The following is a 55,328-nucleotide window of genomic DNA, read 5'->3' as shown; positions in this document are numbered from 1 at the left end:
GCTATCGTAGCAGGCCCGCTCGAACACCGCCGGCCGGCTCGGGCGCTGACCGCCTTCACCGGCATCCAGGAGGACGAAGGCGGAGAGCTGCCGCGCCACCGCCTCGGCGAGGGAGGCGCGGTCGAACGGCTTGGCGAGGTGGTCGTTGATTCCCGCCTCCGTGAAGGCGCGCACCCGCTGGGGCATCACGTCGGCGGTCAGGGCGAGGATCGGCACGCGGCGCGAGGGATGCTGCAGGGCGCGGATGCGGCGGGCGGCGGTCAAGCCGTCCATCACCGGCATCACCATGTCCATCAGCACGAGATCGTAGGTCCGGGCCTGGACCGCCTCCACGGCGGCCAGGCCATCGCCGACGACGTCGACGACGCAGCCGGACCGTTCGAGCATCGCCCGCACCACCTCCTGGTCGATGGCGCCGTCCTCGGCCAGGAGCACGCGGGTGGGGCGCGTCAAGGCCACGTCCATCGCCGCCGGGGCGGGCTCGGCTTCGAGGGATGCCGGCAGCACCACGGAGAACCGGTAGGCGGCCGCCTCGCCGGGCCGGGTCGTCCGGTCGAGGCGCCCTCCCATCAGCCCGATCAAGCGCTGGGCCATGGCGAGGCCGAGGCCGCCGCCGTCGATGAGGGCCGCCCGTGGCAGCACCGTGACGTTGGTCTGGTCGGGGACCGTCGCGACGATGGCGATGCGCAGCACGTCCGCCCCCTGCCCGAGGCGGGGGCCGAGGACCGAGAGGCGGATCGTTCCGGCCTGGGCCACGCCGACCGCGTCGTTGAGGAGGTTCAGGAGGATCTGGCGCAGGCGGCGCTCGTCGCCCGTCACCTGCGCGGGCAGGTCGTGGCCGAAGCTGGAGTCGAGGATCAGGCCCTTGCCCTCGGCGGCCGGGCGGACGAGGTCGACGACGCCGGCGATCACGGCCACCGGGGCGAAGCTGCGCCGTTCGATCCGCAGGTCACCCGTCTCGGATTTCGCGTAGTCGAGGATGTCGTCCACCGCCACGAGCAGGGTCTCGGTGGCGGCCTCGACGAGGGCGAGGTGGCGGCGCTGCTGCGGTTCGAGCGGGCCGCCGTCGGTGAGGAGGTCGATGAAGCCGCGGATGGCGGTGAGCGGCGTGCGGATCTCGTGGCTCATCAGGCCGATGAACTCGGATTTCGCGCGGGTGGTGTTCTCGGCCCTGGCCCGGCCGAGCTCGGCCGCATCGCGGGCCATGCGCCACTCGTCGGACTGGTTGCGCCGCTCGGTGACGTCGCGCAGGCACGACAGGATGGTGGGGCCGCCCTCGGCCACGCCATCGGCCACGGGGTCGTTGACGGCCTCGACCCAGATCCAGTGGCCGTCGGCATGGCGCATGCGCACCGCGAGGACCACGCTGCAGCCGGTCGCCTCGACGGCCGCGTCCGCCGCGTCGAAGGCCGCGAGGTCGTCCGGGTGGACGCGCGCGCGCAGGACGGTGGCGTCGCTGCCGGTACCGAACAGGCGCGCGAACGAGGGGGTCGCGTAGGTGGCGGGCTCGCCGGCACGGCGCAGCAGGACGACGTCGGTCATGCCCTGGGCGACGACCCGCTCCGGCGCCACCTGCCGCCGGGGGCCGTCCCCGTCCGGGGCCGACCGGCCTCGTTCGGCGGCGGCGATGGCGACAATGGTCGAGAGGCGCAGGCGCGCTTCCTCGGCCGAGCTCGGGTCGGCGGCGCTCCCCGGCAGGATCCGGGCGACCGCCCAGCTCCAGGCTCGGGCGAACCCGATCCTGACGGACCGCAGGAGGGTTCCGGGCGAACCGCCTTCACGCAACCGACTCATGACACTCCGCACGCATGGAACCGACCGCGGGCGATCGGGCCCGCGGCCCGATCCTAGCGGCTCAGTCGTTTCGAATGCGTAGCGGCGCCGGCCGCTGGTCGTGCTGTCAGGCGGCCGGCCCGCCGCCCCCGGCGCGGGCGGAGGCGGCCATCTCCACCAGGACCTTGCGCAGGCTGCCCATATCCCGCACCGGGCTCGGATAGGGGATGCGGGCGGTGCGGTCGCCGGCCAGCAGGTCCATTCCCTCCGGGTCGATCCCTGTCAGCCGCCAGTTCGCCGTGGCGTCGCCCGCATAGGCCGCCAGGGCATCGGCGTGGTCGGCGTTCATATGGGAGACGGCGCCCGCCTCGCCGGCGACGATCGCCTCGCACCCCGAGAGGTCGAGGAGGAGTTCGGACTTGGTCAGGGTCGCGGCCTTGGCGAATCCCCCGTTGAGGTGGCCGGCGGTGGGCTCCAGGGCGAAGAACGCGAAGTCGGGAAAATCGGCGTAGAGCTTGGCCTTGGGGTGGCGCATCAGGAAGCGCTCCCGCGCCCGCGCCTCCTCCGTCCGGCGCACGAGGCCGGTCACCGTCAGGCGCGGATGGGCCAGGGGGTCGCCCTTGCCGCCGGCGCTGAACAGGAGCGAGGCGCGCGGGTCTTTGAGCAGGTTGCGGGTGTGGCCGGACAGGCGCGAGAGCAGCATCAGCGGCGTCCCGTCGACGTCGGTGGCCATCGTCACCAGCGAGGCGAAGGGGGTGCCGTCATCCGGATCGAGGGTGGCGAGCGCCCCCGAGCGGACGGTCCGCAGGAGGTGCCGGGCGAGCCCGATGGCGTCGAACGGCGCCTCCGAGGCCGGAAGCGGTTGCGCGGGGCCGCGACGCGGCTCGGAGAGGGGCGGTGGGGTCTCGTCGCTGGCCATGGCGGATCGAATTCCTCGAGTGCGGCGGGTGGGGTGAGCATAGCCCGGGCGGCCCGCACGTCACGGGGTCACGCCCCGCGACCTCTTCGCCGGAGGGCTCGCGGCACGGGGTGGCCGCCTGCGGAATATCCCGCCCCTTACGGTCAAGCTACCACGACCGCTCGCTTTTTTAGATCGCACCGGCTACAGGGGATGACTCTCCGCGCGAATGCGGCCCGTCTCGGACACGGCCGCGACCGCGTTTTGCCGGACCCTTTCGCCAGGGCCGGATGCGGAGGCGCTGGCTCGTGACGGGCCCGTGGGCCGCATCCGAGCAATAGGGAACGCCATGCCGACCATTGCCCTCGTCGACGACGACCGCAACATCCTCACCTCCGTCTCGATCGCGCTGGAGACGGAAGGCTACCGCATCCAGACCTATACGGACGGCGCCTCGGCCCTCGACGGGCTCAAGCACTCGCCCCCGGACCTCGCGATCTTCGACATCAAGATGCCGCGCATGGACGGCATGGAGCTGCTGCGCCGCCTGCGGCAGAAATCCGACCTGCCGGTCATCTTCCTCACCTCGAAGGACGAGGAGATCGACGAGTTGTTCGGCCTCAAGATGGGTGCGGACGACTTCATCCATAAGCCGTTCTCGCAGCGCCTGCTTGTGGAGCGCGTCAAGGCGGTCCTGCGCCGGTTCGCGCCCAAGGACGGCCCGGGTGCGGCCGCCCGCGAGGCCGATGCTGCCGCCCGGTCCCTGGAGCGCGGCCTCCTGATGATGGACCCCGAGCGCCACACCTGCACCTGGAAGGGCGAGCCCGTGACCCTCACGGTCACCGAGTTCCTGATCCTGCAGGCCCTGGCGCATCGCCCCGGCGTCGTGAAGAGCCGCAACGCCCTGATGGACGCCGCCTACGACGACCAGGTCTACGTCGACGACCGCACCATCGACAGCCACATCAAGCGGCTGCGCAAGAAGTTCAAGGTGGTGGACACCAACTTCGACATGATCGAAACCCTCTACGGCGTTGGCTACCGCTTCAAGGAAAGCTGAGGCGCGCCGCCCCTTCGATTCGTGCCGACCCGGACCACCGTGGCTCCCTCCGACGAGAACATTCCCCCGCGCGGCCTGCTGGCGTGGCCGCGCCTGCTGTGGCGCGGGATCGGGCAGAGGGCCTCCTCGAGCCTGACGCGGCGCATCGTCGTCCTCAATCTCGTGGGGCTCTTCGCCCTCCTGTTCGGCTTCCTCTATCTCAACCAGTTCCGACAGGGCCTGATCCAGGCCAGGGTCCAGAGCCTGCTGATCCAGGGCGAGATCATCGCCGGCGCGATCGCCTCCTCGGCCTCCGTGGAGACGGACGCCATCCGGATCGATCCCGACAAGCTCCTGCAGCTCCAGGCGGGCGAGCCCGGATCCTTGCGCGAGGAGAACCCCTCGCCGCTGACCTTCTCCCTCAACCCGGAACGGGTGGCGCCGCTGCTGCGCCGCCTGGTGACGCCCACCGGAAATCGTGCCCGCGTCTACGACCAGGACGGCGGCCTCCTGTTCGACACCCGCACGCTGTCGGCCCGCGGCGAGATCGGGCGCGCCGACGGCCTGCCGCGGCATCGCCGCAACGTGCTCGAACAGGCTTACGACTTCGTCCAGGCGAAGATCTTCGGCGCGGTCCTGGGAGACCCCCCGGCGCAGCCCGACGAGGCCGGGCCGACCAACGGCCAATCCCTCAAGGAGGTCCAGGTCGCCCTTGCAGGGTCGCGCGGCACCGTGGTCCGCCGCAACCGGGCGACGGAGACCATCGTTTCGGTGGCGGTGCCGATCCAGCGCGGCGGCGTCGTGCGCGGCGCCCTGATGCTCTCGACGCAAGGGGGCGACATCGACCGGGTGATCGCCTCCGAGCGGTTCGGCCTGCTGCAGGTCTTCCTCATCGCCGCCCTGGTGATGCTGGTGCTCTCGATCCTGCTCGCCGGTGCCATCGCCGGCCCGGTCCGGCGCCTGGCCGACGCGGCCGAGAAGGTGCGCCTGGGGATCAAGTCGCGCGAGGAGATCCCGGACTTCACCGGCCGCACCGACGAGATCGGCCACCTCTCGGGCGCCCTGCGCGACATGACCCAGGCCCTCTACCGCCGTATCGACGCCATCGAGAGTTTCGCCGCCGACGTCAGCCACGAGCTCAAGAACCCGCTCACCTCCCTGCGCAGCGCCGTCGAGACCCTGCCGCTGGCACGCAGCGACGAGTCGCGCGGGCGGCTCCTGGCGATCATCCAGCACGACGTGAAGCGCCTCGACCGCCTGATCAGCGACATCTCCGACGCCTCACGCCTCGATGCCGAACTGGCGCGGGCCGAGGCGCGACGGGTCGACCTGCGCAAGCTCCTCACCACCGTCGTCTCGGTGGCCAACGAGCGCAAGCGCGCCAAGGACGCCTTCATCCAGTTCGACGTCGACGCGCCGCCCGGCGACGTCGAGGCGCCGTTCATGATCTTCGGCCACGACAGCCGGCTCGGGCAGGTGATCAACAACCTCCTCGACAACGCCCGCTCGTTCTCCCCCCCCGACGCCAAGGTCCGGGTCGCCCTGCGCCGCGTGAAGGGCGAGGTCGAGATGATCGTCGAGGACGAGGGCCCGGGTATTCCCCAGGACGCGCTGGAGCGGATCTTCGAGCGGTTCTACACCGACCGCCCCGAGCAGGGATTCGGCCAGAACTCCGGCCTCGGGCTGTCGATCTCCCGCCAGATCGTCCAGGCCCATCGCGGCACCATCCGCGCCGAGAACCGGCCCGGCCCCGCCGACGAGGACGGCGAGCCCACGATCCGCGGCGCCCGCTTCATCGTGCGCCTGCCGTCGCTGCGCTGATCGCGGCCGATGCCGGTCGCCTCGCCCCTTCGTGAGACCGTGCATGCGACGGCCGTGGCGATCCGCGAGGCCGGCGTTCTGATCAGGGGCCAATCGGGGACGGGCAAGACCGCCCTCGCCCTGGCGCTCCTCGATCGGGCGGCGATGGGCGGCATCCATGCCGGTCTCGTGGGCGACGACCGCATCCGGCTCGAACGACACCATGGGCGCCTCGTCGCCGGTCCGCATCCGGATCTGGCGGGGCTCGCCGAGGTTCGCGGCCACGGCATCCGGCGCCTCGCTGCGACGCACGACGCGGCGGTTGTGCGCCTCGTGGTCGATCTGGGACGCGATGACGAACGCCTGCCCGAGCACGGCGCGGATCGCGTCACCCTCCTCGACGTCGCCCTGCCCCGTCTCACCCTCGGACCAGGGCTCCTGCGGAGCGGTCTCGGGGTCCGGCTGGTCTTCGACGCCCTCGACACGCAGGCCGTGTGCGTTGCGGCGCAGACGCACCTGCCGATTCTCGCAGCGTGGCATGACGGCGACCCGTAGCCTCGGCACATCCACCATGGCATGATCGTGACGTTGTGCCGTACAAAACGTCGCGACCGTCTTGCGCACGACATTGCGCTGCACAAAATGGCAGCGGCTTCTCGAGAGCGCTGGAACATGCGTCGATGATTGGAATGGTGCTCGTCACCCACGGGCTGCTCGCGACGGAGTTCAAAGCCGCGCTCGAGCACGTCGTGGGTCCTCAGAAGCAGATCGAGACGATCACGATCGGCCCCGAGGACGACATGGAAACCCGCCGCCTCGACATCATGTCGGCGGTGGGCCGGGTCAACACTGGCAACGGCGTCGTCGTGCTCACCGACATGTTCGGCGGCACGCCGTCGAACCTCGCCCTGTCCTGTATGAGCGGCGGCTGCGTCGAGGTGGTCGCCGGCATCAACCTTCCCATGCTGATCAAGCTCGCCAGCGTCCGCGACGAGGAGACCCTCGGGGACGCGGTGCTCCACGCCCAGGAGGCGGGGCGCAAGTACATTAACGTCGCCTCGCGGGTCCTTGCGGGAAAATGAGCTTTCGCCGGACGCGGGAAGGGCTTAACCACGGTTCCATCATGAGAGCGTGGCCGAAGCGACCGCGCCGAACCGAGGAAGCGGCCCGCACCCGATGAGCGAGACCTTCGAGGCCGAGGACGACGATCTCCCACCGGTGCCCGAGGGCGGACTGCTGGAGGTCGTTCCTGTCATCAACCGACGTGGGCTGCACGCGCGCGCCTCCGCCAAGTTCGTCCAGACCGTCGAGCGCTACGACGCCCAGGTCACGGTCACGCGGTCCGGCGAGACCGTGGGCGGTCGCTCGATCATGGGCCTTCTCACCCTCGGCGCGGCCCAGGGGACGACCATCGCGGTGACCTCGGTGGGGCCGGACGCCCGCGCCTGCATGGACGCGATCGTCGCCCTCCTCGCCAACCGGTTCGGCGAGGACGAGTAGTCCCGCCCCGCGGCTTAGCCGCGGATACGGTCGTCCTTCGGCACCGCGGCGACGACGCTGCGCCGATCCTCCGCCTGTTTCCACAGCACTGCGCCGGCGCCGGTTCCCAAGTGGATGCGGCCCGCGACGAGGCGTCCCGACCGTCTCACAAGGTCGACGCAGGCCTCGCCGCGCCGACCGAAGCGGCGGGTCACCACACGCACCATGATCGCCTGCGAGGGATCGTCGAGGATCGGTCGCGCCGACACGCGGGCGTCGAGGCCGAGGAAGTCCTCGACGGCATCGCGGATGCGGCCGGGGTCGACCACACATTCGATCTCCGACCGGTCGCGGGCGATGGCATTCGGGGGGCGGATACCGAGGACGTTCCCCGCGGGGATATCGCGGCGGGCGCTCACGGCCGAGCGCAACGGTGCCATCGTTCGTTCGAGCAGCGACGCGGCCGGCTCGATCTCGGCACCGGAGCGGTCGAGGCGCATTCCGAGGGCGACGAGGCCCTCGTCGAGGGCCTGCGCGACGGCGCCGGCATGGGCAGGATGGACGGTCGGGGCCAGGGTCAGGCCCGGCGGCTGCCAGGGCCGGACACGGCCACGCCCCCATACGGCCGACGGCATGACGAGGCCGACGACGCCCTCGATGCGGGTCCGTCCCGCCGACCCGGCGAGAGCGAAGGCGAACGCCGGCTCGACGCCGCGCTCCTGATGCTGCGCCGCCGCCAGCAGGTAGTCGGGATCGGCGAAGACCGGCGTGGGCACGCCCATGCGCGCGAGCAGGTCGCGCCAGGCCACCACCCGCTCGTCGGTGACCGCCGACGCCTTCTTGATCTCGACCGACCAGGTGTCCGGCCCGGGCCTGACGGGCTCCGCCTCCGGCCGCGGCCATCCGATGCCGCCTTGCCCGATGCCGCCTTGCCCGAGGCCACCTTGGATCACCCTGAACCTGTGTCGCATGCAATCGTCCTGATCCCGGGTGGGGATGTCTCGATCCGGGACGCCGCCGCCGTCACGGCGCGTCCCTCACCACCCGGGTACCAAGATCGATGCCGGCTTGCCGCCGACCGGGACCGGGACCGCCGAAGGCCGTTTCAGCCGCCGGGGATCGCCAGGGGGTTGGCGGTGAGCGCCGCCGCGTCCGGCGCGTCGAGGCGCGGACGGCCGAGGAAGGCGTCCCACAGACCCTGGACGAAGGCGGTGTCGAGGTCGCGCACGATCAGGACGAGACGGGAGCGGCGATCGGAATCCGGCCAGGCCTCGAGGACCACGGGGGTATGGATGATGTGCTGGACGCCGTGGACGACGACGGGGCGATCGGGCGAATCGGCGAGTCCGACCAGTCCCTTCAGGCGCAGCAGCTTGGGGCCGTGGGCCGAGCGCAGCAGATCGAGGAACATCTCGAACGCCGGGCGCGGCACCGGTGTCTCGCTCGTCAGCGTGAAGGCACGGATCGCCGCGTCGTGGCGGTTCACGTCGTGGTGGTGATGCCCATGATGGTGGTGGTGGTGGTCCACCGCCTCCGCACCGAGCCAGGCGCGCACGTCCGCGCTCTTGCCCTCGACGCCGAACAGCCCTCCGAGAAGATCGGCCGCGGCGACGTCGCCCTCGTGGATGCCGGCGCCGGGGTTGAGGGCGGCGAGCCGCCCGCGCAGGGCCGCCCCGCCATCGGGGGCGAGATCGGCCTTGGCCACGACGATCCGGTCGGCCACCGCCGCCTGGCGCAGGGCCTCGGGATGGGCGTCGAGGGTGGCCTCGCCGTTGACGGCATCGACCACGGTGACGACGCCCTGCAGCCGGTACCGCATCACCAGATAGGGGTGGTAGATCAGTGCGTGCAGGATCGGCGCGGGGTCGGCCAGCCCCGTCGTCTCGATGACGACCCGGCGGAACGGCGTGACGCGGCCGTTGTCGCGCTTGCGCAGAAGGTCCTCGAGGGTGGCGATGAGGTCGCCGCGCACGGTGCAGCACAGGCAGCCGGCGCCGAGCAGGATCATGTCCTGGTCGACCGATTCGATCAGGAGGTGGTCGAGCCCGATCTCGCCGAACTCGTTGACGATGACCACCGTGTCGGCCAGCGCCGGGTCGCGCAGCAGGCGGTTCAAGAGGGTCGTCTTGCCGGCTCCGAGGAAGCCGGTGAGGACGGTGAGCGGGATCGGGTCCGGGCGGCGCGCGTCTGTCATGCGGATCGCCTTACGCTGGTTTTCCCGCCCCCGTCACCCGCGCCCGGGCGCTCAGTCGCGCGCGCCGCGCCCGGCGGCGGCCTTGGTCGTCCCCGGTTTCTCGGGCTTCTTGTCGCCGGCCTTGGCCGCCGGTTTGGCCGGGGTCGCCTTGGCCGCATTCGGTTTGGCCGGCTTGACGGCCTCTGCCTTCACCTTCGCGCCGCCCGCCAGGACGGGCGTGGTCTCCACCGCGGTGTAGGCGCTGGCGGACGCGGGCGTTCCGGGCCGTGTCTTGACGGTCGCCTTCGCCGTGCTCGAAGCGGGCTTGTCCTGGGTCGTCCGGGTCTTCGCCTGCTTGGCCTCGCGGGCCGCCTCGCGCTTGGCCTTGGCCTCCTCCAGCTTGGCGGTGCGGGCGGCGGCCTTCTCCGCCTTGTCCGCGTCCTCCTGCTGGCTAAGGGCGATGGCGCCCTCGGCGGGATCGCGGCCGATCCAGACCAGGATCGGCTGCAGGGGCGCGCGCGGGGGCAGCGCGCGGTTGCGCAGGGCGGCACTGTTCATGGTGGCGAAGGCGAGGGCGGCGGGGAGGGGCGAGACCGAGGCCATCAACTGGGTGTTGGCCTGGTCGGCGGCGCCGCCGGCGACCACGGCGGCCTGGCCGGAGTCCACCGGCATCGGCTTGCGGCGGTCGCAGATGTAGGGGCGCATGTCCGGCGGCTCGGCGATCGCGGAGGTCGGCAGCGTCTCGAGGGTCGCGGCCCCCCAGCCGGGCGATTGGGTGAAGCCGTAGTCGAACAGGTCCGCCGCCTTGATGTCGCGCTCGCGCGCGCTCGGCTGGCCCATCACCACGGTGATGATGCGCCGGCCGTTGCGGGTGGCGCTCGCCACCACGTTGAAGCCGCCCGAGCAGATGAAGCCGGTCTTCATGCCGTCGGTACCGGCGTAGCGCCCGAGCAGGCCGTTATGGTTGGCCATGACGGAGCGGCCGAACTGGATGGCGCTGATGGAGAAGAGCGGGCGGGAATCGGGGAAGTCCCGGATCAGGGCGCGCCCGAGCACGGCCATGTCCCGCGCCGTCGTCCACTGGCGTGGGTCGGGCAGTCCGTGCGGGTTGGTCCAGCGGCTCTCGCGCATCCCGATCCGCTGGGCCGTCTCGTTCATGGCGGCGGCGAAGCCCTCGACCGAGCCGCCGAGGTTCTCGCCGATCGCGTAGGCCACGTCGTTGGCCGACTTGACCATGATGATCTTGAGGGCGTTGTCGAGGGTGAGTTGGGTGCCCGGCTTGAAGCCCATCTTCGAGGGCGGCTCGGCCGCCGCCTGGGGCGAGATGGTGATCAGCGAATCGAGGCTGACCTTGCCCTGGCGGACCATGTCGAGGGCGACATAGGCGGTCATCAGCTTGGTGACGGAAGCCGGGAACCACGGGTCGGTGGCGCCCTGGGCATGGATCACCTTGCCCGAATCGACGTCCACCACCAGCATCGGTGCGGTGACCGCCTGCGCCGCACACGGCGCGAACAGGCCCGCCGCAGCGGTGAGCCCAAGGACGAAGCGCCTCAAGAATCGGTTCGACATCAGGCCTGTCTCGACGGGGACGATCGCGACGGGGCGGTCCCGTCGCGGCGTGCGGTCTTCGGATGGGGCGGCGTGCCCGCCCGGTCGTCCGGACGTGACCGCAGGGGCGATGACGGGTCCGCCGCACCCGCCACGAGGCCACTCCAACCCGTGTTCCGTGGCGAGAGCATGGCGAAGATGGCCGCCCCGCGCGGCCATGCACAGCGCGGGTGTGGTGGCGTCGACCCCGCGCGGGGTCTATGGGCTCGCACTCGACCGGCCACGTCGGCCGGCCCTATCGACCGTTCTACGGGAACGCGATGTCCTACGCCGTCAAGGAACTCTTCCACACGCTCCAGGGCGAGGGCGCACAGGCCGGGCGCGCCGCCGTGTTCTGCCGGTTCTCGGGCTGCAACCTGTGGTCCGGCCGGGAGGAGGATCGCGCGGATGCCGCCTGCCGCTTCTGCGACACCGACTTCATCGGCATGGACGGCGACGGCGGCGGGCGTTTCGCCGACGCCGACACGCTGGCCCGGGCCATCGCCGCGACCTGGGGCGGCGGCGACCACCACCGCTACGTGGTCTTCACCGGCGGCGAGCCGCTGCTGCAACTCGATGCCGCCCTGATCGACGCGGTCCATGCCGCCGGCTTCGAGATCGCCGTGGAGACCAACGGCACCCTGGCGGCGCCGGCGGGGATCGACTGGATCTGCGTCAGCCCCAAGGCCGGTAACCCGCTGGTACAGGCAAGCGGGCACGAACTGAAGCTGGTCTATCCGCAGGCCGGGTTCGATCTGGCGGCGCTCGCCGCCCTCCCCTTCCGCCATCACTGGCTCCAGCCGATGGACGGGCCCGACCGCATCGCCCATACGCGGGCGGCGGTGGAGGCCTGCCGCAGCGACGCCCGCTGGCGGCTGTCGCTGCAGACGCACAAGATCATCGGCATTCCGTAGCGGGCCGGCGGGTCGGAAACAGGTCGTCCGAATCAGGTAGAGTGCGTGTCATGAAGATCACCCAAGCCTTCACCTTCGAGGCGGCCCACCGCCTGCCGAACGTGCCCGAGAGCCACCGCTGCCACCGCATGCACGGCCACTCCTACCGGGTCGAACTGACCCTGACCGCGCCGGTCGATCCCCATACCGGCTGGGTCGTCGACTTCTTCGACGTCGAGACCGCCTTCGCGCCGATCCTGGCCCGGCTCGACCACTACTGCCTCAACGAGGTCGAGGGGCTGGAGAACCCCACCGCCGAGCACATCGCGGCCTGGATCTGGCATCGCACCAAGCCGTCCCTGCCGGTGCTGTCGTCGGTGCGGGTTTTCGAGACGCCGATGTCCTGGGCCGAGTACGAGGGCGACTAGCGCCATGACCGACGAGGGCGCCCTGGTCCTGTTCTCGGGGGGACAGGATTCCACCACCTGCCTCGCCTGGGCGCTGGCGCGCTACCCACGCGTCGAGACCCTGGGCTTCGAGTACGGCCAGCGCCACCGCATCGAGATGGACTGCCGCGCCCGCCTGCGGACCGGCATCGCCGCCCTCGATCCGGCCTGGGCGGCGCGGCTCGGCGACGACCACGTGGTCGCCCTCGATGCGCTGGGCGCCATCTCGGAGACGGCGCTCACCCGCGACACCGCCATCGCCATGGCGGCGGACGGGTTGCCCAACACCTTCGTGCCGGGCCGCAATATCGTCTTCCTGACCTTCGCCGCGGCCCTGGCCTATCGCCGCGACCTGCGCCGCATCGTCGGCGGCATGTGCGAGACCGATTTCTCCGGCTATCCCGATTGCCGCGACGACGCGATTAAGGCGCTGCAGGTGGCGCTCAACCTCGGCATGGACCGCCGCTTCGTCCTCGAGACCCCGTTGATGTGGATCGACAAGGCCGCGACCTGGACGCTGGCGAAGGCCACCGGCGGCCAGGGCCTGGTGGAGCTGATCGTCGCGGACACCCACACCTGCTACCTCGGGCAGCGCGGCGAGCGCCACGACTGGGGCTACGGCTGCGGCACGTGCCCGGCCTGCGAACTGCGGGCGAAGGGGTATGCGACGTTCGTGGCGGACGGGGGCTGAGGCCGGGGCATCATTGACCCGCCACGTGCAACAGAACCTCACGCCGATGCGGTCGATCCCGGTGCTCGATCAGGTAGATCCCCTGCCACGTCCCGAGACCGATCCGGCCGCCGACGACCGGCACGGCGAGGCCCGCGTCGGTCACCATGGTGCGGATGTGGGCCGGCATGTCGTCCGGCCCCTCGCTCCCGTGGACATAGGCTCCGTGGCGCGGCGCCAGCCCGTCCAGCGCCGTCATCAGGTCGGTGCGCACGTCGGGATCGGCGTTCTCCTGGATGGTGAGGGAGGCGGAGGTGTGCCGGCAGAACACCGTCAGCAGACCCTGCGTGATGCCGCTGCGGGCCAGGAAGGCCGCGACCACCTCGGTGATCTCCGTGAACCCCGGACCGGGCGTCGCGACGGCGATGCGGGCGCTCGCCTGCCGCGAGACCGCTCCGTCCGAAAAGTCGGTGATGTCTCCGATCCTGCCCTCGCGCGTCATGGCGTCTCCTCGCTCACGGCGACACCCGGCGCGATCTCACGCTCGCCCCGCGCCAGGATGCGCTCCAGCACGTCGATCCGGTCGGCCTCCGCCGAGGGCTTGTCCCAGCGGATGCGGCTGACGCGGGGAAAGCGCATGGCCACCCCCGACTTGTGCCGGGTGGAGCGCTGCACGCCCTCGAAGGCGATCTCCAGCACCAGCCCGGTCTCCGGCCCGTAGGCGACCTCGCGCACCGGGCCGAACCGCTTCGTGGTGTTGTTGCGGACGTAGCGGTCGAGCTTGGCCAGTTCGGTGTCGGTGAAGCCGTGGTAGGCCTTGCCCACCGGCACCAGTTCCTCGCCGCCGCCCTCCACCGTGCGCCAGCAGCCGAAGGTGTAGTCCGAGTAGAACGACGAGCGTTTCCCGTGCCCGCGCTGGGCGTACATCATCACCGCATCGACCACGTGCGGTTCGCGCTTCCACTTCCACCAGGGCCCCTTGGGCCGGCCGGGCAGGTAGGGGCTGGTGCGCCGCTTCAGCATCACGCCCTCGATGGCGTCGGCATCCGCCCCGGCCCCGGCCGACGCCGGATCGGCGCGCGCCGCGGCCAGGTCCTCCCAGGTCGCGAAGGGCACCAGCGGCGACAGGTCGATGCGGGCGTGGTCGAGGCCGCCGACGAAGGCCTCGAGCCGGGCGCGCCGCTCGGTGAAGGGCATCTCGCGCAGGTCCTCGCCATCGGCCGTGAGAAGGTCGTAGGCCCGCACGTGGGCGGGAAACTCCTCCAGCAGCTTCCCCGTCACCGACTTGCGGTTGAGCCGCTGCTGCAGGACGTTGAAACTCTGGACGCGCTCGTCGCGCAGGATCAGCAATTCGCCGTCGAGGGTGCCCTCGAAGGCGATGGCCTCGGCGAGGTCCGGAAAGGCACCGGAGATGTCCTCGCCGGTGCGCGAGTAGATGCGTGCCACCTGTGTGCCTTCGGCGTCGCGCCCGCCCGCAAGCTGGACGCGGATGCCGTCCCACTTCCACTCGCCGGAGAAATCGGCCGGGTCGAGCTTGTCGAAATCGGTCTCCTCCTCGATCGGATGCGACAGCATCGGCGGCCGGAACGGCGCCGGGTTGAGGGTCTGGGGCCGTTCCCCCCTGCCCTCCACCCAGGCGAACAAGGTCGCATACGGAGGCTCGAGCCCGTGCCAGACCTCCTCGACCGCATCGGCCTCGTGCCCGCCGAGCGCCCCCACCGCGGTCTTGGCGAGCCGCGCCGAGACGCCGACCCGCAGCGACCCGGTGATGAGCTTCAGCAGCGCCCACCGCCCGGTCTCGTCGAGGGCATCGAGCCAGTCGGCGATGTGGCCGGGGAGATCGGACTTCTTCGTCGTGGCGAGGGTGTCGACGACCTCCCCGAGGGTGGGGATGTGGGGCGGCGGGTCGTTGTGGCCGATCGGGGGGGGACTCCCCTCTCCCTCGTGGAGAGGGGTCGGGGTGGCCGAGCGCCCCCGGGCTGCGCCGAGCGGAACCACACCCACCTCCACCGTCTCCCCACGAGGGGGAGGAGAGGCCGCCGAGGGTCCCGGCCAGATCAGCGCCGTGGTCTCGGCGAGATCGCCGACGTAGTTGTACGACAGGCGGAACAGCACCGGGTCGATCCGCGCCTCCACCAGCCCGCGGATCATCCCCGCCTTGGCCTCGCGAAAGGTCAGCCCGCCGGTCATCGCGGCCAGCGCGTAGCCCCGCTCGGGATCGGGGGCATGCGCGAAATAATCCTGCAGCAGGCGCAGCTTGGCGTTGCGGCGCGGCTCGTAGGCGAGTCGGTCGAGGAGATGGGCGAAGTCGTTCATGCCGCGACCTCGGCCGCCGGCTCGGCTTCGCCCTCGTCGCCGTAGCCGAGCATGTGGAGGGGCTTGGCCGCGATGCCCTGCGTCCCGCACCAATGCACCAGGGCGTCCTCCTGGCCGTGCGTCACCCAGACCTCGCCCGCACCCGTCTCGGTGATGGTGCGGCACAGGTCGGGCCAGTCGGCGTGATCGGAGATCACGAGGGGCAGTTCGGCGCCCTTCTGCCGGGCGCGGGCCCTCACCCGCATCCAGCCAGAGGCGAAGGAGGTCACCGGATCGGGAAACTTTCGCGACCACACGTCCTGGATCGCGGACGGCGGGCACAGCACGATGGCGCCCTGGAGCTTTGCCCGGTCGGCCGCCACCACCTTGGGCGTATCGCCCAGCGGGATGCCCTCGCGCTTGTAGAGGTCCGTCAGCTTCTCCATGGCGCCGTGGAGATGGATCGGCCCGTCGTAGCCGGCCTGCCGCAGCAGGGCCATCACCCGTTGCGCCTTGCCCAGCGCATAGGCCCCGACGATGTGGGCGCGCTCGGGAAACAGCGCGACGGAGGCCAGGAGCCTGTCGACCTCGCCCCTGGTGTCCGGCATCCGGAACACCGGCAGGCCGAAGGTCGCCTCGGTGATGAAGACATCGCAGGGCACCACCTCGAACGGCAGGCAGGTGGGATCGGGCGCACGCTTGTAGTCGCCCGACACGACGACGCGCAGGCCGCCCGATTCCACCGCGATCTGGGCGGAGCCGAGGACGTGGCCGGCGGGCACGAAGCGCACGGTGACGTCGCCGATGCGGATCCGCTGGCCGAGCTGCGCCTCCTGGCGCGTGTCGCAGAACGCTTCGCCGTAGCGCACCGCCATGATGCGCAGGGTCTCCCCCGTCGCCAGCACCCGGCCGTGGCCGGACCGGGCGTGGTCGGCATGACCGTGGGTGATGAGCGCCCGCGGCACCGGCCAGGTCGGGTCGATGTGAAAATCGCCGCCCGGGCAGTACAGGCCCTCGCGGGTCAGGGTGAGGAGATCGCTGGCGCTTGGGGTCATGGTCGCGGCTATGTAGGGCGATCCGGAACAGGCCGCGACCCTCCCACCCATGACCCCAGCACGATGACCCCACAGACCTCGTCCGGCGATCTCCTGGCCGACCGCCGCTACGGCTACGGTGCCGCCTGCCTCGCGGAGGGCGACGTCGCGGCCGCCGCCGAGATGGCCGAGCAGACATTGGGACGGGCGCCGCGCTTTGCGCCCGCCTGGTTCCTGCTCGGCCGTGCCAGGGAGGCGCAGCATCGGGCGGGTGGTGACGAGGGCGCGTTCCATGCGGCGCTGCGCGCCTACGCCAACGCCCTCGATCTCGACCCGGAGGATGGGCAGGGCGCCCGCCTCCACCTCGCGCGGATGGGCGAGGGCGCGGCGATGGAGGCGATCACCCCGGCCTACGTCCGCGCCCTGTTCGACGGCTACGCGCCGCGGTTCGAGCGCCACCTCGTGGACGACCTCCACTACCGGGGTCCGTCCATGCTGGTGGCGGCCCTGGACCGCGCCGCCGGGGCGGCGGCCCCGTTCGCGGTCGCACTCGACCTCGGCTGCGGCACCGGGCTGGTGGGCGAGGCCCTCGGCGGCCGGGTCGCGCATCTCACCGGCGTCGACCTCTCGCCGGGGATGCTGGCACACGCCGAGCGCGCCGGGCGCTATCGCCGGCTGGTGGCCGGGGACCTGCGCAGCTTTCTCGCCACCGAACCGGCGGGTGCCTTCGACCTCGTCGTATCGGCGGACGTCTTCATCTACGTCGGCGATCTGGCAGCGGTCCTCTGCGCCATCGCCCGAGTCCTGCGGGTGGGGGGCTACGCCGCCTTCACCGTCCAGTCGCCCCCCGGCCCGGGTGTCGAGCTGGGGCAGGATGGGCGCTACGCCCACGGCGAGGGCGCGCTGTCGCAGGCCATCGCGGCGGCCGGTCTCGATCTGCGCCTCGCGGAGGAGGCCGCGATCCGGCGCGAAAGCGACGCCGACGTGCCCGGCCGCGTCGTCGTGCTCCGGCGCCCCGATCCCGGCGCGGCCTCACGCCCGTGAGGCGCTCGCGACGGGCGCGGCGGGACCCGGACCGCCGCCGGGCTCGCGATCGCGCAGCCAGCGGTCGATGGTGGCGTAGAGGTCGTCGCGCCTGAACGGCTTGCCGACGTGGTCGTCCATCCCGGCCTCGCGGAAGCGGCGGATCTGCTCGGGCAGCACGTTGGCGGTCATCGCAACGATCGGCAGCCTCGGCCCGGGCCCGGCCATCCGGCGGATGAGCTTGGTCGCCGTCATGCCGTCCATGCCCGGCATCTGCACGTCCATCAGCACGAGGTCGTAGTCGTTGTCCTGCACCGCGACGAGGGCGGCGGCACCGTCGCCGACCACGTCGAGGGTATGGCCGGCCGCCTCGATGATCACCCGGGCGAGCTCCTGGTTGATCTCCACGTCCTCGACCAGAAGGAGGCGTCCGGTCCTGCGCGGCGTCGCGCCGGCCTCGCCCGCGGTCGGGCCCGCGCCGAGGTCGAGGCGCCCGCGCGGCAGCGTCACCGTGAACCAGAAGGTCGAGCCCCGCCCCTCCTGCGAGAACACCCCGATCTCGCCGCCCATCAGCTCCACGAGGCGCCGGCAGATGGCGAGGCCGAGGCCGGTGCCGCCGAAGTCGCGCTTGATCGAACTGTCGGCCTGGCTGAAGCGCTTGAACAGCCGCGCCTGCTTGTCCCTGGGGATGCCGATGCCGGTATCGGTGACGGCAAAGCGCAGGCGCTCGCCGGTGGCCAGACTCGCCTCGTGCCGAACCACGAGGGCGACATAGCCCTCCTTCGTGAACTTCAGGGCGTTGTTGAGGAGGTTGAGCAGGATCTGGCGCAGGCGGGCCTCGTCGCCCACCAGGACGCGCGGCAGGCCCCGATCGAGGTCGACCGTGATCTCGACGTCGCCACCGCGCCGGGCGCCCCGGGTGATCGACAGGCAATTGTCGACGAGGGCGCGCAGGGGAAACGGCCGGGGATCGAGCTCGACCGCCCCGGCCTCGACCTTCGAGAAGTCGAGGATGTCGTTGACCACGGTCAACAGGGCCGCGCCCGAGGATTGCACCAGTTCGGCATGGCGGCGGACATCGTCGGGCAGGGACTCGCGCTTGTCGAGGATGAGACCGCTGAAGCCGATGATCGCGTTGAGCGGCGTGCGGATCTCGTGGCTCATCGAGGCCAGGAAGTCGGTCTTGGCCTCGTTGGCGGTATCGGCGTGGGCGCGCGCGAGCTCCGCCATCTCCTTGGCGAGGCGCAGTTCCTCGCCCTGCCTGTGCCGGTCAGAGACGTCGCGCAGGGAGCAGACCAGGCCCTGCGGCGCCCCTGTCGCCTCGTCCCGCACGAGCTTGACGAGGTTCTCGACCCAGACCCAGTGCCCGTCCTTGTGCCGGATGCGATAGGTGATCGCGTCGCGGTCTTCCGGCACGGCTCCGGCGAACAGGCGCCCGGCGCCGTCGCGCACCGCCTGGCGATCGTCGGGGTGGATGCCCTCCAGAACGTCGACGCCGGTCAGTTCGTCGGCGCCGCAGCCGAACAGCGCGACGCACGACGGCGAGATGTATTGACGCCGGAGATCGCCGTCGATCCGGGTGATCACGTCGCTCGTCGTCTCGGCGAGCAAGCGGTAGCGCCCCTCGCTCTCGCGCAGGGCGTCGTCGCTGCGCTTGCGGTCCATGATGTTGCGGACCGAAGCGATGAGACCGGCCGGCGCTCCGGCCTCGTCGCGCAAAAGCTTGATCGAGGCCTCGACCCAGACCCATTCGCCCGACCGGTGGCGGAGGCGGTTGGTGTTCACCACCCGGTCCCTGGCACCGGAGGCCAGTTCGGCGAAAACGCCCGACAGCCCCTCGACATCGTCGGGATGGACCATCTGCTGCGGGCTCGTGCCGACGAGGTCGTCGGGTTCGTAGCCCAGGAGATCGCGCGAGCCCGGCGAGACGAACAGGCGCCGCCCCGTCAGGTCCATATGGGTGATCATGTCGGTGCTGTGGTCGGCCAGCAGCCGATAGCGTGCCTTGCTCTCGCGGACGGCACGCTCGGCCTCCCGCGCGGTCCGCTCGGCCGCCTTGAGATGGGTGATGTCGCGGGCGATCGCCACGAGGCGATCGGTGGGGCGGTTCCCATCGACGATCGGAGTGATCAGCACCTCCACGTGGAGCGGATTGCCCTTGGCCGTCACGGTCTCGCCCTCGATCCGTGCCGACCCGGTGGCGCGCGCCTCTGCGAGCTTGGCCCGGACCGCGTCGTGCATCGCCTCCGGCCACAGGTCGAGGTACGGCTTGCACAGGATCGCGGCGGGATCGTCGACCTCCATGACGCGCAGGCCGTTGCGACTGACGAACTCCAGGTTGCCGTTGGCGTCGATCACCTCGATGCAGTCGCCGGAGCCATCGATGACGCCGCGCAGGAACGCTTCGCTGTCCTTGAGGGCCTGCGAGGCCTGCACCAGGGGCGCCACGAAGATGCGTTTGCCGGCGAGCCAGATCACCCCTGCGAGGATGGTGGAGATCGCCAGCAGCAGCAGGCCGCCGCGCACGAGCTGCGCGTCGATCGGCGCCAGGACCGTCGCCCGGCTGAGCCCGACCATCAGGCGGGCGTCGGTTCCCGGCAGGCGGCTGTGGCCGAAGACGCGTTCGGTCCCGCGGATGTCGCGCCCTTCGTAACGGCCGTTCTCGACGGCGAGGGCCGCCCTGACGTTGTCGAAGCCGGACAGGTCCTGGCCGACGATCCCGGGCAGCGAGGGGTAGCGGGCGAGGCCGCGTCCGCTGCCGTCCACCAGGAGGACGGTGGCGTCGTTCTTCTGGCCCACCGCCTTGGCCAGGTCGTCGAACCAGTTCAGGTCCAGCGTGGCCATGACCGTCCGCGGTCTCTCCCCGGCGACAGCGGCGGCGACCGGCAGGGCCGCGGCCACGGTGGGAGCCTTGCGGGAGAGGGTGACGTAGAAGTCGCTGACGCTGAAGGCGCCCGCGGCCATCGTCTTGAGATACCAGGCGCGCTGCGACACATCGAGGCCCAGCGTTCCTTCCACCGTCGAACAGGTGATGCGCCCTGCGGAGTCGACGAGGAAGAAGGCCGAGGCCCACGGTCGATCGAGGCGGACCCGATCGAGGAAGGTCTTGCAGGTGGCCGCATCCCGTTCGACCACCGCCGGCACCCGCGACAGCAGGCCGAGGGTGGTCCGCGCCTCGTCGATGGTGTCGCGGTAGCGCTCGACTCCGTCCTGGGCCGCCTCGTGGACCCGGTCGACCGCCGCGGCGATGCGTTGCCGGCGCTGCTGGTACAGCTCGTTGAGCTGGACGGCCGACAGCGGCACGAGCGTGGCGGCCACCAAGAGAGCCAACCGCGTCCGGATCCCGAACCGGGCGGACAGGGGCGTCCGGCTCGGCACGGCGTCGGCGGATGCCGCAGAATGCCCGGCGGCTTTCATGTCACTGTCGTTCCCCGGTGCCCGGACGGCCTCGTCGTGCCGGGAAAGTGCCGCGCGGCCGTACGCGCAGGACGATGTCTCGGATGAGGGTCGGCCAGCGCCTTGCCGTGCAACCCTCGGTGCCTTCGCTCTAGCAGGTACGACGATCCCTACCAGACCGTTGACGGGCGCTCGCTCCCGCGGTCGCTCGGCATGCGGCCTAACCCGATCGGCCGAGGGCGTGGGGACGAGGAGTTCGCTCCCCCCCGCTCGCGACGGTCCGCGCCCTGCGTGATGCAACCGGTTTGCGGTATCTCTGTTGCTAAGCTGGCCCGCGTCGGCCGGCCGATGCCTCCCCCGCTCGCAGCCCGGTTCGTCGCCGGGGAAGGGGGCAGGACGGCCATACGGCCTTTCGGCCCCTGCCGTTGTCGATCGAGCGGATCCGGGGCCGGCGGCACCCCGGGACATTTTTGGAGCACCGGATGGCAGACCAGAACAACAAGTCGTTTCCCGCCAGCGGCAAGACGCGGATTCCCCTCGCGCTCGCCCTCTCGGGCCTGGCGGGCTGCGCCGACTCCATCGGGTTCCTCGAATACTCGCAGCTCTTCATGTCGTTCATGAGCGGCAACACCACCCGGTTCGGGGTGTCGGTCAGCCTCGGCGACTGGGAGAGCACCGCCCGCGTCGCGTCCGTGATCCTGATCTTCTGCTTCGGGGCCTTCGCCGGGACCCTGATCGCGGCCTGGGTCGGCCAATGGCGCCTGGCGGTGCTCCTGTCGCTGCAGGCCCTTCTGCTCACCGCGGGCCTCGTGATGCCCTACGGCACCTTCGCCTGGCCGCTGCACGCCTACCCGATCGTCCTGGCGCTCGGCCTCCAGAACGCGACCCTGCAGGACGAGGCCGGCCGCAGCCTGGCCCTCACCTACGTCACCGGCGCGGTGGTGCGGTTCGGGACGGGGCTCGCCAACCTGCTCCTGCACAAGCCGGCCCCCTCGTTCTGGATCCAGGCGCCGTTGTGGGGTGCCCTGAGCGCCGGCGCGGTGGTCGGTGGCGTCCTTCAGAACCGCTACGGCGAGGACGCCTTCCTGGTCCCGGCCGCCCTGGCGGGCGTGCTGGCCGTCATCGCCCTGGTCATGACGCTGGCAAAGCCCGGCAGCGCCTACGTGACGAGCGCCTCGGCCCCCGCGCCGGATGCCCCGGCCAGCGCTCCGCCGGTCGGCGCCCCCGCCCTCGACAAGCCCTACGACGTCGAAGTCCACGGCTCGCCGGGACGCCGCCCCTGATCGGAGCCTCAGTCGCCGCCGGCCTCGCCGCGCAGGCGTTTGGTGGCGCTGCGCTTCGACTTGTCGTCGAGGCGCCGCTTCTTCGACGCCAGCGTCGGGCGGGTGGCCCGGCGCGGCGTCGGCGGCACCGCCGCCTCGGCCACGAGTTCGGCGAGGCGCTCGCGGGCGTCGGCGCGGTTGCGGTCCTGCGTCCGGAACCTTTGGGCGCTGATGACGATGACGCCGTCCACCGTCAGGCGCCGCCCGGCCAGCCGCATCAGGCGCACGGCCACCGCGTCCGGCAGGGAGCTCGAGCGGCGGGCATCGAAGCGCAGTTGCACGGCGGTGGAGAGCTTGTTGACGTTCTGGCCGCCGGGGCCGGAGGCGCGGACGAAGGTCTCCTCCAGCTCCGCCTCGTCGATGGCGATGTGGGGGGTGCATTGCAGGACCATCGGCACTCCCCCGCTGGTTCAGGCGGCGTCGGCCGGCGTGCGGGCGCGCACGGCCAGGGCGTGCAGCCCGCGCTGGAAGGCGGGCTCCAGGAGGGCGTTGACGAGGCGATGACGCTCGACCCGGCTCTTACCCTCGAAGGCCGCGGAGACCACGTCGAGCCGGAAGTGGGTCTCACCCGCCTCCCGCCAGCCGCCGTGGCCGGCGTGGAGATGGGATTCGTCGACGACGTCGAGGCTCACCGGCGTCAGCGACGCCTCCAGCGTCCGGGCGATCCACGCCTTCAGCGTTTCTGTCTCGGCCATCGTCACCCTCTTTTCGGTCCCCGCACCGGCTTACCGGCGTCAACCCCCGATGTCGGCATGCGTCATCAGGCCCGGCGCCCTTGTGTCCCCGGGCGCCCCCCTCATAATCGCCTTGTCATGGATCTCAACTCGCGCCTGTTCGACCGTATCCGCATCAAGCCGACCTGCGACGAGCCCAAGGCGGCCGCCGCCGGGTCGTGCGAAACGCCCGGCTGCCAGAACGCCGGGCTCTATCGCGCCCCCAAGGGGCGCAAGGCGGAAGGCCAGTACTGGCGCTTCTGCATCGACCACGTGCGCGCCTACAACGCGACGTACAATTATTTCGACGGCATGAACGACGCCGCGGTCCAGGCCTATCAGAAGGACGCGGTCATCGGCCATCGCCCGACCTGGGCGATGGGGGTCAACCCCGCCACCCGCGCCGGCAAGACCGACGCGCCCGAGGCGAGCCGCGATTGGGCCTACGTCGACCCCCTCGGGGTCCTGCGGTCGGAAGGCGTCGGCGCCAAGACCCGGCGCGCCGCGCCCGAACCGATGCGACCGCGCCATTCCGCCAAGGTCCTGCGCGCCCTCGACGTGCTCGGGCTCGACGAGGGAGCCGATACCGCCGCCATCAAGGCGCAGTACAAGGTGCTGGTGAAGCGCTTCCACCCGGACGCCAACGGCGGCGACCGGTCGTTCGAGGAGAGGCTGCGCGACATCATCAAGGCGCATGACACCCTGCGCGCGGCCGGCCTGTGCTGACCGGTCGGACCGTCCCGGCACGATCGATGCACGCCCGCCGTTTTCCGGGCCGGGTACGGTAATTTGCCCGACGGGCCCTATATGCGATGAACGATCCCTTCGTTCGCAGTCTTGGCGTCAGACGCCGGCCGTGGTGAAGGGACATGCCGCGCCGCTCATCCGCGGATGCGGCACCCCGCCCGAGACACACCCTGCGAGGACCGAGCCCGAGGGCCGGCCCCGCCCCGACGAGGTCACGTATGCTCTCTGACGACACGCCCGCCTCGCTCCCCGACCGGACCGTCTCGGTCCGCGACGTGTTCGGCATCGACATCGACCTCAAGGTCCCGGCCTTCTCGCAGACCGACGAGCACGTGCCCGACCTCGACCCGGACTACCTGTTCGACCGCGAGACCACCCTGGCGATCCTGGCGGGCTTCGCGCGCAACCGCCGCGTCATGGTCACCGGCTATCACGGCACCGGCAAGTCGACCCACATCGAGCAGGTGGCCGCGCGCCTGAACTGGCCCTGCATCCGGATCAACCTCGACAGCCACGTCTCCCGCATCGACCTCGTCGGCAAGGACGCGATCGTCGTGAAGGAGGGCAAGCAGATCACCGCCTTCCAGGACGGCATCCTGCCCTGGGCGTTGCAGAACAACGTCGCGCTGGTGTTCGACGAGTACGACGCCGGCCGGCCCGACGTGATGTTCGTGATCCAGCGGGTGCTCGAGGTCTCGGGCCGCCTGACGCTGCTCGACCAGAAGCGGGTCATCCGCCCTCATCCGGCCTTCCGGCTGTTCGCCACCGCCAACACGGTGGGCCTGGGCGACACCTCCGGCCTCTATCACGGCACGCAGCAGATCAACCAGGGCCAGATGGACCGCTGGTCGATCGTCACGACGCTGAACTATCTCGCCCACGACCGCGAGGTCGACATCGTCCTGTCGAAGGCACAGCACTACCAGCGCGACGGCGGCCGCGACATCGTCAACCGGATGGTCCGCGTCGCCGACCTCACCCGCAACGCCTTCATGAACGGCGACCTGTCCACCGTCATGAGCCCGCGCACCGTGATCACCTGGGCCGAGAACGCCGAGATCTTCGCCGATGTCGGGTTCGCGTTCCGCGTCACCTTCCTCAACAAGTGCGACGAGCTCGAGCGCACCCTAGTGGCGGAGTTCTACCAGCGCGCCTTCGGCAAGGAATTGCCCGAGAGCGCGGCGAACGTGGCCTTGAGCTGACGACGATAGGAGGACGCGATGGGTGAGCCGGCTCTGAAAGGCGCGCCGCTTACCGATGGAGCGAGCCCCTCCGGAGGGCGGACGCGCCACGAGGACGACCTCTTTACCTGGGTTCAGGAGCAGGTCGCCCTGCTCCGGGCCGGTGCGGTCGAGACGATCGACGTCGCGAACATTGCGGAGGAGCTCAACGACGTGGGTGCCGAGCAATACGATCGTCTCGAAAGCGCCCTCGAAGTCCTCTTGATGCACATGCTGAAATGGGACCATCAGCCGGAACGGCGCAGTCGGAGCTGGGTCCTCACGATCATCGAGCAGCGCAAGCGCGTCGACAAGGTCCTTCGCAAGAATCCCGGGTTGAGGCCCCGCATCGCCGAAGCGGTCGAGGATGGTTTCGACCTCGGCCGGGTGCGCGCGGCTCGCGAGATGAAACGCGATTTGGATACCCTTCCCGATCCGTGCCCCTACGACTGGGACGCGATCACCTCGCGGCCATTCTCTTTGGCCGAGGCATAGGCGCTCGAACCGGAATCACCCTGAAGAATGTCCATCTCCAACCGCAAGACCGGTGACCGCCGCGAGCCCGTCTCCGAGCCCCTGAAGCGTTCGGTGGCCGGCTGCCTGCGCGCCATCGCCAAGCGCGCCGAGGTCGAGGTGACCTATGCCAGCGACCGGCCGGCGCTCACCGGCGACAAGGCCCGCCTGCCCGAGCCGCCGCGAAAACTGACGCCCGGGGACGTGGCGATCCTGCGCGGCAACGCCGATTCCATGGCGCTCCGGCTCGGCTGCCACGACGTCGGCGTCCATCGCCGTCTCGCCCCCGAGAACGCGGCGGCGCGGGCTGTCTACGATGCGGTCGAGCAGGCCCGCGTCGAGGCGATCGGCTCGCGGCGGATGTCGGGGGTCGCCAGCAACATCTCGGCGATGCTGGAGGACCGCTATCACCGCGGCGGCAAATACGAGGACATCACCGACCGCGCCGACGCACCGATGGAGGACGCCGTCGCCCTGATGGTGCGCGAACGCCTCACCGGACAGGCGCCGCCCCTCGCCGCGCGCAAGATCGTCGAGCTGTGGCGCGAGCACATCGAGGGCAAGGCCGGCACGAACCTCGACGGCCTGCTCGGGTCGATCGAGAACCAGCGCCATTTCGCCCGCACCGTGCGCGAACTACTGTCCTCCCTCGACCTGGCCGACGAGACCCCCCTCGATCCGGACGACGACGACAACGACGACGACAACGATTCGCAGGACGACGAGCAGCAGCCCAGCGACGGGGATGCCGAGGAGCAGTCGCAGGGCGACAAGGCCGAGATGGATTCCTCGGAGGAGGCCTCCGACGACCTCCAGGAGGGCGCCACCGAATCCGCCGACGCGCCATCGGGCGAACTGCCCGACGAGGCCGAGGACGCGGAATCGGAGGAAGCCTCCGAGTCATGGCGGCCGCCGCCCACCAAGGTGAACGAGGCACGCGGCCCCGACTACAAGGTGTTCAACCCCCGCTTCGACGAGATCATCCACGCCGAGGATCTCTGCGACGGCGAGGAGCTGGCGCGCCTGCGCAGCTACCTCGACAAGCAGCTCGCCCATCTCCAGGGCGTCGTCGGGCGCCTCGCCAACCGCCTGCAGCGCCGGCTGCTCGCCCAGCAGAACCGCGCCTGGGACTTCGACCTCGAGGAGGGTCAGCTCGACCCGGCCCGGCTCGTGCGCGTGGTCACCGACCCGTTCCAGCCGCTCTCCTTCAAGCAGGAGAAGGACACCAACTTTCGCGACACGGTCGTCACGCTGCTCCTCGACAATTCCGGTTCGATGCGCGGGCGCCCGATCACCGTGGCGGCGACCTGCGCCGACATCCTGGCCCGCACGCTGGAGCGCTGCGGCGTCAAGGTCGAGATCCTGGGCTTCACCACCCGCGCCTGGAAGGGTGGGCAGTCGCGCGAGGCGTGGCTCTCGGCCGGCAAGCCCAACACGCCCGGCCGCCTCAACGACCTGCGCCACATCGTCTACAAGTCGGCGGACGCCCCCTGGCGCCGCGCGCGAAAGAACCTCGGCCTGATGATGCGCGAGGGCCTGCTCAAGGAGAACATCGACGGCGAGGCACTGGACTGGGCGCACAAGCGGCTGCTCGCCCGCACCGAGCAGCGCAAGATCCTAATGGTGATCTCCGACGGCGCCCCGGTGGACGATTCGACCCTGTCGGTGAACCCCGGCAACTACCTCGAACGCCACCTGCGCTGGATGATCGAGGATATCGAGACCCGCTCCCCGGTGGAGCTCCTGGCCATTGGCATCGGCCACGACGTGACGCGCTACTATCGCCGCGCCGTGACGATCATCGACGCGGAGGACTTGGGCGGCGCCATGACCGAAAAGCTGGCGGAATTGTTCGAGGAGGACGCGAACGGCACCGGCCGCCCGGTCCGGAAGGGCGGCGGCCGTCGCTGACGGGCCTACACCCGCCCCAGCACCCATAGCCAGCCGGCGGTCGAGAGGATCGCCAGCAGGGTCGAGGCGAGGATCGCGGCGGCGATAGGACCCTTCTCGGTGTCGTAGCGGTTGGCCAGCAGGTAGGCGTTGATGCCCACCGGCATCGCCGCGAACAGCACCGCCACGCCGGCATAGGCCGGCGGCATGGTGAAGACGTGGAAGGCGAGCACCCAGACCACCAGGGGATGGATGCCGAGCTTGAGCGTCGCGATCGACAGGGCGCCGGGCAGGTCGTGGACGAGGCGGTAACGGCGCAGGCCCGCCCCCAGCGCGATGAGGGCGCAGACCGACGCCGTGCCGGCCACGGCGTCGATGAGTTGCTTGGCCGGCCCGGACGGGACGATTGCGAACTGGCGCAAGGTGAGCCCGAGCACCAAAGCGACGATGATCGGGTTGCGCACCAGCACCCACGCCAGCCCGCGCAGGCGCGCCAGGAACGACTTGTCCCCGTCAGCCTCGATGAGGAAGGTCGCGGCACCCATCATCAGCGGCAGATGCACGGCGAGCAGCATGAACAGCGGGAAGGCTCCGGCCTCGCCGTAGGCCTGCAGGATCATCGGCACGCCGACGAAGACCGTGTTCGACTGGCTGGAGGCGAAGCCGTGCAGGACGGCGCCGCGCCGGTCGATGCCCCCGCGTCGCCGCGCGATCAGCGAGCCGATCGCCCAGGCCACCGCCGCCCCGCCGAAGTAGCTGATCCAGTAGCTCGGGGTGATCTCCCCCGAGAGCCCCGGCCGCGTCAGGGTATCGAGGATCAGGGCGGGCACCGCGAGGGCGAAGACGTATTCCGAGAGTCCGTCGCTCACCCGTTCGGACAGGACCCCGGCCAGGGCCGCCGCCCAGCCGAGGAGCACGATCCCGAAGATCGGCACGATGAGGGCGACGATGCCGGTCAGGTGTCACTCGCTGACGCCGGAGGGAAAACGCGAAAAGACCGCTGCGCGCGTCAGGCGCGAAGCGGTCTTTTCGATGGACACGACCTCGATCCGATCCTTGGGATCCGATCCTTGGGGCCGGCACGCGCTTCGACGTGCCGACGCGTCGCCGATCAGGCGGCGACCGGGGTCTCGACCTCGGCGAGCTTCTTTTGCAGCTCGCGCTTGATGAGGCGGGCGGCCTGCGACAGCTCGATCTCGCGGGCCTTGATGAGGAAGGCGTCGAGGCCGCCGCGGTGCTCCACCGAGCGCAGGGCGTGGGCCGTGACGCGCAGGCGCACCCGGCGCTTGAGGGCGTCCGACTGCAGCGTGACCTGGCACAGGTTCGGCAGGAACCGGCACTTGGTCTTGCGGTTCGAGTGGCTCACGAGGTGGCCGGTCTGCACGGCTTTGCCCGTGAGTTCGCAACGGCGCGACATGGTCAAAAATCCCGTTTTCGTTTCGCGAAGGCCGGCCGGCTCGGCGGGAGGCTGTCCCCGCACCGCGAACGAAAGCCTCACGCACGCCCGATCCGATCGACCGGCGCTGTCATTGGAGGCGCGAGGCTATAGGGGCTGGGGAGGGTATCCGTCAAGGCTGACGATAGGTCGATCAGGGCCATCGGGTGACCCCGGTGCCCCGTGATCGTCGGGGAGGCCTCAGGCGCCCTCGCCCGCATCCGCGGCCTCGGCATTCGCTTCGCTCGACGCCTTGCAGGAGGGATGTCCTCCACAAGCCCGCTGCGCGGGGCGCTCTTCGCGCCCCGTATCTCTTCGCGCCCCGTATTTCTTCGCGCCCCGTATCATCGACGATCGGCTTTCACCCCATTCTCCTGCGGGCGGCGCCCGGCCGTGGCGACACGCTCGAACGATGTGTTAACCATCAACGGGCGACGATGCGAGCGTCGGGTCAGGTCGGCCCGTCCGGCGGCACGCATGCGACGTCGCGCGGCCTCGCGAGAACCCGAGTTCCTGAGCCCATGAGCGCCACGCGCCTTCTCATCACCGCCCTCGCAGCCACGACGGTCGCTGCCGTCCCCGCCCACGCGAAGCCGAAGGCCAGCCCCGCCCTCGTCACCGTCGAGTACGGCGTCAACCTCGCGGGCATCCCGATCGGGACCGCGCAGGTCTCCGGCTCGTTCGAGGGCACCCGCTACCGGATGGACGTGTCGGCGCGTCTCACCGGCCTCGTCGGCGCGGTCACCGGCGGCATGGGTTCGGCCCGCGCCAGCGGCCTCATCACCGCCGCACCTCAGCCGAGCACCTTCGCCATCGCCACCAAGACGTCGAACGCCGGCATCGCCGTGCGGATGGCGCTGGCCGGCGGCAACGTCACCCAGGCCGAGATCACGCCGCCGCTCGTCGACCTCGGCGACCGCGTGCCGATCACCGCCGCCAACCGCAAGGGCGTGATCGACCCCGCCAGCGCCCTGATGATGCCGGCCATCGGCAAGGGCGCCCTCACCGACCCCGAGAACTGCAACCGCACCCTGCCGGTGTTCGACGGTGCCACCCGCTTCAACGTGACCCTCAGCTACGGCGAGACCCGCATGGTCGAAAAGCCCGGCTATTCCGGCCCGGTGCTGGTCTGCAACGCCCGCTACCAGCCCATCGCCGGCCATCGGCCCGACCGGCCGGGCGTGAAGTTCATGGAGGACAACCGCGACATGTCGGTGTGGTTGGCGCCCGTGGACGGCACCCGCGTGCTGCTGCCGGTGCGGATCGCGGTGCGCACCACCATCGGCACCAACATCATCGAGGCGACCCGCTGGGTGCGCAGCGGCGGCGCCACCACCGCCGCCACTCCGGGCTCGGGCGCGGTCGCGAGCCTCGACGGACGATAGGGCGGATGCGCGGCATCGCGTCCCCGGCAATTCTGGCGCTCCGGGCGATCCTGGCCACGCTCCTGACCGGGCCGGCCCTGGCGGAGGTGCTCGAGTCCGGATCCTCCTGTGGCGGGGACGCCTATTCCTCCGCGCAGGTGATCGAGGGCCGGCCGCCGCGGCGCGGGCCGCTCACCACCGTCCCCGACACCCTCTGCGCCGACGTAGCGCCCCGCGCCGGCTCGACCCGGATCGAGATCTACGGCGTACCGGGCCTGGGGGACGTGCCGGGCCTGGGCGACCCCGGCCGCGACGACGGCATGGTTGGCGCCGGGCGGGGTCGCGCCCCATATGAAGGTGATCGCGCTCCGGCGTGGCGTTCCGCGCCACGGTATCGGAGCGACTGACCCTCGTCGTTTCCTCGCGCGATCCTCGATCTCCCGCGCCGACGGCCTCTTCGCCCCAAGGGACCGCTCCCTCACGATGACCCGCCGTTCCCTCCCCCCGCAGGCCCGCTCGCGCGGCGTCACGGCGGTGCTCGGGCCGACCAATACCGGCAAGACGCATCTGGCCATCGAGCGGATGCTGGCGCATCAGACCGGCATGATCGGCCTGCCGCTGCGGCTGCTGGCGCGGGAGGTGTACCTGCGCGTCGTGGCACGGGTGGGGGTCGACAAGGTCGCCCTCGTCACCGGCGAGGAGAAGATCAAGCCGGACCGGCCGCGCTACTGGATCTGCACCATCGAGGCGATGCCGCGCGACCTCGACCTCGCCTTCGTCGCCATCGACGAGATCCAGCTCGCCGCCGACATGGACCGCGGCCACGTCTTCACCGACCGCCTGCTGCACCAGCGCGGCCGCGACGAGACCCTGCTGATCGGCTCGTCCACCATGCTGCCGCTGGTGCAGTCGCTGATCCCCGGCATCGAGACCACGACCCGGCCGCGCCTGTCGAAACTCACCTTCGCGGGCGACAAGAAGCTCTCGCGCCTGCCACGACGCACCGCCATCGTCGCCTTCTCGGCCGAGGAGGTCTACGCCATCGCCGAGCTGATCCGGCGCCAGCGCGGCGGGGCGGCGGTGGTGCTCGGCGCCCTGTCGCCGCGCACCCGCAACAGCCAGGTGGAGCTCTACCAGTCCGGCGACGTGGACTACCTCGTGGCCACCGACGCGGTCGGCATGGGCCTCAACCTCGATGTCGACCACGTCGCCTTCGCCGCCAATTGGAAGTACGACGGCACCCGCTTCCGCAAGCTGACGCCCCCCGAGATGGGCCAGATCGCCGGACGGGCCGGGCGCCACCTGTCGGACGGCACCTTCGGGTCCACCGGCCGCTGCCCGGGTTTCGAGCCCGAGATGGTCGAGGCCCTGGAGAGCCACAGCTTCGAGCCCCTGCGCGTCCTGCAATGGCGCAACCCGGACCTCGCCTTCGATTCTCTCAAGGCCCTGCAGGAAAGCCTCGACGAGCATCCGCACGAAAAGGGCCTGACCCGCGCGCCCATGGGCGAGGACCAGTCGGCCCTGGAAATCCTGATGCGCGAGGACGACATCCGCGACCTCGCGCAGGGACGGGCGGCGGTGCAGCGGCTGTGGGACACCTGCGGCGTGCCCGACTACCGCAAGGTCCATCCCCAGACCCACGCCGACCTCGTGGCCCAGCTCTACCGCTTCCTCATGCGGGGGATGGCCGGGCGCATCCCCGACGACTGGTTCGCCAAGCACGTCGCCATGATCGACCGCATCGACGGCGACATCGACGCGCTGTCCCAGCGGATCGCGCAGGGGAGGACCTGGACCTTCGTCGCGAATCGCCCCGACTGGCTTCGCGATCCCCTGCATTGGCAGGGCGAGACGCGTCGGGTAGAGGACAGGCTGTCCGATGCCCTGCACGAGCGCCTTGCGAGCCGTTTCGTCGACAGGCGCACCAGCGTCCTGATGCGGCGCCTCAGAGAGAAGACGATGTTGGAAGCTGAGATCACCGCCGGCGGCGATGTCACCGTCGAGGGGCAGCATGTCGGCCACCTGCATGGCTTCCAGTTCGTGCCCGATCCGGGCGCGGAGGGCCATGAGGCCAAGACCTTGCGCAGTGCCGCCGAGAAGGCCCTGGCCGGCGAGATCGAGGCGCGGGCCGAGCGGTTCTCGGCGGCGGCCGATTCCGTCGTCGTGCTGTCGCACGACGGCGTGATCCGCTGGACCGGCGACCCCGTCGCCAAGCTGACGCCCGGCGACAAGCTGTTCGAGCCGCACATCCGCCTCCTGGCCGACGAGCAGCTCACCGGCCCCGCCCGCGACAAGGTCGAGGCACGGCTCACCGCCTGGCTCAAGGCGCATGTCGTGCGCCTGCTCGGGCCGCTGATGGAGATCGAGACCGCGGCCGACCTCGTCGGCCTGTCCAAGGGCATCGGCTACCAGGTGGTCGAGGCGCTCGGCGTCCTCGAGCGGTCGAAGGTGATGCACGAGATGCGCAGCCTCGACCAGGACGGCCGCGGCGCCCTGCGCCGTCATGGCGTCCGGTTCGGCGCCTACCACATCTTCCTGCCGGCCCTCCTCAAGCCGGCGCCGCGCACCCTCGCGGCCCAGCTCTGGGCCCTCAAGAACGGCGGCCTCGACCAGCGCGGCCTCGACGAGATCGCGCATCTGGCCGGCTCCGGCCGCACCTCGATCAAGGTCGACCCCGAGATCGCCAAGGGGCTCTACCGCGCCGCCGGCTTCCGGGTCTGCGGCGAACGGGCCGTGCGCGTCGACATCCTCGAGCGCTTGGCCGACCTGATCCGCCCGGCCATCGCCTACCGGCCCGGCACCACGGCGGGCGACGCGCCGGCGGGGGCGGCCGACGAGGATACCTTCGTGCCGACGGTGGGCATGACCTCCCTGGTCGGCTGCTCGGGCGAGGATTTCGCGTCGATCCTGAAGTCACTGGGCTACGCGCCCGAAACCCGACCGGGTACGGCGATCACCGTGCCGCTGATCCCGGCGGCGGCCACGAAGCCGATCTCGCCGGCCGCCGCGGCCGAAGCCGGCGACGAGCCCCGCGATGGCGATATCGCCGCGGCGGCACAGGACGGCGAGAGCGCCCCCGAGCCGACCGCCCCCGACGCGGAAGCGGGCGGGACCGTCGAGGAGATGCCGGTGGAGCCGGATTCGGTCGCCGCGCCCGAAGCGATCGCCGAGGCCGAAGAAACCTTCGCGCCTGAAGTAATCACCGCGCCAGAAGAGATCGCCGAGGCCGGCTCGCAGGTCGTTCCGGGCTCGACCCCCGATTCCGTCCTGCCCGACGAGACGCCGGCCGCGGTCGAAGAGGCCGTCGCCGAGACAAGCGCCGAAGTCGCATCGGACGATGCGGCGGCCGGGCAGGAGACCGCCGAGCAGGACACCGTCGAGCAGGAGACGCCCGAGCCGGTGGCCGATGCGGCTGCGATTGCCGGCGATGTCGACGTGGTCGCCGGGGATGCCTCGTCGGAATCGGTCGAGGCTCCCGCCGAAGCGGAAGAGCCCGCTGCGGAAGGCGTGGTGACCGAGGTCTGGCGTCTCCAGCGCCAGCAGCGCAATCCCAACCCGCGCCAGAACCGGCCCCGTGGCGGACGCGATGCGCCGGCCTCGGCCGGTCGGGGCCCAGGGGCCGGCCGTCAGGACGACCGCGGCCAGCAGGATCGCCGCCCCGGCGCGGCCGGCGCTCCCGACAACCGGCGCAACCGCTCGGGCGAGGCACCCCGCCTCGGCGCGGAAGGCCGCGAAGCCCGGCCCGAGGGCGGCCGGCCGCAGCGCCGCGAGCGTTTCGAGCCGGGCCGCACCCGCCCCGAGCGCCGCGACGAGCCGCGAAACGCACCCCCGCGCGAGGACCAGCGGCCGGCCCGGCGCGAGCGGGCCCCGGACCCGGATTCGCCCTTCGCCAAGCTCGCCGCCCTCAAGGCGCAGCTCGAGGCGGGAGACGGCGGCAAGCGTTAGGCGATCGCGGCGGGCGATGAAGGCCGACCGGCAGCGGCTCGACAAGTGGCTCTGGTTCGCGCGGTTCGCCAAGTCCCGCGCCTTGGCCGCACGCCTCGTCACCGACGGCTTCGTCCGGGTCAACGGCGTACGGGCGCAGAGCACGTCGCGGGCCGTGGCTTGTGGCGACGTCCTCACCGTGGCGGCCGCCCATGCCACCGCGACGGTCAGGATCCGCGATCTCGGGGACCGGCGCGGGCCGGCCCCGGAGGCGCGCCTCCTCTACGACGACCTGTCCGCAGGCGCCTCCGATCCGGCGACCAACGCGTGATGTGGGAGTACCGAGGGAGCGTACGGACCGGGACCTGCGCCGACCCGGCGCTTGTCACGTCGTTTGGCAGCGTCTAGAGCCCTGGCTGCCGAAGGAAAGCCGAAAACGGGCATCCCTCGGCCGAACCCGTTAACCGTCATGCAAGATCGCTGACGCACCATCCCGTGACCAAGTCCGAGGCGACTTGAGGGCTCCGGGCCACCGGATCGAGGACTGAAGGCTCAATGACCTACGTCGTCACCGAGAACTGCATCAAGTGCAAGTACATGGACTGCGTCGAGGTCTGTCCGGTCGATTGCTTCTATGAAGGCGAGAACATGCTCGTCATTCATCCGGACGAATGCATCGATTGCGGCGTCTGCGAGCCGGAATGTCCCGCCGAGGCGATCAAGCCCGACACGGAACCGAGCCTCGAGAGTTGGCTGAAGGTCAACGCCGACTACGCCAAGAGCTGGCCCAACATCACCCAGAAGAAGGACGCTCCGGGCGACGCCAAGGAGTGGGACGGCATCGCCGGCAAGTTCGACGCGCATTTCTCCGCCAATCCCGGCACGGGCGATTGAGGCAACCCTCGCGCTCGCCCTGTTGGCGACCGCGATGACGATCCGTCGACCGCGCTGCCGGCCCTCGTGCGCTCGCGGATAGCGGCCGGTGATGCTGCGGGTGCGTGCAGGACCGAAGCGCGAAATCCTGCCCGTTTCCCACCGCCCCGCCTGAACACGCTCCGGCAATCCTTTGATTTGCCATGCCGTTTGTGGTACACGGTGTGCCTGCCGTCGTTCGCGCCTGACGTGCTTTCTCCGACCGCTCCTGGTGGCTTCCAACGTCGTGTTGGGAAACGGATATTGCATGCGATCGACTGTGAGGATCGCCCCGGCGCCTCTCACGGTCCTTCATTCGTGAAGTCCGATCGACGGCAAGCCCAGGGAAACCCGGTGGCCTCCTGCGAGACTCGCAGAGGGCCGGCGGGTAGGGGCTCAGACCGGGTGACCCACCCCGGGCGACACGTTGCAGCGCGGGTTTTTCATACCGCGTGATGTTCTGGAGGCGCTTCTCGCATGACCACAGCTAAGAAGACGACGGCTGGCCGCCAAGGCTTCAAGACGGGAGAAGCGGTGGTTTATCCGGCTCACGGTGTCGGTCGCATCACGGCGATCGAGGAGCAGGAGATCGCCGGATACAAGCTCGAGCTGTTCGTGGTCTCCTTCGAGAAGGACAAGATGGTCCTGCGCGTCCCGACCGCCAAGGCCAACAGCGTCGGCATGCGCAAGCTGGCCGAGCCGGAACTGGTGAAGAAGGCCCTCGACGTGCTGACGGGCCGCGCCCGGATCAAGCGGACGATGTGGTCGCGCCGCGCCCAGGAGTACGAGGCCAAGATCAATTCCGGCGATCTCCTGTCGGTGACCGAGGTCGTGCGCGACCTGTTCCGGTCCGAGGCTCAGCCCGAGCAATCCTACAGCGAGAGGCAGCTCTACGAGGCGGCCCTCGACCGGATCGTGCGGGAGATTTCGGCCGTGAACCGGGTCACCGAGACCGAGGCCCTCAAGCTGATCGAGCAGAGCCTGGCGAAATCACCCCGTCGCGCCAAGGGTGAGGCCGAGCCCGAGGAAGACGTCCAGGAAGAAGCCGCCTGAGGGTCCCCCCGGCGAGCATCGGGCGAACGATAGGGTCTGAAAATCCCGGCATCCCCCCGTCGTCCGACGGTTCGAATTCGACACAGCCCGGTGCGCGAGCATCGGGCTTTTTTCATCGCACGGTCCCGCGTCATCATGCCCCGTCGGCGAGACGCCCGGAACCATGGCTCCCGCCCTAGGTTGTCGCAGGCCTGACAAAGGTCTGAAGGTCGTCGTCTGTTCGCCCGGGAAACCCCGGTGGCCGCGACAGACGCGCTCGATGCAGGAAACGCGGAGGCGGGCATGGCGGATATCGCTGGGATACGTCGGCAGTTCATTCGTACCGCGATGGAGGCCCCCTTCCTCGCCCGCGACGAGGAACGCGGCCTCGCCGTCGCGTGGAAGGACAGCCGCAACGAACAGGCCCTGCACCGCCTCATCTCCGCCCACATGCGGCTCGTCATCGCCATCGCCGGCCGCTTCCGCCACTACGGATTGCCGATGGCCGACCTCGTCCAGGAAGGTCACGTCGGGTTGATGGAGGCCGCCGCCCGGTTCGAGCCGGAGCGCGAGGTACGGTTCTCCACCTATGCCACATGGTGGATCCGTGCATCGATCCAGGATTACATCCTGCGCAACTGGTCGATCGTCCGCGGCGGCACGAGTTCGGCGCAGAAGGCCCTGTTCTTCAACCTGCGACGCCTGCGTGCCCGTCTCATGCAGTCCACCGAGGAGCATGTGGGCGACGAGATCCATCGGCGCATCGCCACCGCCATCGGCGTGTCCCGCGAGGACGTAGCCCTGATGGACGCGAGGCTGTCCGGTCCTGACATGTCGTTGAACGCCCCCATCGGCGACGAGGGTGAGACCTCCTCCGAACGGATGGACTTCCTCGTCGACGGGGCCGACTTGCCCGACCAGACCGTCTCCGAATCCGTCGACGGCGAACGGCGCCTGACGTGGCTGAACGAAGCCCTCGCCGTCCTGTCGGAGCGCGAACTGCGCATCCTTCGGGAGCGCCGGCTCGCGGAAGACCAGGCGACCCTCGAGGCCCTGGGCCAGCGCCTCGGCATCTCCAAGGAGCGGGTTCGGCAGATCGAGAACCGCGCGTTGGAGAAGCTGCGCCGCGCTTTGGCGGAGCGTTTCCCGCAGACGGGCGGCAACGTCTACGGCTGACGTCTGGCAGCGCCCCCCGCCGGAACGCCGCGTTGCAATTTTATGACAGCGCCGTCCGCGTTTGACGAAAATCGGATTTAGCGGACGCCGTGGGGTGTACGCCTGCGACGGACCCGTGAAACCTGGGCGCCCTTCGACGCGGGTTCACCATGACCGATCACTCCCCTTCCTGGACGCCGATCCTCTTGATCGTCGGCACCTTCCTGGCCCCCGTGGTCGTCGCCGTGTCGGTCCCTTGCGACATGGGGTGGCCGGCTTTCTGCGGCCTGGTTTACGGCGTCGTGGCAGCATCCGAATGTGCGTATCTGGCGTGGCTCTTCCTCGGACGGTCGTCGTCGGCGCAAGCGGCTTGGCGGCAATCGGATTGGAACACGCACACCTGACAGTGCGGCGACCGGACCGGTCGCCCGCGCCATTCGATCGTGGCCGCCAGAAGGTCGGGACCTCGGCAGGTCCGGCCTTGCCCTGAGATGCGGGTCGCGAAGACGGCGGACGACGTGGCAAGCGGCGTCTGGGTCGTCGACCTCTCCCGTGAGCACCTGGGGCCTGCGGCCGTCAACGCCATCCTGTCGCCGGACGAAATCGCGCGGGCCGACCGCTTCCTGAGGCCGGCCGACCGCCGCCGCTTCCTCGGCAGTCATCTCGCGGTACGGCTCGTTCTCGGGCGCGCCCTGGGCATCGATCCCGCTGATCTGGACTTCGCGGCCGGGCCGAACGGAAAGCCGGAGCTGAAGCCCCGCGGGCGGGACCGGCTCGACTTCAACCTGTCGCACTCCGGCGATTTCGCCCTGATCGGCGTCTCGCGCCAGGGCGCGATCGGCGTCGACGTGGAAGTCGCTCGTCCGATCGCGGACACCTTGCGCGTCGCGCGCGCTCATTTCGCGCCGAGCGAAATCCAGACCCTCGAAGGCTGCACATCGGAGGCCCTTCCCGGCGCCTTCTTCGCATGCTGGACGTGCAAGGAAGCCTTCGTGAAGGCCACCGGCGCCGGCCTGTCGATGCGACTCGACCGGTTCGCCGTGACGATCCCTCCCGCACCGGCACGGGTCGTCTCCATCGATGGGGATGCGACGGCGGGGCGGACCTGGAGCCTGCACCGCCTCGCACCGGCTCCCGGCCATGTCGGCGCCGTCGCCATCGCGGCGCCCGATACCGCCTGCGAGGTGCTGCATCTGGAGCCCGGTTGGGCGCGGGCGCGCTGGTGAGGCCGCGGCGACGACAGTCGGGACGACCGCAACGATCCGCTTGCGGCGACCGACCGGGGTCGCTATAGCTCCGGGCGTCGGCGGCAACGCCGGCTGTCGGAGTGTAGCGCAGTCTGGTAGCGCACCACGTTCGGGACGTGGGGGTCGTAGGTTCGAATCCTATCACTCCGACCAATTTTCCCGCATACCGTTTCCATCGTCGCCGAATGCCTTGGGCGAGCCGGACACGGTTCTGACGCACTCGGCCGTTTGGCGGGATACGTGCTGGCGACGGTCCCGGACCCTGGAACGGCGCGGTTCGGCGAGGCGGCGCACGGCGTCGCCGGGTGGCCCTTCGACGCCGAACCCTCACCGCCTCTGCCCCTTGCCCTTCCCGACGGTAGTCCCTGGCCTTCGGTCACCGTCATCGTCCTGGAAGGGGGCGACGCCACCGACCTTGCGGCGACACTGGCCGCGATCCACCGCCAGACCTACCCGGCACTCGACCATCGGATCGCCGCGGCGAGCCCCTCGACATTCGAACGCTCGGTCGCGGGCCGTGATGCCGATGCGGTGATCGTGCTGCGCGCGGGCGACCTCCTCGCACCGGATGCCGTGGCGGCGATGGCGTTCGAAGCGGCCATGACGGGTGCGCAGGTGGTGACCGGCCTGCGGGTCCTCTACGACCGTGCGGTCCTCGCCATCGACGTCGTCGCCCATCCCCCCGGCCGAATCGGCGCGACCGCCCCGGCGATACTGGACGCCGCCCCACCCGGCTTCGGAGAATGGCTCCTCGACCGGCGCGCCATTGAACGGGCCGGCGGCCTCGACCTGTCCGGCACGCAGCCGATGGCGGACCTCTGGCGGCGCATGGCCGCTAACGGCGCCCGCCTCGCGCGGGTCGGCAGGCCGGTGGTGCTGCAGCGGGTCGACGCCGAGGCCCATGGGGCGCACCCGCCGGCCGCCGGCCTGTCGATCGTCTCGCTCACCGACATCGGCTACACGGCCGGCGCCGGCATCGCACATCGCCGCCTCGCGGAGGCGCTGAGCCTGGCGGGCCACCGCATCGCCCACGTCAGGCTCGCCGACGAATCGCCGCCGGCCGCCGCCGAATGGACGGACGCCTTTCCACGCTCTGAACAGGCGATCCTCGCGGGCGGCCACGACCTCGTCCTCGCCGGCAACCTCCACGGCACCACCCGCAGCACCCGCGTCCTCGCCCGCCTGGGGAAGCACCTGCCGGTCGTCGCCGTCCTGCACGACCTGTTTCCACTCACCGGCCGCTGCGCCTTTCCCAAAGGGTGCGCGATCATCGCGAGCGGATGCAGCGCCGCCTGCCCGTCACCGGACTATTATCCCCAGTTGGCCCCGAGCCGGATCGCGCGTGCGCATGCCGACAAGCGTGACGTGCTGGTGGAGGCCGGCGCGCCCCTGCTCCTGGCCAATTCCGCCTGGACGCGAGAGGCGGCGCGCGATCTCGCGCCGGCCTCGACGCGGATCGCCCAGATCGACCTCGCCTTCCCCACAGGCGTCTTTCGCCCCGGCGACCGCGCCGACCTGCGGCGCCGGCTCGGCCTGCCGCCGGACGACGTCATCGTGATGTTCGGGGCGGTGATCGTGGATGCACCGGGCAAGGGCTTTGCCGATCTGGTGGCGATTTTCCGTCGCGTGGCGAGGCCGGGCATCCGCTTCGTGGCGGCCGGGCGGCTCGACGATCCGTCCGTGTTCGGCCTGCCCGATCTCATCAGCACCGGGCCGATCGGCGACGAGGCGGTGCTGGCCGATTGGTACCGCGCCTGCGACGTCTACCTCACCGCCAGCCAGACCGAGACCCTCGGCCAGACGCCGATCGAAGCCGGGCTGTGCGGAACGCCGACGGTCGCCTACCGCTCCTGCGGCCTCACCACCGCCGTCATCGACGGCGTCTCGGGCCTCCTCGCCCCCACCGACCCGATGGCGCTCGCGGCCCTGCTCGCGCGGCTGATCGACGATGCCGGCCTGCGCCGCGATCTCGGCGCCTGGGGCCGCATCGCGCTGGAGAACCGCAACAGCTACGCGGCGGCGGCCCTGCGCTTCGACGACGTGGCCCGGCGGGAGGGTTTCGCGGCCTCGAGCGCCCTCGGCGGCCGCGTCCGGCTGTCGCCGGATCTCCTGGGGTATTACGCCTTCGCCGCACGCCGCCATCCGGGGGAGACGGGAACGGTGCCCGCCGACAGTGGTGCCGCCACGCGATACCTGCGCCGGGCCAAGCACGCCGTATTGGGGCGGGGAATGCCGCCGTGGCTCCGGCGCTTCCTCCACCTTGCCAGCCTCGCCCGGCGCCGCCTGAACGGGACGTCCCGATGACCAGCGCATCCGATCGCAGGCGGATCTATGTCGACCAGACCCACCTGCGCGGCCACGTCACCGGCATCGAGCGGGTGGCGATGGAGCTCGTGTCCTCGCAGACCCTGGCGCCGCACGAGGTGCGCGAGATCAGGAGCAGCGGGCTCGCCAGCCTCGTCGCCTGGCAGCAGGTCGGGCTGCCGGCCCTGGGCCTCGCCGACCGGTCGGCGCTCTTCGTCTTCCCCGGCTTCCCGCCCGGCCCCCTCAGCGTGCTCCTCGGCGAACGGTGCATCACCTACGTCTACGACACCTTTCTCATCACGCGGCCGCAGGAATTGAACTGGAAGAGCCGCGTCTACATGGCGCCGAGCTTCCGCTTCGCGGCGCGCTTCGGGCAGCGGTTCCTCGTCATCTCGCGTACCACCGGCGCCGCCCTGCGCGCCTTCTGCCGGGACGATGCCCTGGTCGCCCTGCTGCGGCCGCCGGTGCGCGACGTCTTCGGCCTCGCCGACATGAGCGGCCCGGCGGTCCATCGGCCCGGCGATCCCCTGCGCCTGCTGGCGGTGGGAACCATCGAACCACGCAAGGACTACCCGGCGGCCATCGCCATCGTCGCCGCCCTCAACGCCGCCGGCATGCCGGCCGAGCTTCACGTCGTCGGCCGGACCGGTTGGGGGCAGCATGCCTTCCTCGCCGATCCGCCTCCCTTCCTCACCCTGCACGGCTATCTCGACGATGCCGGGTTGAAGGCGCTGGCCGGGCGCTGCCACCTCCTGATCTCGACGTCACGCGCCGAAGGTCTCGGCCTGCCGCTGCTCGAACTCCAGCATGGCGGCATGCCGGTGGTGGCGCCCGAGGGCGAGGTCTTCGCCGAGGTGCTGGGTTCCTCCGGCCTCTTCATCGCTCCGGACGATCCGGGCAAGGCGGCCGCGACCCTGATCGAGGCGGTCCGGACAGGGCGGCTCGGCGAGCTGGCGGCCCGCGCCAGACCTAACGTCGCCCGCTGGAACGCCCTAGCCGGCGCCGACGCCGAACGCTTCCGGGCCTTCCTGGTTCGCGGCGTCGAGGCCTACGCGGACGATCCGGAGGCGGTGGTCGGGCCCTGATCGTGAAAAGGCCGCAGCCGCATCCCGCGACGGCCCTGCGGCGGGTCCGCCGCCGGTCATGCACCGGGGATCGCGATCTCGGTAGACGCACGCGTTGACCGGCCGGCGATTGTCGCCGCTCCTGTCCGACGGGGCGAGAGCGGAAGGCCGGCACGAAAACCATGGCACGCCCGATGCGAATTTTCGTGTGCAACTGGCGTCGGCAGGGCCGATCGTGCCGAAACGGCACGATCCTGCGTCTTGTGGAGAGTGGCGGCGTAGCGTTCGGGGACCACGGCAGATGTTCGATTTCGGAAACGACGTCAGGGGCGAACCGGTGACCATGGCGGCGCCGGCCGAGCCCGGCCTCGACGGCCGGGCGATCCTGCGGCGCCTGCGCCAGGGTTTCGGCTTCATCGTGCTGACGGCCTTGTTCATGGTCGCCGTGGCGGTGGCCGCCCTGACGATGCTGGCGCCCCGCTACGCCTCCGGCATCCAGATCCTGGTGGACCCCGCGGACCTGCGGGTGCTCGACAACGACATCAGCAACCGCACGCCACAGGCCGACAGCGGCGTCTCGCTCGCCGAGAGTCAGGTGCGGGTGATCCAGTCGGACAACGTCCTGCTGCGCGTCGTGCGCAAGCTCGACCTGGCCTCCGACGACGAGTTCCTACGGCCGCCCTCCACCAGCCCGCTGGTCAACAGCGTCAAGCAGGTGCTCGGCATGGAGCCGCCGCCGGGCGGCAGCGATCCGGTCAACATCGCCCTCGATTCCCTTCGGCTGAAGACCACCGTGCGCCGGCCCGAACGGACCTTCGTCATCGACGTCATCGTCGAGACGCAGGAGCCCGAAAAGTCTGCCCGGATCGCCAACGCCATGGGCGACGCCTTCTTCGCGGAGGAAGCCGCCGCGCGCACCGACATCGCCCGGCGCGCCTCGGAATCGCTCACCGGCCGGCTCGCCGCCCTGCGCCAGGCGGTGGAGGAGGCCGAGCGCAAGGTCGTGCGCTATCGCCAGGACAACAAGCTCGTGAGCACCAGCGGCCGGCTGCTGAGCGACCAGCAGCTCGGCGACCTCAACCAGCAGCTCGTCACCGCCTCGATCCGCACCGCCGAGGCCCGCGAGCGCCTCGACCAGGCCAAGCGGATGCGGGCCGGCGAGGCCGGGACCGCCCTGCCCGAGATGCTGCAATCCACCGAAATGCAGAACCTGCGCCAGCAATACGCGACGCTCTCGCGCACCACCGCCGAGCTCGCGACCCGACTCGGCGAGCGCCACCCGGCCATGGCCGAGCAATACGCCCAGCAGCGCGACCTCCAGCGCCTGATCCAGCGCGAGAAGGAGCGGATCATCGACACGTCCAAGAAGGACTACGACCGCTCCGCGGCGAGCGAGGCCGCCATCCGCAAGAGCCTGGAGGGCGCCAAGGCCGAGACCGCCGCCAACGACCGCGCCAACGTGGGCCTGCGCGAACTGGAGCGTGAGCTCGACGCGCGCAAGGCGGTCTACGAAACCTTCCTGCGGCGCTCGCGCGAGACCAACGAACAGGAGCGGCTCAACAACGCGAACGTGCGCATCATCTCGTCGGCGACGCCGGCGCGGGTGCGCAGCTGGCCGCCCTCCCCCAAGGTGGTCCTGCCCCTCGCCCTCGGGGTCGGCGTGCTGCTCGGCGCCCTCATCGCGCTGTTCCTGGGCGCGGGTCGCGACCGCAAGCGCCGGGAACCGGACGTGGTGATCCCGGGCCGCAGCTTTCGCGCCGTCGACGCCTGACCCGTGGCCGGGGCGACGCGCCGCAGTGGCCCGATGTTCGCAACGGGCATTCCGTATTCCCGGCGGCGTCGATGGTGTTGGGGCCCTGGATGGAAGTCGGTATGGCTGGGCGCGCGCCCCGCAACGTCGACGGCGGATGCGTGCGGCGCGGTAGGATCGAATGAATGGGCCTGAAACTGTTCGGTCTCGACTTCACGAAGGGGAGCGCGCGGGAGGTGCTCGCCGCCGCCGCGGCTGCCGACCACGGCCGGCCGCGCCTCGTCGTAACCGCCAACATGGACCACATCATCAGCCTGTCCGAGAACGCCGCCTTCCGCCGCGCCTATGACGGCGCCGCGGCGCGGACCCTCGACGGGATGCCGCTCGTTTGGCTGGCGCTCCTGCGGGGGCAGCGAGACGCCCGCCGCGTCACCGGCCACGACATTCTCGCCGAGGCCCTGGGCGAACCCTGGACGCCGCAGCGCCGGGTCTTCGTCGTCTGTGCCAGCGACCGGGTGGCCGACGCCGCCAGGGCCAGGATCCTGAGGGATGGCGGCACGCCGGACGCCGTGGCCGTGGCGGTCCCGCCAACCGGCTTCGAGCGGGACGCCGTCTACGGGGCCGATCTCGCCCAGCGCGTGAAGGCCCATGGCACCACGCTCCTCGTGATGGCGGTGGGCGCGCCGCGTTCCGAGATCTGGGTCGACCAGCACGGGACGGCGCTCGGGGCTCCCCTGGTCGTCGCGGTGGGCGACGCCTTGAGCGTCGCGGCGGGGCTGCAGACCCGGGCGCCGGTGTTCATGCAGCGCAACGGGCTCGAATGGCTGTACCGGTTCGCCCACGATCCCCGGCGCCTGTTCCACCGGTACTTCGTCCGCTCCTGGCGTTTCCTGGCGCTGATCGGGACGGAGTTCTCCGACGGACGAAGCGATCCTCCGGGACCGATGCGCCCCAAGGCGGACCGCGTCTCCTCGAACCTGTGATCGCGGCCCGCGTCAGGCGGCGAACAGGTCGGGATGGCGTACCCGCAGGGTCAGGACCAGCATCAGGGTCTTGAGGTCGGTGAGTTCGCCCCGGTCGCTCATCGCCGCCAGGGTCGACAGGGCGATCTCGTGGACGGTGATCGTCTCCTGCTCCTCGGAGAGGCCGCCGCCCTCCCCGTGCCGGTCGGCGGCGCCGTAGGGAGCGAGGTAGAAGTCCATCTGTTCGGTGGAGATCCCCGGCATGCTCCAGCCGCAGGTGACGTGCTCGAGGTCGCGCAGCGTCACGCCGACCTCCTCGCTCGCCTCCCGCCGTGCGCCCTCCTCCGGGTCGGGCTCGTCGAGGAGGCCGGCGGGCACCTCGAGGAGGGAGGGAATTCCGGCGGCGAAGAAGGCGGCCGGCCTGAACTGTTCCGCGAGCAGGGCCACCCGGCGCACCGGATCGTAGGGCAGCACGGCGACGGCACGACCGTGGTCTTCGATCTCGCGCTTGATCCGGCTTCCGTCCTCGAGGGTGATCTCGGCCACGAGGAACCGGCTCCAGCCATCGTGCAGAATACGGGTGCCGCGGATCACCGGTGCCATGCTGTCCTTTCCCGGCCGGACGACCGTCGCCCGCGGCGACGCTCCCGGCTCCAAAGGCCGGGTACCAGACGAGATGGAGCACGATTGAGGCAGGCGTACCGGTTCGGTGCACCGGCGTAGGGCGAACGGCCGTCACTCGGGCGCGAAAACCCGCGTTCCCCGGCGGATCGTGAAGCGGATGGCCTCGCCGTGCCGGCCCTGACCTTCGAGGACGTCACCCTCCTCCCGCACGAGGTGGGGAATATCGATCGCCGCTAGCGGATCGGTGCAGACGACGGCGAGGGTTCGTCCGGGGGACAGCCGGCGCAGGGCACGGCGGGTCTGGAGCACCGGCAGCGGGCACTTCAGGCCGGTGAGATCGAGTTCGACGAGATCGTCCGACATTGTCAACCGAACACTGGTCATCTCATGAAAAAGCCCCGCCGGGCGGTCGCGCCGGCGGGGCCTGTCTCGAGGGTCGGTCGTTACGGTCAGTAGCCGTAGCCGTAGGCCGGGTAGCCGTAGACCGGACGGGCGTAGCCGTAGCCGTAGACCGGGCGGGCATAGCCGTAACCACCGCCGTAGCCGTAGCCGCCACCGTAACCACCGCCGTAGCCGTAACCGCGGTCGTAGTAGCCGTAACGGGGAGCGGCGCTGGCGGCGAGGGCGCCACCGATGATGCCGAGGGCGGCACCGGCCGCCAGGGCGCCGCCGACGCCGACACCGCGACGGCCGTAACCGCGACCGTAGCCACCGCCGTAGTAGCCGCCGCCGCGATAGCGGACCTCCTCGACATGGGCCGGCTGACCGGCGATCTGGTTGGCGTTCACTGCGGCCAGCGGCGTGGCCTGCGACGGGGTGAAGGACCCGGCGGTCATGGCGACGGCGGTCGTTCCGGCGAGGGCGAGAGACATGATGCGCGACATGCGGAAAATCTCCATCTCTTGAAGTATGCTGTTTCTGCAACAGGCAAGATGAACCATAGCCGAACGGATGAGTTCCATGCGTGCGTGTGGACACGCCGTCATCGGATGCGCGCGGCTTGCCCGAGAAACGCGCGCGGCTCGCCCGAGAAATGCCCGCGGCTCGCCCGGGAGGCCCCGGGCAGGCGGCGCTCAGAACGTGCAGGTTCGGAAGGCGGGTTCGACGGACCTCTGCCATTCGCCCTCGAAGAGGGCCAGGCGCTCTTCGGCGAGGGATCGCCCGGCTGCGACGATCTCCTCCAGGGGGCGCAGATAGACGCACTCGTCGCGGCCGGTCCCGTCGCGGCGACCGCGCGCCGACAGCCCGCGCCGTGCGATGGCCAGTGCTTCGGCGGCGACCGCACCGACGCTGCGGCCGCCCACGGTGGCCGCGAGCCCGAGGCGCGGCACGGTGGCGCGCAGGGAATCGCGCTCCGCCGACGTCCACTCCCGCACCAGCTCCCATGCGTCGGCGAGGGCGTCGGCGTCGTAGAGCAGACCGGCCCAGAAGGCCGCCTGCGCGGCGATCATCGCCGGACCGCCGACGTCCGCCCCGCGCATCTCGATGAAGCGCTTCAGCCGCACCTCCGGGAAGGCCGTGGAGGCGTGGTTGGCCCAGTCCGATACCGTGGCGTATTCGCCCGGAAGGGTGGCGAGCCGCCCCGCCATCAGGTCGCGGAAGGAGGCGCCCGAAACGTCGTGATAGGTCTCGCCGCGCTTGACGAAATACATCGGCATGTCGAGCAACCACTCGACGTAGGCGTCGTAACCGAAGCCCGCCTCGAAGGCGCGCGGCAGCATGCCGGTGCGGTCGCCGTCGGTATGGCGCCAGATCTCGGAGCGGCGGGAGAGGAAACCGTTGGGCCGCCCGTCGGCGAACGGTGAATTGGCAAACAGCGCCGTCGCCACCGGCTGCAGGGCGAGGGCCACCCGCATCTTGGTGGCCATGTCGGCCTCGGACGAGAAATCGAGGTTCACCTGCACGGTGGCGGTGCGCAGCATCATGTCGAGGCCGAGCGTGCCGACCTTGGGCATGTAGGCGGCCATGATGCGGTAGCGGCTCTTGGGCATCACCGGCGTCTCGGCCCGTGTCCACTTCGGGCTCATGCCGAGGTCGAGGAAGCCGATTCCCATGGGCTCGGCCACCGCGGCCACGGCGTCGAGATGGGCGCCGAGTTCGGCCATGGTGCCGTGAACGTCGGGCACCGGTGCGCCCGACAGCTCGAACTGGCCGCCGGGCTCCAGCGAGATCGCGCCGCCCTCCGCGCCGGCCAGGCCGATGAGATGGCCGGCATCCTCGATCGCCTCCCAGCCCGTGCGACGGGCGACGCCTTCGAGGAGGGCGCGGATGCCGCGTGTCCCCTCGTAGGGCACCGGGCGGTTGTCGGCGCGGTAGAAGGGGATCTTCTCGTGTTCGGTGCCGATGGCGAACTGCGAACGCGGCTTCTCGCCGGCCGCAAACCACGCGACGAGTTCGTCACGCGTGGTGAGCGGCGTGGTGTCGGACGTATCGCGCGCCATGCGCTGCCTCACGAAAAAAGTACGGCGGAAAAAAGAGGACGGACCGTCCCCTTGCAGGAAGGCGCGCCGGATCGGGGCGGAACCGCCACGGCCGATGTGGGCTCCTTAGTCCAGCGGGCAAGGGCGGACAACGCGCCGTGGCATCAGCGTGTGTCGCCGAGCACCGACTGCACCAGCGCGAGTGCCACCACGGCGGCGGTATCGGCCCGCAGGATACGCGGCCCCAGCGACAGGGCCACGGTGTTGGGCCGCGCCGAGACCAGGTCGCGCTCCTCCCGCGAGAAGCCGCCCTCGGGGCCGATCAGCACCGCCAGCGGCGGCGGCGCGGCGGGATCGGCCGCCGCCCTCAGGGCGGCGATGGGATCGGCGATCGGCGCGTCCTCGTCGCAGAACACCAGGAGCCGGTCCGGGGCGAGGTCGGCGAGGGCCGCGGGCAGGCGCACCGCCGGCGGCAGGTCGGGAATGGCGAGGATGCCGCATTGCTCGGCGGCCTCGATGGCGTTGGCGCGCAGGCGGTCGGCGTTGATGGTCTCGCCCTGGGTATGGCGGGTGAAGACCGGGCGGATGGTGCCGGCCCCCATCTCCACGGCCTTCTGGGCGAGGTAGTCGAGCCTCGCCGTCTTGAGGGGCGCGAACAGGTAATGCAGGTCCGCGGCCGCCGGCTGCGGCCGCAACCGCTCGCGCAGGTGCAGGTCGGCGCTCTTGCGGCCGGTCTGTGCGATCTCGGCGCGCCACTCGCCGTCGCGGCCGTTGAACACCAGCACCGGGTCCGTCGGCACCCGGCGCATGACGGTGAGGAGATAGTTCGCCTGCGCCCTGTCCAGGGGCAGAACCGCATCCGCCGACAGCGGCCGGTCGATGTAGAGGCGGGGCGCGGTGAAGTCGTAGGCGGCCATGGCGCGCTTGGTCGCGCGGTTGCCCGAGCCCTGTCAACGGCCGTGCGGCGCGGCGCGGAACGCGGCATTGCATAAATACAACACCGAGCGGATTTCGCGTCTTTGCCCACAAGGCCGACGCCGCGATCCTTTGCAGCTCGAAAGACGCCACATTCCTATGCGGAAACGGGCGCCGATCGAGGTCGTCGCAGCGGACGAGCCGCCCGCGACCGATGGTGTCGCGACGGCGAGGTCGCTCGGGCTCGGGCATGTCGCCCTCGAGCCGGGCGAGGAGAGGGAGGTCTTGAAATGTCTTTCATGCGTATCGCCGTGGCGATGACGGCACTGCTCGGCGGTCTCGCGGCCGCCGGTCCCGCCCTGGCCCAGAGCGCCGAGTGCGGCGAGATCCAGAAGACGCTGCAGGCCCGCAAGGACCTCGTGGCCAAGGCCAACGTGGCCTCGTCGGCCAAGGTGAAGATGACGCCGCAGGCCGCCTGCGCCCTGTTCGGCAAGCTCCAGTCCAACGGTACCGAAGGCCTGAAGTGGATCTCGGCCAACAAGGAGTGGTGCTCGATCCCCGATTCGTTCGCCGAGGGCTTCAAGGCCGATCACACCAAGGTCGTCGGCATCCGCACCAAGGTGTGCAACGTCGCCGCCCAGGCCACCAAGATGGAGGCCCAGGCCCGCGCCCAGGCTCAGAACGGCGGCGGCGGTGGCGGCCTGCTCGGCGGCCCCGGCCTCACCGGCAGCCTGAAGATGCCGCAGGGCGCCCTCTGAGCCTGCCGGCGTGACAGCCCCGCCGGTCGTCGAAGACCGCGTCGCCGATGCGGTGAGCGGGCATTGGGTCGATCGCCGGGCGCCACGCCCGGCGCGGCCCTACCTGCGTCTGGCGCGGATCGACCGGCCGATCGGCTGGTGGCTGCTGCTGCTGCCGTGCTGGTGGTCCTCGGCGCTCGCGGCGATCGCAGCGGGGCGTGCCCTGCCCGATCCCTGGCACCTGGTCCTGTTCCTCGTGGGCGCCATCGCCATGCGCGGGGCCGGATCCACCTACAACGACATCGCCGACCGCGACCTCGACGCGCAGGTCGCGCGCACCCGCAACCGCCCTCTCCCCTCCGGGCAGGTCCGGGCGCGACAGGCCGCCGTCTTCCTGGTGGTGCAGGCCCTCGTCGGCCTCGCCGTGCTGGTGCAGTTCAACGCCGTCGCCATCGCGGTGGGCGTGGCCTCGCTGGTGCCGGTGGCGATCTATCCGTTCATGAAGCGCGTCATGCCGATGCCGCAGCTCGTCCTCGGGCTGGCGTTCTCCTGGGGCGCGCTGATGGGCTGGGTCGCCCTGTTCGGTGGGCTCCAGGCCCCCGCGCTCCTGCTCTACGGCGGCACCGTCGCCTGGGTGATCGGCTACGACACGATCTACGCCCTGCAGGACATCGAGGACGACGAGATCGCCGGCATCCGGTCTTCGGCGCGGTTCTTCGGCGAGCGGGTCAGGCTGGCCGTGGGCCTGTGCTACGGCGCGGCTGCGGCCCTCGTCTTCGCCGCCGGCTGGCAGGCGGGCATGGGCATGGTCGGGGCGCTGGGCGTCGGCCTGTTCGCCGCCCATCTCGGATGGCAGGTCCGGCGTCTGCGCGCACGCGACGGGCACGGAGCCCTGAGCCTCTTCCGATCCAACCGCGATGCCGGCCTGATCCTGTTTGCCGGCCTCGCCGCCGATGCGGCCTGGCAGGGTCTTCTCTAACCTTCACCCGACCTCAAGACAGCGCGCCGCCGACGATCTCCGATTCGCCGCGGTGGATGAGCGGGCGCACGGGAAGCTGGCCGGTCTTGCGCCGCACGAGGAAGCGGGGGCGCCGGTTGGTGAGGAACCCGTGGCGGCGACGCGCCTTGGTGGCCCCGAGGGCGACCGGGCCGATCTGGCGCGACACCGTGGCGAGTTCGCCGTCCTCGCGGACGATCATCCGCGGCAGGCCCGATTTCGCCGACACGTCGCGCCACAGCGCCACCACGTCGTCCTCGTCGAACGGGCCGAGGCGGCTGAGGGTGGCGCCGGCGGCATCGACGATCAGCAGGGCGAAGCGATCCTCGCCGCAGGTCTCGGCATCGCCCGCGGCGAAGCTGAGGGCGATGCCGGCGGGCGTGGCGCCACCGCAGATCCGCCCGAACATCGGCAGCCGCGAGACCACCGCATCGTGGGCGAGCGGCGCCACATCGTCCTGGACGATTCCGGCCTGGGCGCCGGCGGAGATGGTTGCGAAAGTCTTCATCGCGAGTATTGCCTTCTAGCTCGTGCCGGGCACAGTCGGGCTGTGCGTCATGACAAGAACATTGACCTCGCAACTCCTCTGTCCTCCTTAAGAGCGACAGTTAAGCGATCGTGGCCGGGGTGAAAGCGGCCGGAATGCTCAACGGTTCCTTGCCTCGATCCGCGAAACGGGAAGGCACCCGCGGCGCCTGCGATCCTTGTGGCGTCCCTGGCGCCGCCCTACAACGCGACGGTAGCCGCCCCGAGTCACGTCGTGACCGGTCTTCGGCCGTTCACGAAAAGCCCTTCAGCCCCACCCCGATCAGTCCCCGGAGCCGCATGTCCGCCTCGATGTCCCCCGACGCCGCTCGGGCCTTGCTGCCGGCGCTGCGCGAGACGATCCGCGAGGCGGCCGATCTCGCCCTGCCGTTCTTCCAGGCGGGCGGCCAGACACGGGCACGGATCTGGTCGAAAGCCGGGGGATCGCCGGTGACGGAGGCCGATGTCGCCGTGGACACCTTCCTCAAGATCAGGCTGAGCGGCCTGCTGCCGGAGGCGGCCTGGCTTTCCGAGGAGACCGCCGACGATGCCGTGCGCCTCGGCAGCGATCTGGTCTGGATCGTCGATCCCATCGACGGCACCCGGGCCTTCCTGTCCGGCCATCCCGACTGGTCGATCGCCGTGGCGCTCCTGGCCGGCGGCGTACCTGTGCTGGGCTTCGTCCACGCGCCGGTACCGGACCGGTTCTACGAAGCGGTGGCGGGGGGTGGCGCCACCTGCAACGGCACTCCGATCGCGGCCTCGGCGCAGGCGGACCTCGCCGGCGCCCGGGTCACCGGACCCAAGCCGATGATCGAGCGGCTGGCACGGGGCGGGACACGGGACGGCGTGAAGCCGCCGATGGTGCAGGTCGACCGCGTGCCGTCGCTGGCGCTGCGCATCGCGCGGGTCGCGGAAGGCTCGATCGACGTCGGGCTTGTCTCGTCGGATGCCCGTGATTGGGACCTTGCGGCCGCCGATCTGCTTCTCACCGAGGCGGGTGGCGCTGTCACGGACCCCGGCGGCACCCCGACCGCCTACAACCGCCCGGATCCCGTCCACGGCGAGCTGGTCGCGGTCTGCGGCGGCCTGCGTCACGCCGTGGTCGACGCCTTCGGCCGGCGCATATGAAAACCGCCACACTTTGCGGTGCGGCGGCGATGGTCGTTGCTATCGTATCGTGAAGGATCGGTCGCTACGCATCGGGCTAAGCTTTTAGGGCCGAGCCTGCACGGACGGTGACATCACCGTCCGTCGGGCGTCCCGTCGATCAGGCCCGGACGCTTTCGCGCAGGGCGATCGCGGAAGGAGCGAGCCCGAAACGCTCGGCCAGATGCCACCGCAGTTCACGAGGCGAATGATAGTTGTAGGACCGATCGATCCGATCGGTGAGGTCGACGGCGCCATCGTTCAGGCTTTTCACGTCACCGGTCCGCGCCTGTTTCAGCCGGGCCACTTTGAAGGTAACCGCATCGGTCACGGGCGAACGCGCTCCGCGCTGGCGGGTGTATTCGAACAGCATGTTGTTGTGTGTTGGCTTTCAGGTGTCCTAGGAGGTCGCCCTCGGGCGACTCGCTCCAGATTTGCTTGGATATCGTCTGTCGTATGTGCCATCCGGCAACGATCTCCCACGGGAGAAGGTCGTCGGAAAGCGGAGACCGGTCTTATCATCCGGCGTGGTGACGCCAGCCCGATGGGCACGACGTCGGAGGGGCGTCAGGCCGCCTGGAGGTTTCCAGCCGAATCCTTGCCGCTGCGCTTGTCCGTCTGGATCTCGTAGGAGATCTTCTGGCCCTCGACGAGGTTGCGCATGCCAGCCCGCTCGACTGCGGAGATGTGAACGAACACATCCTTGCCGCCGTCATCCGGCTGAATGAAGCCGTAGCCCTTGGTCTCGTTGAACCACTTAACAGTGCCGGTATTCACGAATAAAACCTCGTATCGTTCACGTCCCCACCGTGGTGGCTCATCGCTGAGCGTCGCACGCCAGGGTATTTTCAGTCCTGCGGGTACAGCTAAGGTCTCACACGCCGGCTGAGACAGGCGACCGCTCGACCTCGGCCCGCTACCCACTACTTAGGCTGAGGATGCGGCGGCAACAAGGCGTTTCGCCTGCATCCGCTGCCGCAGCCCCCCGAAACCCCGCAACCGGCCCCTGTGTTCTTCGCGCCCGGCTGTGCATATAAGAGTTCGGCCCCAGGCAGTTAGGCGATCCATGGCGGGTATTTCGGTTTCCCTCGAAGGCGCGAACATCCAGCTCTCCTTCCAGAAGGACGAGCAATCGACCGCCGTAGTGATGGACGCGCGGGCGGCCCGCGCCCTGGTGCGGGCTGTCGGCCATCTCCTCACCGCCATCGACGAACCGGACGACGCCGACACGATCGAGGACCTGAGCGACGAGGACATCGCCATGCTCGAGGTGACCTCGTCGGTGATCGAGGTGGGGACCGACGACAAGGGCCAAGCCGTCGTCGCCCTGCAAGCGGGTGCGCTGCCGCCTTTTCAACTGCGCCTGACGGACGAAGAAGCCCGTCACGTCGCGACGAGCCTCTCGGAGATTCTGAGTGCCCCGCGCGACGTTCGCGCCTCGCACGGGGACCATTGACGCGCGCCTACATTCTCACGCCGGGATCTGTCGGACCGCCGGGCAGGTAGTCCGGCTCGGAACCGGGGCCGCCGGGTTCGCCAATGCCGGGGTCGTCCACCGGGTAGGGAGACCGGGGGCCGGTCGGCCCGATGTCGGGGTCCTGGTCGGGGGGCGGTGGCATCGGCAGGTCGCCGGGGATGCCGCCGGGCAGGGGCTCTGGGATCGGTAGGCCTGGGTTGGCCATGGATTACCTCCTCTCGATCCGGGGTTGTGCAGGGTCAACCGATGCCCGCCGCAGGGGTTCCCGATTCGCGACTCGCGAGCGCCGGCGCCCCGACCCGCCAGTCTCCTCGCCCGACCGCGGATCGGGCTACGGATCAGAGCTCGGTTTGCACCAGACGCCGGAACGCGAAAGGGCCGGCCCCTCTCGGAGCCGGCCCTTCACCCGTCGATGATCGAGAGCGATTCGGCTCAGCGAGCCGGGCCGCCCGAGGTGTTGCCGGTGTTGGGGACGGTGCGGTTGTTCTGGTCGGCGTTGCCGCCCTTGGCGGAATCGGCGGCACCCATGCCGGCCGCACCGGGAGCGACAGGCGCCGCGTCCGGATTGGGGGCCATGCCACGGGTCGAGGGATTGTCGATCGGACCGCGGGTGGTGCTGCCGGCCTGCGGAACCGCCCGCTCAGGCTGGCTCACGTTGCCCGAGGGCGACTGGGCGAGGACCGGGGTCGCCGCAACGAGGGCAGAAGCGATCACGAAAGAAGTCAGACGCATCGGTAGGGTCCTTAACGGTCGAACGGGCCACCCTGAAACGCACGACAGCGTTTCCCCTGTGGCATCGCGGCAAGAACGATCCCGGCAGGGCCGTTGTTCCCCCCGTGACAGAACATCGGGCGTCGGCGTCAAGATCGCGCTCCGCCTGAAAGACCCCACGAAGTGCGAAACTCGCCGGAGACCTGATTGCATCGTCCCGCGTGGAGTTCCCGGGCACGGAAAGCCTTGACGACCCAGGGGCCTGACCTTGGATCGGCCGCGCCCCGAGCCGATCAGCCGGCCGTCTGCGCGTCGAGGCCGCCTTCTTCCAGAAAACGCTCGAGCCAGTGGATGTCGTAGGCCCCGGCCTGCACCTCGGCATTGCGCACGAGGGTGCGGAACAGGGGCAGCGTGGTATCGACCCCGTCCACCACGAACTCGTCCAGCGCCCGACGCAGGCGCATCAGGCACTCGTTGCGGGTCCGCCCATGGACGATGAGCTTGCCGATGAGCGAATCGTAGTGCGGTGGGATGCGGTAGCCCTGGAACACCGCCGAATCGACCCTGACCCCGAGGCCGCCCGGGGGATGGAAATAGGTGATCAGGCCGGGCGAGGGCCGGAAGGTGGCCGGGTGCTCGGCGTTGATTCGGCATTCGATGGCGTGGCCGGAGACCGAGATGTCGTCCTGCGTCACCGAGAGCGGCAGCCCGGCCGCCACCCGGATCTGTTCGTTGACGAGATCGATGCCGGTGATCATCTCGGTCACCGGATGCTCGACCTGGATGCGGGTGTTCATCTCGATGAAGTAGAAGCGCCCGTCCTCGTAGAGGAACTCGACGGTGCCGGCGCCGAGGTAGCGCAGTTCCTGCATCGCGCGGGCGCAGATGCCGCCGATCTCTTCGCGCACGCCCGCGTCGATCACGGGCGAGCCGCCCTCCTCCCAGACCTTCTGGTGGCGGCGCTGCAAGGAGCAGTCGCGCTCGGCCAGATGCACGGCGTTGCCCTGCCCGTCGCCCAGCACCTGCACCTCGATGTGGCGCGGCGTCGTCAGATACTTCTCGAGGTAGACCGCGTCGTCGCCGAAGGCGGCCTTGGCCTCGGTGCGGGCGAGGTTCAGGGCCTCCTCGAGTTCGGCCTCCGATTGCGCCACCTTCATGCCGCGACCGCCGCCGCCGGAGGCCGCCTTGACGAGGACGGGATAGCCGATCTCGGCGGCGACCCGCTTGGCCTCGTCGGTGTCGGTGATGCCGCCCTCGGAACCCGGCACGCAGGGGATGCCGAGGCGCTTGGCCGTGCGCTTGGCCTCGATCTTGTCACCCATGATGCGGATATGCTCGGCCTTCGGCCCGATGAAGCCGATGCCGTGGTGGGCCAGCACCTCGGCGAAGCGCGCGTTCTCGGAGAGGAAGCCGTAGCCCGGATGGACCGCGTCCGCCCCGGTGATCTCGCAGGCCGCGATGATGGAGGGGATGTTGAGGTAGCTGTCGCGGGCGGACGGCGGCCCGATGCAGACGCTCTCGTCGGCCAGGCGCACATGCATGGCATCGGCATCGGCGGTGGAATGCACGGCCACCGTGGCGATACCGAGCTCCTTGGCCGCCCTCAGGATCCGCAGGGCGATCTCGCCCCGGTTGGCGATCAGGATTTTCTCGAACATGTGGGCGCCCGTCACTCGATCACGAGGAGCGGCTCGCCGAACTCGACCGGCT

Annotated in this window: 56 protein-coding genes and 1 tRNA gene (2 of these 57 cut by a window edge); 32 read left to right on the top strand and 25 right to left on the bottom strand. The window is 70.6% G+C overall.

Annotated elements, in window-relative coordinates; all coding sequences use genetic code 11:
* Positions 1-1,794, bottom strand: the 5' portion of a protein-coding gene (locus ASG40_RS15815) for a response regulator (RefSeq protein ID WP_055887891.1). Its footprint begins 306 nt before the window's first position; the window shows 1,794 of its 2,100 coding nt (coding positions 1-1,794); the start codon lies at positions 1,792-1,794; its stop codon lies beyond the left edge, outside the window.
* A gap of 106 nt (positions 1,795-1,900) precedes the next feature.
* Complete coding sequence (locus ASG40_RS15810) at positions 1,901-2,692, bottom strand: HugZ family pyridoxamine 5'-phosphate oxidase (protein ID WP_055887890.1); 792 nt, start codon at positions 2,690-2,692, stop codon at positions 1,901-1,903.
* Between the two features lie 328 nt (positions 2,693-3,020).
* Here ASG40_RS15810 and ASG40_RS15805 point away from each other — a divergent pair, with 328 nt between their 5' ends.
* From ASG40_RS15805 to ASG40_RS15785, 5 genes are all read left to right on the top strand, one after another.
* On the top strand, positions 3,021-3,731 hold the full coding sequence (locus ASG40_RS15805) for a response regulator transcription factor (protein ID WP_055887887.1): 711 nt from the start codon (positions 3,021-3,023) through the stop codon (positions 3,729-3,731).
* Positions 3,732-3,770: 39 nt separating this feature from the next.
* A complete protein-coding gene (locus tag ASG40_RS15800) occupies positions 3,771-5,531 on the top strand; it encodes a sensor histidine kinase (protein WP_055888099.1) in 1,761 nt (586 codons plus the stop codon).
* A 9-nt stretch (positions 5,532-5,540) separates the two neighbouring features.
* Entirely contained in the window at positions 5,541-6,065 is a 525-nt protein-coding gene (locus tag ASG40_RS15795) for an HPr kinase/phosphorylase (RefSeq protein WP_082494449.1), read from the top strand.
* Between the two features lie 125 nt (positions 6,066-6,190).
* Positions 6,191-6,592, top strand: a complete 402-nt coding sequence (locus ASG40_RS15790) for a PTS sugar transporter subunit IIA (protein WP_055887883.1) — start codon at positions 6,191-6,193, stop codon at positions 6,590-6,592.
* A 94-nt stretch (positions 6,593-6,686) separates the two neighbouring features.
* Entirely contained in the window at positions 6,687-7,010 is a 324-nt protein-coding gene (locus ASG40_RS15785; RefSeq protein ID WP_055887880.1) for an HPr family phosphocarrier protein, read from the top strand.
* 14 nt (positions 7,011-7,024) lie between these two features.
* On the opposite strand, the gene ASG40_RS15780 is transcribed toward ASG40_RS15785, so the two are convergent.
* From ASG40_RS15780 to ASG40_RS15770, 3 genes are all read right to left on the bottom strand, one after another.
* The gene (locus ASG40_RS15780; RefSeq protein WP_156387760.1) at positions 7,025-7,960 is read right to left on the bottom strand and encodes a hypothetical protein; all 936 of its coding nucleotides are present in this window, start codon (positions 7,958-7,960) and stop codon (positions 7,025-7,027) included.
* 134 nt (positions 7,961-8,094) lie between these two features.
* Positions 8,095-9,183 (bottom strand): CobW family GTP-binding protein, encoded by a 1,089-nt coding sequence (locus ASG40_RS15775; protein ID WP_055887873.1) that lies wholly within the window; start codon positions 9,181-9,183, stop codon positions 8,095-8,097.
* 51 nt (positions 9,184-9,234) lie between these two features.
* The gene (locus ASG40_RS15770) at positions 9,235-10,734 is read right to left on the bottom strand and encodes a D-alanyl-D-alanine carboxypeptidase family protein (RefSeq protein ID WP_055887870.1); all 1,500 of its coding nucleotides are present in this window, start codon (positions 10,732-10,734) and stop codon (positions 9,235-9,237) included.
* A 299-nt stretch (positions 10,735-11,033) separates the two neighbouring features.
* Here ASG40_RS15770 and queE point away from each other — a divergent pair, with 299 nt between their 5' ends.
* From queE to queC, 3 genes are read left to right on the top strand one after another with little or no spacing between them, the layout of a single operon-like run.
* Positions 11,034-11,666, top strand: a complete 633-nt coding sequence (gene queE / locus ASG40_RS15765; protein WP_055888098.1) for a 7-carboxy-7-deazaguanine synthase — start codon at positions 11,034-11,036, stop codon at positions 11,664-11,666.
* Between the two features lie 50 nt (positions 11,667-11,716).
* Positions 11,717-12,073, top strand: a complete 357-nt coding sequence (queD, locus tag ASG40_RS15760) for a 6-carboxytetrahydropterin synthase QueD (RefSeq protein ID WP_055887867.1) — start codon at positions 11,717-11,719, stop codon at positions 12,071-12,073.
* Positions 12,074-12,077: 4 nt separating this feature from the next.
* Entirely contained in the window at positions 12,078-12,782 is a 705-nt protein-coding gene (gene queC / locus ASG40_RS15755; protein ID WP_055887864.1) for a 7-cyano-7-deazaguanine synthase QueC, read from the top strand.
* Between the two features lie 10 nt (positions 12,783-12,792).
* Here the strand turns inward: queC and ASG40_RS15750 are convergent, their stop codons facing one another.
* Genes ASG40_RS15750 through ASG40_RS15740 form a run of 3 tightly spaced genes read right to left on the bottom strand, consistent with a single transcriptional unit; the run spans position 12,793 to position 16,111 of the window.
* A complete protein-coding gene (locus ASG40_RS15750) occupies positions 12,793-13,263 on the bottom strand; it encodes a secondary thiamine-phosphate synthase enzyme YjbQ (RefSeq protein WP_055887861.1) in 471 nt (156 codons plus the stop codon).
* On the bottom strand, positions 13,260-15,077 hold the full coding sequence (locus ASG40_RS15745; RefSeq protein ID WP_055887858.1) for a cisplatin damage response ATP-dependent DNA ligase: 1,818 nt from the start codon (positions 15,075-15,077) through the stop codon (positions 13,260-13,262). The genes ASG40_RS15750 and ASG40_RS15745 overlap by 4 nt, the downstream gene beginning before the upstream one ends.
* A complete protein-coding gene (locus tag ASG40_RS15740) occupies positions 15,074-16,111 on the bottom strand; it encodes a ligase-associated DNA damage response exonuclease (protein ID WP_055887855.1) in 1,038 nt (345 codons plus the stop codon). Before ASG40_RS15740 ends, ASG40_RS15745 begins: the two co-directional genes overlap by 4 nt.
* A gap of 63 nt (positions 16,112-16,174) precedes the next feature.
* Between ASG40_RS15740 and ASG40_RS15735 the strand changes: the two genes are divergently transcribed.
* Positions 16,175-17,134 carry a class I SAM-dependent DNA methyltransferase gene (locus ASG40_RS15735; protein WP_055887851.1) on the top strand — a complete coding sequence of 320 codons (960 nt, stop codon included), beginning with the start codon at positions 16,175-16,177 and terminating at the stop codon, positions 17,132-17,134.
* Here the strand turns inward: ASG40_RS15735 and ASG40_RS15730 are convergent.
* Positions 17,123-20,431, bottom strand: coding sequence for a PAS domain S-box protein (locus tag ASG40_RS15730; protein ID WP_162243327.1), 3,309 nt, complete (start codon positions 20,429-20,431; stop codon positions 17,123-17,125). The two genes, ASG40_RS15735 and ASG40_RS15730, sit on opposite strands and share 12 nt — an antisense overlap.
* Before the next feature lie 560 nt (positions 20,432-20,991).
* Here ASG40_RS15730 and ASG40_RS15725 point away from each other — a divergent pair.
* Positions 20,992-21,792 carry a YoaK family protein gene (locus ASG40_RS15725; protein WP_156387759.1) on the top strand — a complete coding sequence of 267 codons (801 nt, stop codon included), beginning with the start codon at positions 20,992-20,994 and terminating at the stop codon, positions 21,790-21,792.
* A gap of 8 nt (positions 21,793-21,800) precedes the next feature.
* On the opposite strand, the gene arfB is transcribed toward ASG40_RS15725, so the two are convergent.
* Positions 21,801-22,223: an alternative ribosome rescue aminoacyl-tRNA hydrolase ArfB gene (arfB, locus tag ASG40_RS15720; RefSeq protein WP_055887845.1), complete on the bottom strand. Its 423-nt coding sequence runs from the start codon at positions 22,221-22,223 to the stop codon at positions 21,801-21,803.
* A gap of 18 nt (positions 22,224-22,241) precedes the next feature.
* Complete coding sequence (locus ASG40_RS15715; protein WP_055887842.1) at positions 22,242-22,526, bottom strand: BolA family protein; 285 nt, start codon at positions 22,524-22,526, stop codon at positions 22,242-22,244.
* A gap of 117 nt (positions 22,527-22,643) precedes the next feature.
* Between ASG40_RS15715 and ASG40_RS15710 the strand changes: the two genes are divergently transcribed.
* From ASG40_RS15710 to cobT, 4 genes are all read left to right on the top strand, one after another.
* Complete coding sequence (locus ASG40_RS15710) at positions 22,644-23,270, top strand: J domain-containing protein (RefSeq protein WP_055887838.1); 627 nt, start codon at positions 22,644-22,646, stop codon at positions 23,268-23,270.
* Positions 23,271-23,509: 239 nt separating this feature from the next.
* Positions 23,510-24,493: a cobaltochelatase subunit CobS gene (gene cobS / locus ASG40_RS15705; protein WP_055887835.1), complete on the top strand. Its 984-nt coding sequence runs from the start codon at positions 23,510-23,512 to the stop codon at positions 24,491-24,493.
* Between the two features lie 18 nt (positions 24,494-24,511).
* Positions 24,512-25,006: a DUF29 domain-containing protein gene (locus ASG40_RS15700; RefSeq protein WP_055887832.1), complete on the top strand. Its 495-nt coding sequence runs from the start codon at positions 24,512-24,514 to the stop codon at positions 25,004-25,006.
* A 27-nt stretch (positions 25,007-25,033) separates the two neighbouring features.
* Positions 25,034-26,935 carry a cobaltochelatase subunit CobT gene (gene cobT / locus ASG40_RS15695; protein ID WP_055887829.1) on the top strand — a complete coding sequence of 634 codons (1,902 nt, stop codon included), beginning with the start codon at positions 25,034-25,036 and terminating at the stop codon, positions 26,933-26,935.
* Positions 26,936-26,940: 5 nt separating this feature from the next.
* Here the strand turns inward: cobT and ASG40_RS15690 are convergent, their stop codons facing one another.
* A complete protein-coding gene (locus ASG40_RS15690) occupies positions 26,941-27,849 on the bottom strand; it encodes an AEC family transporter (protein ID WP_443136624.1) in 909 nt (302 codons plus the stop codon).
* 176 nt (positions 27,850-28,025) lie between these two features.
* Complete coding sequence (gene rpmB / locus ASG40_RS15685) at positions 28,026-28,331, bottom strand: 50S ribosomal protein L28 (protein ID WP_055887822.1); 306 nt, start codon at positions 28,329-28,331, stop codon at positions 28,026-28,028.
* 539 nt (positions 28,332-28,870) lie between these two features.
* Here rpmB and ASG40_RS15680 point away from each other — a divergent pair.
* The 14 genes from ASG40_RS15680 to ASG40_RS15620 all read left to right on the top strand — a co-directional run bounded on the left by ASG40_RS15680 (position 28,871) and on the right by ASG40_RS15620 (position 44,084).
* Positions 28,871-29,734 carry a DUF3108 domain-containing protein gene (locus ASG40_RS15680; RefSeq protein WP_055887819.1) on the top strand — a complete coding sequence of 288 codons (864 nt, stop codon included), beginning with the start codon at positions 28,871-28,873 and terminating at the stop codon, positions 29,732-29,734.
* A 5-nt stretch (positions 29,735-29,739) separates the two neighbouring features.
* Entirely contained in the window at positions 29,740-30,120 is a 381-nt protein-coding gene (locus tag ASG40_RS15675; RefSeq protein WP_055887816.1) for a hypothetical protein, read from the top strand.
* Positions 30,121-30,196: 76 nt separating this feature from the next.
* Positions 30,197-33,658 carry a helicase-related protein gene (locus ASG40_RS15670; RefSeq protein ID WP_055887813.1) on the top strand — a complete coding sequence of 1,154 codons (3,462 nt, stop codon included), beginning with the start codon at positions 30,197-30,199 and terminating at the stop codon, positions 33,656-33,658.
* A gap of 16 nt (positions 33,659-33,674) precedes the next feature.
* On the top strand, positions 33,675-33,968 hold the full coding sequence (locus ASG40_RS15665; RefSeq protein WP_055887810.1) for an RNA-binding S4 domain-containing protein: 294 nt from the start codon (positions 33,675-33,677) through the stop codon (positions 33,966-33,968).
* A 224-nt stretch (positions 33,969-34,192) separates the two neighbouring features.
* Positions 34,193-34,531: a ferredoxin FdxA gene (fdxA, locus tag ASG40_RS15660; protein WP_055887807.1), complete on the top strand. Its 339-nt coding sequence runs from the start codon at positions 34,193-34,195 to the stop codon at positions 34,529-34,531.
* A 495-nt stretch (positions 34,532-35,026) separates the two neighbouring features.
* A complete protein-coding gene (locus ASG40_RS15655) occupies positions 35,027-35,602 on the top strand; it encodes a CarD family transcriptional regulator (RefSeq protein ID WP_055887804.1) in 576 nt (191 codons plus the stop codon).
* 282 nt (positions 35,603-35,884) lie between these two features.
* Entirely contained in the window at positions 35,885-36,757 is an 873-nt protein-coding gene (locus ASG40_RS15650) for an RNA polymerase factor sigma-32 (protein ID WP_055887801.1), read from the top strand.
* A gap of 149 nt (positions 36,758-36,906) precedes the next feature.
* Positions 36,907-37,140, top strand: coding sequence for a hypothetical protein (locus tag ASG40_RS21310; protein ID WP_156387758.1), 234 nt, complete (start codon positions 36,907-36,909; stop codon positions 37,138-37,140).
* 114 nt (positions 37,141-37,254) lie between these two features.
* Positions 37,255-37,962: a 4'-phosphopantetheinyl transferase family protein gene (locus ASG40_RS15645; protein ID WP_244480638.1), complete on the top strand. Its 708-nt coding sequence runs from the start codon at positions 37,255-37,257 to the stop codon at positions 37,960-37,962.
* A gap of 97 nt (positions 37,963-38,059) precedes the next feature.
* Positions 38,060-38,136, top strand: a tRNA-Pro gene (locus ASG40_RS15640).
* Between the two features lie 87 nt (positions 38,137-38,223).
* Positions 38,224-40,287, top strand: coding sequence for a glycosyltransferase (locus ASG40_RS15635; protein ID WP_244480637.1), 2,064 nt, complete (start codon positions 38,224-38,226; stop codon positions 40,285-40,287).
* A complete protein-coding gene (locus ASG40_RS15630; protein ID WP_055887789.1) occupies positions 40,284-41,372 on the top strand; it encodes a glycosyltransferase in 1,089 nt (362 codons plus the stop codon). Before ASG40_RS15635 ends, ASG40_RS15630 begins: the two co-directional genes overlap by 4 nt.
* Positions 41,373-41,652: 280 nt before the next feature.
* Positions 41,653-43,122, top strand: a complete 1,470-nt coding sequence (locus ASG40_RS15625) for a GumC family protein (RefSeq protein ID WP_055887787.1) — start codon at positions 41,653-41,655, stop codon at positions 43,120-43,122.
* 164 nt (positions 43,123-43,286) lie between these two features.
* Entirely contained in the window at positions 43,287-44,084 is a 798-nt protein-coding gene (locus ASG40_RS15620; protein ID WP_082494453.1) for a WecB/TagA/CpsF family glycosyltransferase, read from the top strand.
* A gap of 12 nt (positions 44,085-44,096) precedes the next feature.
* Here ASG40_RS15620 and ASG40_RS15615 read toward each other — a convergent pair whose 3' ends face one another.
* The 5 genes from ASG40_RS15615 to ASG40_RS15595 form a co-directional block, all read right to left on the bottom strand.
* Entirely contained in the window at positions 44,097-44,666 is a 570-nt protein-coding gene (locus ASG40_RS15615; RefSeq protein ID WP_055887784.1) for an NUDIX domain-containing protein, read from the bottom strand.
* A 132-nt stretch (positions 44,667-44,798) separates the two neighbouring features.
* A complete protein-coding gene (locus tag ASG40_RS15610) occupies positions 44,799-45,050 on the bottom strand; it encodes a sulfurtransferase TusA family protein (protein ID WP_055887781.1) in 252 nt (83 codons plus the stop codon).
* A gap of 86 nt (positions 45,051-45,136) precedes the next feature.
* Positions 45,137-45,571: a hypothetical protein gene (locus tag ASG40_RS15605; protein ID WP_055888091.1), complete on the bottom strand. Its 435-nt coding sequence runs from the start codon at positions 45,569-45,571 to the stop codon at positions 45,137-45,139.
* Positions 45,572-45,760: 189 nt separating this feature from the next.
* A complete protein-coding gene (locus tag ASG40_RS15600) occupies positions 45,761-47,128 on the bottom strand; it encodes a glutamate--cysteine ligase (protein ID WP_055887778.1) in 1,368 nt (455 codons plus the stop codon).
* 143 nt (positions 47,129-47,271) lie between these two features.
* Positions 47,272-48,024 carry a 16S rRNA (uracil(1498)-N(3))-methyltransferase gene (locus ASG40_RS15595; protein WP_055887776.1) on the bottom strand — a complete coding sequence of 251 codons (753 nt, stop codon included), beginning with the start codon at positions 48,022-48,024 and terminating at the stop codon, positions 47,272-47,274.
* A 315-nt stretch (positions 48,025-48,339) separates the two neighbouring features.
* Between ASG40_RS15595 and ASG40_RS15590 the strand changes: the two genes are divergently transcribed.
* Together ASG40_RS15590 and ubiA are read left to right on the top strand one after the other, a co-directional pair.
* A complete protein-coding gene (locus ASG40_RS15590) occupies positions 48,340-48,780 on the top strand; it encodes a hypothetical protein (RefSeq protein ID WP_443136626.1) in 441 nt (146 codons plus the stop codon).
* A 10-nt stretch (positions 48,781-48,790) separates the two neighbouring features.
* Entirely contained in the window at positions 48,791-49,738 is a 948-nt protein-coding gene (ubiA, locus tag ASG40_RS15585) for a 4-hydroxybenzoate octaprenyltransferase (protein ID WP_055887772.1), read from the top strand.
* A gap of 13 nt (positions 49,739-49,751) precedes the next feature.
* Here ubiA and ASG40_RS15580 read toward each other — a convergent pair whose 3' ends face one another.
* The gene (locus ASG40_RS15580) at positions 49,752-50,264 is read right to left on the bottom strand and encodes a DUF6101 family protein (protein WP_055887769.1); all 513 of its coding nucleotides are present in this window, start codon (positions 50,262-50,264) and stop codon (positions 49,752-49,754) included.
* Between the two features lie 317 nt (positions 50,265-50,581).
* Between ASG40_RS15580 and ASG40_RS15575 the strand changes: the two genes are divergently transcribed.
* Complete coding sequence (locus tag ASG40_RS15575) at positions 50,582-51,412, top strand: 3'(2'),5'-bisphosphate nucleotidase CysQ (RefSeq protein WP_082524105.1); 831 nt, start codon at positions 50,582-50,584, stop codon at positions 51,410-51,412.
* Positions 51,413-51,551: 139 nt separating this feature from the next.
* Here ASG40_RS15575 and ASG40_RS15570 read toward each other — a convergent pair whose 3' ends face one another.
* The gene (locus ASG40_RS15570) at positions 51,552-51,803 is read right to left on the bottom strand and encodes a hypothetical protein (RefSeq protein ID WP_055887766.1); all 252 of its coding nucleotides are present in this window, start codon (positions 51,801-51,803) and stop codon (positions 51,552-51,554) included.
* Positions 51,804-51,997: 194 nt separating this feature from the next.
* Positions 51,998-52,207, bottom strand: a complete 210-nt coding sequence (locus tag ASG40_RS15565) for a cold-shock protein (RefSeq protein WP_055887763.1) — start codon at positions 52,205-52,207, stop codon at positions 51,998-52,000.
* Between the two features lie 289 nt (positions 52,208-52,496).
* Between ASG40_RS15565 and ASG40_RS15560 the strand changes: the two genes are divergently transcribed.
* Positions 52,497-52,886, top strand: coding sequence for a hypothetical protein (locus tag ASG40_RS15560; RefSeq protein ID WP_055887760.1), 390 nt, complete (start codon positions 52,497-52,499; stop codon positions 52,884-52,886).
* A gap of 7 nt (positions 52,887-52,893) precedes the next feature.
* Here ASG40_RS15560 and ASG40_RS20750 read toward each other — a convergent pair whose 3' ends face one another.
* The 4 genes from ASG40_RS20750 to accB all read right to left on the bottom strand — a co-directional run.
* Positions 52,894-53,112 carry a hypothetical protein gene (locus tag ASG40_RS20750; RefSeq protein ID WP_056409316.1) on the bottom strand — a complete coding sequence of 73 codons (219 nt, stop codon included), beginning with the start codon at positions 53,110-53,112 and terminating at the stop codon, positions 52,894-52,896.
* Between the two features lie 227 nt (positions 53,113-53,339).
* Complete coding sequence (locus tag ASG40_RS15555; RefSeq protein WP_055887757.1) at positions 53,340-53,639, bottom strand: hypothetical protein; 300 nt, start codon at positions 53,637-53,639, stop codon at positions 53,340-53,342.
* Positions 53,640-53,911: 272 nt separating this feature from the next.
* Complete coding sequence (accC, locus tag ASG40_RS15550; protein WP_055887754.1) at positions 53,912-55,276, bottom strand: acetyl-CoA carboxylase biotin carboxylase subunit; 1,365 nt, start codon at positions 55,274-55,276, stop codon at positions 53,912-53,914.
* Between the two features lie 11 nt (positions 55,277-55,287).
* Positions 55,288-55,328, bottom strand: the 3' portion of a protein-coding gene (accB, locus tag ASG40_RS15545) for an acetyl-CoA carboxylase biotin carboxyl carrier protein (protein WP_055887751.1). It continues 433 nt past the right edge of the window; the window shows 41 of its 474 coding nt (coding positions 434-474); its start codon lies beyond the right edge, outside the window; its stop codon occupies positions 55,288-55,290.

This window comes from Methylobacterium sp. Leaf399, assembly GCF_001424525.1.
Lineage (GTDB): Bacteria > Pseudomonadota > Alphaproteobacteria > Rhizobiales > Beijerinckiaceae > Methylobacterium.
This window is presented reverse-complemented; position numbering and strand designations above follow the sequence as displayed.

Coding starts and splice junctions, on each gene's coding strand:
- ASG40_RS15810 (WP_055887890.1), bottom strand. CDS start 2,692: ATGGCCAGCGACGAGACCCCACCGCCCCTCTCCGAGCCGCGTCGCGGC.
- ASG40_RS15805 (WP_055887887.1), top strand. CDS start 3,021: ATGCCGACCATTGCCCTCGTCGACGACGACCGCAACATCCTCACCTCC.
- ASG40_RS15795 (WP_082494449.1), top strand. CDS start 5,541: ATGCCGGTCGCCTCGCCCCTTCGTGAGACCGTGCATGCGACGGCCGTG.
- ASG40_RS15790 (WP_055887883.1), top strand. CDS start 6,191: ATGATTGGAATGGTGCTCGTCACCCACGGGCTGCTCGCGACGGAGTTC.
- ASG40_RS15785 (WP_055887880.1), top strand. CDS start 6,687: ATGAGCGAGACCTTCGAGGCCGAGGACGACGATCTCCCACCGGTGCCC.
- ASG40_RS15780 (WP_156387760.1), bottom strand. CDS start 7,960: ATGCGACACAGGTTCAGGGTGATCCAAGGTGGCCTCGGGCAAGGCGGC.
- ASG40_RS15775 (WP_055887873.1), bottom strand. CDS start 9,183: ATGACAGACGCGCGCCGCCCGGACCCGATCCCGCTCACCGTCCTCACC.
- ASG40_RS15770 (WP_055887870.1), bottom strand. CDS start 10,734: ATGTCGAACCGATTCTTGAGGCGCTTCGTCCTTGGGCTCACCGCTGCG.
- queE (WP_055888098.1), top strand. CDS start 11,034: ATGTCCTACGCCGTCAAGGAACTCTTCCACACGCTCCAGGGCGAGGGC.
- queD (WP_055887867.1), top strand. CDS start 11,717: ATGAAGATCACCCAAGCCTTCACCTTCGAGGCGGCCCACCGCCTGCCG.
- queC (WP_055887864.1), top strand. CDS start 12,078: ATGACCGACGAGGGCGCCCTGGTCCTGTTCTCGGGGGGACAGGATTCC.
- ASG40_RS15750 (WP_055887861.1), bottom strand. CDS start 13,263: ATGACGCGCGAGGGCAGGATCGGAGACATCACCGACTTTTCGGACGGA.
- ASG40_RS15745 (WP_055887858.1), bottom strand. CDS start 15,077: ATGAACGACTTCGCCCATCTCCTCGACCGACTCGCCTACGAGCCGCGC.
- ASG40_RS15740 (WP_055887855.1), bottom strand. CDS start 16,111: ATGACCCCAAGCGCCAGCGATCTCCTCACCCTGACCCGCGAGGGCCTG.
- ASG40_RS15735 (WP_055887851.1), top strand. CDS start 16,175: ATGACCCCACAGACCTCGTCCGGCGATCTCCTGGCCGACCGCCGCTAC.
- ASG40_RS15725 (WP_156387759.1), top strand. CDS start 20,992: ATGGCAGACCAGAACAACAAGTCGTTTCCCGCCAGCGGCAAGACGCGG.
- arfB (WP_055887845.1), bottom strand. CDS start 22,223: ATGGTCCTGCAATGCACCCCCCACATCGCCATCGACGAGGCGGAGCTG.
- ASG40_RS15715 (WP_055887842.1), bottom strand. CDS start 22,526: ATGGCCGAGACAGAAACGCTGAAGGCGTGGATCGCCCGGACGCTGGAG.
- ASG40_RS15710 (WP_055887838.1), top strand. CDS start 22,644: ATGGATCTCAACTCGCGCCTGTTCGACCGTATCCGCATCAAGCCGACC.
- cobS (WP_055887835.1), top strand. CDS start 23,510: ATGCTCTCTGACGACACGCCCGCCTCGCTCCCCGACCGGACCGTCTCG.
- ASG40_RS15700 (WP_055887832.1), top strand. CDS start 24,512: ATGGGTGAGCCGGCTCTGAAAGGCGCGCCGCTTACCGATGGAGCGAGC.
- cobT (WP_055887829.1), top strand. CDS start 25,034: ATGTCCATCTCCAACCGCAAGACCGGTGACCGCCGCGAGCCCGTCTCC.
- rpmB (WP_055887822.1), bottom strand. CDS start 28,331: ATGTCGCGCCGTTGCGAACTCACGGGCAAAGCCGTGCAGACCGGCCAC.
- ASG40_RS15680 (WP_055887819.1), top strand. CDS start 28,871: ATGAGCGCCACGCGCCTTCTCATCACCGCCCTCGCAGCCACGACGGTC.
- ASG40_RS15675 (WP_055887816.1), top strand. CDS start 29,740: ATGCGCGGCATCGCGTCCCCGGCAATTCTGGCGCTCCGGGCGATCCTG.
- ASG40_RS15670 (WP_055887813.1), top strand. CDS start 30,197: ATGACCCGCCGTTCCCTCCCCCCGCAGGCCCGCTCGCGCGGCGTCACG.
- ASG40_RS15665 (WP_055887810.1), top strand. CDS start 33,675: ATGAAGGCCGACCGGCAGCGGCTCGACAAGTGGCTCTGGTTCGCGCGG.
- fdxA (WP_055887807.1), top strand. CDS start 34,193: ATGACCTACGTCGTCACCGAGAACTGCATCAAGTGCAAGTACATGGAC.
- ASG40_RS15655 (WP_055887804.1), top strand. CDS start 35,027: ATGACCACAGCTAAGAAGACGACGGCTGGCCGCCAAGGCTTCAAGACG.
- ASG40_RS15650 (WP_055887801.1), top strand. CDS start 35,885: ATGGCGGATATCGCTGGGATACGTCGGCAGTTCATTCGTACCGCGATG.
- ASG40_RS21310 (WP_156387758.1), top strand. CDS start 36,907: ATGACCGATCACTCCCCTTCCTGGACGCCGATCCTCTTGATCGTCGGC.
- ASG40_RS15630 (WP_055887789.1), top strand. CDS start 40,284: ATGACCAGCGCATCCGATCGCAGGCGGATCTATGTCGACCAGACCCAC.
- ASG40_RS15625 (WP_055887787.1), top strand. CDS start 41,653: ATGTTCGATTTCGGAAACGACGTCAGGGGCGAACCGGTGACCATGGCG.
- ASG40_RS15620 (WP_082494453.1), top strand. CDS start 43,287: ATGGGCCTGAAACTGTTCGGTCTCGACTTCACGAAGGGGAGCGCGCGG.
- ASG40_RS15615 (WP_055887784.1), bottom strand. CDS start 44,666: ATGGCACCGGTGATCCGCGGCACCCGTATTCTGCACGATGGCTGGAGC.
- ASG40_RS15610 (WP_055887781.1), bottom strand. CDS start 45,050: ATGTCGGACGATCTCGTCGAACTCGATCTCACCGGCCTGAAGTGCCCG.
- ASG40_RS15605 (WP_055888091.1), bottom strand. CDS start 45,571: ATGTCGCGCATCATGTCTCTCGCCCTCGCCGGAACGACCGCCGTCGCC.
- ASG40_RS15600 (WP_055887778.1), bottom strand. CDS start 47,128: ATGGCGCGCGATACGTCCGACACCACGCCGCTCACCACGCGTGACGAA.
- ASG40_RS15595 (WP_055887776.1), bottom strand. CDS start 48,024: ATGGCCGCCTACGACTTCACCGCGCCCCGCCTCTACATCGACCGGCCG.
- ASG40_RS15590 (WP_443136626.1), top strand. CDS start 48,340: ATGACGGCACTGCTCGGCGGTCTCGCGGCCGCCGGTCCCGCCCTGGCC.
- ASG40_RS15580 (WP_055887769.1), bottom strand. CDS start 50,264: ATGAAGACTTTCGCAACCATCTCCGCCGGCGCCCAGGCCGGAATCGTC.
- ASG40_RS15575 (WP_082524105.1), top strand. CDS start 50,582: ATGTCCGCCTCGATGTCCCCCGACGCCGCTCGGGCCTTGCTGCCGGCG.
- ASG40_RS15570 (WP_055887766.1), bottom strand. CDS start 51,803: ATGCTGTTCGAATACACCCGCCAGCGCGGAGCGCGTTCGCCCGTGACC.
- ASG40_RS15560 (WP_055887760.1), top strand. CDS start 52,497: ATGGCGGGTATTTCGGTTTCCCTCGAAGGCGCGAACATCCAGCTCTCC.
- ASG40_RS20750 (WP_056409316.1), bottom strand. CDS start 53,112: ATGGCCAACCCAGGCCTACCGATCCCAGAGCCCCTGCCCGGCGGCATC.
- ASG40_RS15555 (WP_055887757.1), bottom strand. CDS start 53,639: ATGCGTCTGACTTCTTTCGTGATCGCTTCTGCCCTCGTTGCGGCGACC.
- accC (WP_055887754.1), bottom strand. CDS start 55,276: ATGTTCGAGAAAATCCTGATCGCCAACCGGGGCGAGATCGCCCTGCGG.